At 32.8% G+C, this 57,671-nt stretch carries 49 protein-coding genes and 1 pseudogene (1 of these 50 only partly in view); 16 read left to right on the top strand and 34 right to left on the bottom strand.

Features of this window, described 5'->3' with window-relative positions:
- Positions 1 to 968, bottom strand: the 5' portion of a protein-coding gene (locus tag ACFVR2_RS09650; RefSeq protein ID WP_387361155.1) for an amidohydrolase. 169 nt of this gene lie to the left of the window's left edge; only the first 968 of its 1,137 coding nucleotides appear in the window; its start codon is at positions 966 to 968; its stop codon lies off the left edge, out of view.
- Positions 969 to 992: 24 nt separating this feature from the next.
- Positions 993 to 1,847 (bottom strand): MurR/RpiR family transcriptional regulator, encoded by an 855-nt coding sequence (locus tag ACFVR2_RS09645; protein ID WP_387361153.1) that lies wholly within the window; start codon positions 1,845 to 1,847, stop codon positions 993 to 995.
- 362 nt (positions 1,848 to 2,209) lie between these two features.
- Between ACFVR2_RS09645 and ACFVR2_RS09640 the strand changes: the two genes are divergently transcribed.
- Positions 2,210 to 3,319: a glycosyltransferase family 4 protein gene (locus ACFVR2_RS09640; protein ID WP_387361151.1), complete on the top strand. Its 1,110-nt coding sequence runs from the start codon at positions 2,210 to 2,212 to the stop codon at positions 3,317 to 3,319.
- Positions 3,312 to 4,094 carry a HipA family kinase gene (locus ACFVR2_RS09635; protein WP_387361149.1) on the top strand — a complete coding sequence of 261 codons (783 nt, stop codon included), beginning with the start codon at positions 3,312 to 3,314 and terminating at the stop codon, positions 4,092 to 4,094. Before ACFVR2_RS09640 ends, ACFVR2_RS09635 begins: the two co-directional genes overlap by 8 nt.
- A 55-nt stretch (positions 4,095 to 4,149) precedes the next feature.
- Here ACFVR2_RS09635 and ACFVR2_RS09630 read toward each other — a convergent pair whose 3' ends face one another.
- From ACFVR2_RS09630 to ACFVR2_RS09615, 4 genes are all read right to left on the bottom strand, one after another.
- Entirely contained in the window at positions 4,150 to 5,460 is a 1,311-nt protein-coding gene (locus tag ACFVR2_RS09630) for a UDP-glucose dehydrogenase family protein (RefSeq protein ID WP_387361147.1), read from the bottom strand.
- Between the two features lies 1 nt (position 5,461).
- On the bottom strand, positions 5,462 to 6,373 hold the full coding sequence (gene galU / locus ACFVR2_RS09625) for a UTP--glucose-1-phosphate uridylyltransferase GalU (protein ID WP_387361145.1): 912 nt from the start codon (positions 6,371 to 6,373) through the stop codon (positions 5,462 to 5,464).
- A 288-nt stretch (positions 6,374 to 6,661) separates the two neighbouring features.
- Positions 6,662 to 8,311 carry a glycosyltransferase family 4 protein gene (locus ACFVR2_RS09620; protein ID WP_387361143.1) on the bottom strand — a complete coding sequence of 550 codons (1,650 nt, stop codon included), beginning with the start codon at positions 8,309 to 8,311 and terminating at the stop codon, positions 6,662 to 6,664.
- The gene (locus ACFVR2_RS09615) at positions 8,308 to 9,405 is read right to left on the bottom strand and encodes a CotS family spore coat protein (RefSeq protein ID WP_387361141.1); all 1,098 of its coding nucleotides are present in this window, start codon (positions 9,403 to 9,405) and stop codon (positions 8,308 to 8,310) included. The genes ACFVR2_RS09620 and ACFVR2_RS09615 overlap by 4 nt, the downstream gene beginning before the upstream one ends.
- A gap of 294 nt (positions 9,406 to 9,699) precedes the next feature.
- Here ACFVR2_RS09615 and ACFVR2_RS09610 point away from each other — a divergent pair, with 294 nt between their 5' ends.
- Entirely contained in the window at positions 9,700 to 10,668 is a 969-nt protein-coding gene (locus ACFVR2_RS09610) for an NAD-dependent epimerase (protein ID WP_387361139.1), read from the top strand.
- Between the two features lie 172 nt (positions 10,669 to 10,840).
- Here ACFVR2_RS09610 and ACFVR2_RS09605 read toward each other — a convergent pair whose 3' ends face one another.
- Positions 10,841 to 14,995, bottom strand: a complete 4,155-nt coding sequence (locus ACFVR2_RS09605; protein ID WP_387361137.1) for a S8 family serine peptidase — start codon at positions 14,993 to 14,995, stop codon at positions 10,841 to 10,843.
- Positions 14,996 to 15,131: 136 nt separating this feature from the next.
- Positions 15,132 to 16,412 carry a helix-turn-helix domain-containing protein gene (locus ACFVR2_RS09600; protein WP_387361135.1) on the bottom strand — a complete coding sequence of 427 codons (1,281 nt, stop codon included), beginning with the start codon at positions 16,410 to 16,412 and terminating at the stop codon, positions 15,132 to 15,134.
- 314 nt (positions 16,413 to 16,726) lie between these two features.
- Between ACFVR2_RS09600 and ACFVR2_RS09595 the strand changes: the two genes are divergently transcribed.
- The 4 genes from ACFVR2_RS09595 to ACFVR2_RS09580 are packed head-to-tail and all read left to right on the top strand — an operon-like array spanning position 16,727 to position 20,699.
- Positions 16,727 to 16,852 carry a hypothetical protein gene (locus ACFVR2_RS09595; RefSeq protein WP_286131742.1) on the top strand — a complete coding sequence of 42 codons (126 nt, stop codon included), beginning with the start codon at positions 16,727 to 16,729 and terminating at the stop codon, positions 16,850 to 16,852.
- A gap of 5 nt (positions 16,853 to 16,857) precedes the next feature.
- On the top strand, positions 16,858 to 18,420 hold the full coding sequence (locus tag ACFVR2_RS09590) for a spore germination protein (protein ID WP_387361133.1): 1,563 nt from the start codon (positions 16,858 to 16,860) through the stop codon (positions 18,418 to 18,420).
- Between the two features lie 25 nt (positions 18,421 to 18,445).
- Positions 18,446 to 19,549, top strand: coding sequence for a GerAB/ArcD/ProY family transporter (locus tag ACFVR2_RS09585; RefSeq protein WP_387361131.1), 1,104 nt, complete (start codon positions 18,446 to 18,448; stop codon positions 19,547 to 19,549).
- Complete coding sequence (locus tag ACFVR2_RS09580; protein ID WP_387361129.1) at positions 19,536 to 20,699, top strand: Ger(x)C family spore germination protein; 1,164 nt, start codon at positions 19,536 to 19,538, stop codon at positions 20,697 to 20,699. The genes ACFVR2_RS09585 and ACFVR2_RS09580 overlap by 14 nt, the downstream gene beginning before the upstream one ends.
- 183 nt (positions 20,700 to 20,882) lie before the next feature.
- On the opposite strand, the gene ACFVR2_RS09575 is transcribed toward ACFVR2_RS09580, so the two are convergent.
- Entirely contained in the window at positions 20,883 to 21,917 is a 1,035-nt protein-coding gene (locus ACFVR2_RS09575) for a CotS family spore coat protein (protein ID WP_387361127.1), read from the bottom strand.
- An 821-nt stretch (positions 21,918 to 22,738) separates the two neighbouring features.
- On the opposite strand from ACFVR2_RS09575, the gene ACFVR2_RS09570 reads away from it, so the two are divergent.
- A complete protein-coding gene (locus ACFVR2_RS09570) occupies positions 22,739 to 22,948 on the top strand; it encodes a hypothetical protein (RefSeq protein ID WP_387361125.1) in 210 nt (69 codons plus the stop codon).
- Here ACFVR2_RS09570 and ACFVR2_RS09565 read toward each other — a convergent pair.
- From ACFVR2_RS09565 to kynU, 10 genes are all read right to left on the bottom strand, one after another.
- The gene (locus ACFVR2_RS09565) at positions 22,934 to 24,031 is read right to left on the bottom strand and encodes a GerAB/ArcD/ProY family transporter (protein ID WP_387361123.1); all 1,098 of its coding nucleotides are present in this window, start codon (positions 24,029 to 24,031) and stop codon (positions 22,934 to 22,936) included. The two genes, ACFVR2_RS09570 and ACFVR2_RS09565, sit on opposite strands and share 15 nt — an antisense overlap.
- A 9-nt stretch (positions 24,032 to 24,040) precedes the next feature.
- A complete protein-coding gene (locus ACFVR2_RS09560; protein WP_387361121.1) occupies positions 24,041 to 25,234 on the bottom strand; it encodes a Ger(x)C family spore germination protein in 1,194 nt (397 codons plus the stop codon).
- Positions 25,218 to 26,789 carry a spore germination protein gene (locus tag ACFVR2_RS09555; RefSeq protein ID WP_387361119.1) on the bottom strand — a complete coding sequence of 524 codons (1,572 nt, stop codon included), beginning with the start codon at positions 26,787 to 26,789 and terminating at the stop codon, positions 25,218 to 25,220. Before ACFVR2_RS09555 ends, ACFVR2_RS09560 begins: the two co-directional genes overlap by 17 nt.
- Before the next feature lie 675 nt (positions 26,790 to 27,464).
- Positions 27,465 to 28,946 (bottom strand): sodium:solute symporter family protein, encoded by a 1,482-nt coding sequence (locus ACFVR2_RS09550; RefSeq protein WP_387361117.1) that lies wholly within the window; start codon positions 28,944 to 28,946, stop codon positions 27,465 to 27,467.
- The gene (locus ACFVR2_RS09545) at positions 28,946 to 29,143 is read right to left on the bottom strand and encodes a DUF3311 domain-containing protein (protein WP_387361115.1); all 198 of its coding nucleotides are present in this window, start codon (positions 29,141 to 29,143) and stop codon (positions 28,946 to 28,948) included. The genes ACFVR2_RS09550 and ACFVR2_RS09545 overlap by 1 nt, the downstream gene beginning before the upstream one ends.
- Before the next feature lie 19 nt (positions 29,144 to 29,162).
- Positions 29,163 to 30,353 (bottom strand): M20 family metallopeptidase, encoded by a 1,191-nt coding sequence (locus tag ACFVR2_RS09540; protein ID WP_387361742.1) that lies wholly within the window; start codon positions 30,351 to 30,353, stop codon positions 29,163 to 29,165.
- Between the two features lie 177 nt (positions 30,354 to 30,530).
- Positions 30,531 to 31,832, bottom strand: a complete 1,302-nt coding sequence (locus ACFVR2_RS09535) for a hypothetical protein (protein WP_387361113.1) — start codon at positions 31,830 to 31,832, stop codon at positions 30,531 to 30,533.
- A gap of 226 nt (positions 31,833 to 32,058) precedes the next feature.
- Complete coding sequence (locus ACFVR2_RS09530; protein ID WP_387361111.1) at positions 32,059 to 32,853, bottom strand: alpha/beta fold hydrolase; 795 nt, start codon at positions 32,851 to 32,853, stop codon at positions 32,059 to 32,061.
- A 202-nt stretch (positions 32,854 to 33,055) separates the two neighbouring features.
- Positions 33,056 to 34,486, bottom strand: coding sequence for an amino acid permease (locus ACFVR2_RS09525; RefSeq protein ID WP_387361109.1), 1,431 nt, complete (start codon positions 34,484 to 34,486; stop codon positions 33,056 to 33,058).
- Between the two features lie 38 nt (positions 34,487 to 34,524).
- Complete coding sequence (gene kynU / locus ACFVR2_RS09520; protein ID WP_387361107.1) at positions 34,525 to 35,811, bottom strand: kynureninase; 1,287 nt, start codon at positions 35,809 to 35,811, stop codon at positions 34,525 to 34,527.
- Positions 35,812 to 36,035: 224 nt separating this feature from the next.
- Here kynU and ACFVR2_RS09515 point away from each other — a divergent pair, with 224 nt between their 5' ends.
- The gene (locus tag ACFVR2_RS09515; RefSeq protein WP_387361105.1) at positions 36,036 to 36,647 is read left to right on the top strand and encodes a TetR/AcrR family transcriptional regulator; all 612 of its coding nucleotides are present in this window, start codon (positions 36,036 to 36,038) and stop codon (positions 36,645 to 36,647) included.
- Positions 36,648 to 36,703: 56 nt separating this feature from the next.
- Here the strand turns inward: ACFVR2_RS09515 and ACFVR2_RS09510 are convergent, their stop codons facing one another.
- The 6 genes from ACFVR2_RS09510 to ACFVR2_RS09485 form a co-directional block, all read right to left on the bottom strand.
- Positions 36,704 to 38,236, bottom strand: coding sequence for a long-chain-fatty-acid--CoA ligase (locus ACFVR2_RS09510; protein WP_387361103.1), 1,533 nt, complete (start codon positions 38,234 to 38,236; stop codon positions 36,704 to 36,706).
- 30 nt (positions 38,237 to 38,266) lie between these two features.
- The gene (locus ACFVR2_RS09505) at positions 38,267 to 39,448 is read right to left on the bottom strand and encodes a CaiB/BaiF CoA transferase family protein (RefSeq protein ID WP_387361101.1); all 1,182 of its coding nucleotides are present in this window, start codon (positions 39,446 to 39,448) and stop codon (positions 38,267 to 38,269) included.
- Between the two features lie 198 nt (positions 39,449 to 39,646).
- The gene (locus ACFVR2_RS09500; RefSeq protein WP_387361740.1) at positions 39,647 to 40,129 is read right to left on the bottom strand and encodes a Ger(x)C family spore germination C-terminal domain-containing protein; all 483 of its coding nucleotides are present in this window, start codon (positions 40,127 to 40,129) and stop codon (positions 39,647 to 39,649) included.
- 132 nt (positions 40,130 to 40,261) lie between these two features.
- Positions 40,262 to 40,450 carry a Ger(x)C family spore germination protein gene (locus ACFVR2_RS09495; protein WP_387361099.1) on the bottom strand — a complete coding sequence of 63 codons (189 nt, stop codon included), beginning with the start codon at positions 40,448 to 40,450 and terminating at the stop codon, positions 40,262 to 40,264.
- Positions 40,438 to 41,094, bottom strand: a complete 657-nt coding sequence (locus ACFVR2_RS09490; protein ID WP_387361097.1) for a spore germination protein — start codon at positions 41,092 to 41,094, stop codon at positions 40,438 to 40,440. The genes ACFVR2_RS09495 and ACFVR2_RS09490 overlap by 13 nt, the downstream gene beginning before the upstream one ends.
- 633 nt (positions 41,095 to 41,727) lie before the next feature.
- Positions 41,728 to 41,877, bottom strand: coding sequence for a hypothetical protein (locus tag ACFVR2_RS09485; protein ID WP_335414239.1), 150 nt, complete (start codon positions 41,875 to 41,877; stop codon positions 41,728 to 41,730).
- Positions 41,878 to 42,091: 214 nt separating this feature from the next.
- Here ACFVR2_RS09485 and speB point away from each other — a divergent pair, with 214 nt between their 5' ends.
- Both speB and ACFVR2_RS09475 read left to right on the top strand, forming a co-directional pair.
- On the top strand, positions 42,092 to 43,036 hold the full coding sequence (gene speB / locus ACFVR2_RS09480; RefSeq protein WP_387361095.1) for an agmatinase: 945 nt from the start codon (positions 42,092 to 42,094) through the stop codon (positions 43,034 to 43,036).
- 254 nt (positions 43,037 to 43,290) lie between these two features.
- Complete coding sequence (locus ACFVR2_RS09475; protein ID WP_387361093.1) at positions 43,291 to 43,872, top strand: TetR/AcrR family transcriptional regulator; 582 nt, start codon at positions 43,291 to 43,293, stop codon at positions 43,870 to 43,872.
- Between the two features lie 41 nt (positions 43,873 to 43,913).
- Here the strand turns inward: ACFVR2_RS09475 and ACFVR2_RS09470 are convergent, their stop codons facing one another.
- From ACFVR2_RS09470 to ACFVR2_RS09450, 5 genes are all read right to left on the bottom strand, one after another.
- Positions 43,914 to 44,168 carry a spore coat protein gene (locus tag ACFVR2_RS09470; protein ID WP_387361091.1) on the bottom strand — a complete coding sequence of 85 codons (255 nt, stop codon included), beginning with the start codon at positions 44,166 to 44,168 and terminating at the stop codon, positions 43,914 to 43,916.
- Positions 44,169 to 44,180: 12 nt separating this feature from the next.
- Complete coding sequence (locus ACFVR2_RS09465; RefSeq protein WP_387361089.1) at positions 44,181 to 44,369, bottom strand: hypothetical protein; 189 nt, start codon at positions 44,367 to 44,369, stop codon at positions 44,181 to 44,183.
- Positions 44,370 to 44,494: 125 nt separating this feature from the next.
- Positions 44,495 to 45,982, bottom strand: a complete 1,488-nt coding sequence (locus ACFVR2_RS09460) for an amino acid permease (RefSeq protein ID WP_387361087.1) — start codon at positions 45,980 to 45,982, stop codon at positions 44,495 to 44,497.
- Positions 45,983 to 46,713: 731 nt separating this feature from the next.
- On the bottom strand, positions 46,714 to 48,696 hold the full coding sequence (locus tag ACFVR2_RS09455; RefSeq protein ID WP_387361085.1) for an alkyl/aryl-sulfatase: 1,983 nt from the start codon (positions 48,694 to 48,696) through the stop codon (positions 46,714 to 46,716).
- A gap of 84 nt (positions 48,697 to 48,780) precedes the next feature.
- On the bottom strand, positions 48,781 to 50,223 hold the full coding sequence (locus ACFVR2_RS09450; RefSeq protein ID WP_387361083.1) for a spore germination protein: 1,443 nt from the start codon (positions 50,221 to 50,223) through the stop codon (positions 48,781 to 48,783).
- A 460-nt stretch (positions 50,224 to 50,683) separates the two neighbouring features.
- On the opposite strand from ACFVR2_RS09450, the gene ACFVR2_RS09445 reads away from it, so the two are divergent.
- From ACFVR2_RS09445 to ACFVR2_RS09435, 3 genes and pseudogenes are all read left to right on the top strand, one after another.
- Positions 50,684 to 50,842 (top strand): LysR family transcriptional regulator, encoded by a 159-nt coding sequence (locus ACFVR2_RS09445; protein ID WP_387361081.1) that lies wholly within the window; start codon positions 50,684 to 50,686, stop codon positions 50,840 to 50,842.
- A gap of 167 nt (positions 50,843 to 51,009) precedes the next feature.
- A complete protein-coding gene (locus tag ACFVR2_RS09440; RefSeq protein ID WP_387361079.1) occupies positions 51,010 to 51,204 on the top strand; it encodes a hypothetical protein in 195 nt (64 codons plus the stop codon).
- Between the two features lie 10 nt (positions 51,205 to 51,214).
- A pseudogene (locus ACFVR2_RS09435) lies at positions 51,215 to 51,589 on the top strand (LysR substrate-binding domain-containing protein); the annotation flags it as partial.
- Positions 51,590 to 51,805: 216 nt separating this feature from the next.
- Here the strand turns inward: ACFVR2_RS09435 and ACFVR2_RS09430 are convergent.
- On the bottom strand, positions 51,806 to 52,840 hold the full coding sequence (locus tag ACFVR2_RS09430) for an AI-2E family transporter (RefSeq protein ID WP_387361077.1): 1,035 nt from the start codon (positions 52,838 to 52,840) through the stop codon (positions 51,806 to 51,808).
- A gap of 349 nt (positions 52,841 to 53,189) precedes the next feature.
- On the opposite strand from ACFVR2_RS09430, the gene ACFVR2_RS09425 reads away from it, so the two are divergent.
- Together ACFVR2_RS09425 and ACFVR2_RS09420 are read left to right on the top strand one after the other, a co-directional pair.
- Positions 53,190 to 53,627: a hypothetical protein gene (locus tag ACFVR2_RS09425; protein ID WP_387361075.1), complete on the top strand. Its 438-nt coding sequence runs from the start codon at positions 53,190 to 53,192 to the stop codon at positions 53,625 to 53,627.
- Between the two features lie 13 nt (positions 53,628 to 53,640).
- Positions 53,641 to 53,781: a hypothetical protein gene (locus ACFVR2_RS09420; protein WP_387361073.1), complete on the top strand. Its 141-nt coding sequence runs from the start codon at positions 53,641 to 53,643 to the stop codon at positions 53,779 to 53,781.
- Between the two features lie 4 nt (positions 53,782 to 53,785).
- Here ACFVR2_RS09420 and ACFVR2_RS09415 read toward each other — a convergent pair whose 3' ends face one another.
- Genes ACFVR2_RS09415 through ACFVR2_RS09405 form a run of 3 tightly spaced genes read right to left on the bottom strand, consistent with a single transcriptional unit; the run spans position 53,786 to position 57,448 of the window.
- Entirely contained in the window at positions 53,786 to 54,295 is a 510-nt protein-coding gene (locus ACFVR2_RS09415) for a (2Fe-2S)-binding protein (RefSeq protein ID WP_387361071.1), read from the bottom strand.
- Positions 54,295 to 55,128, bottom strand: a complete 834-nt coding sequence (locus ACFVR2_RS09410) for an FAD binding domain-containing protein (protein ID WP_387361069.1) — start codon at positions 55,126 to 55,128, stop codon at positions 54,295 to 54,297. Before ACFVR2_RS09410 ends, ACFVR2_RS09415 begins: the two co-directional genes overlap by 1 nt.
- Position 55,129: 1 nt before the next feature.
- Positions 55,130 to 57,448, bottom strand: coding sequence for a xanthine dehydrogenase family protein molybdopterin-binding subunit (locus ACFVR2_RS09405; RefSeq protein WP_387361067.1), 2,319 nt, complete (start codon positions 57,446 to 57,448; stop codon positions 55,130 to 55,132).
- Positions 57,449 to 57,671: the final 223 nt, after the last annotated feature.

Below are 57,671 nucleotides of genomic sequence, written 5' to 3'. Positions count from 1 at the left end.
TGGAAATCCTCACCACCGTTTGAAATGCATTCAGGCACTACGTTTTCATGTCCGATTATTTCAGCAATGGCTATTTCGGTAATTTTTATTGCCTGCTCGTTTTGTACGGCCGCTGGAACAAATTCTTCCATAGACCACGAAATCTTAGCTTTTGATTCATTCATCGTTTCCTCAAAAACCTCAACTGTACTCGCGTTTAATTGATTCATAATTTCATTTGTTTGCGCTCTAACATCAAGTGAAAACTTCACCGTTTCTGGTATCGTATTTGATGCTTCATTTTCAGTTTGAATTTGGGTCATTTTAATTGAATGAGGGATATCCGTATTTAAATTTATTTGCTTTAATTTATTTACTATTTCAGCAGCTACTTCAATCGCATTAATACCATCTTGTGGCCTAGATGCATGAGCCTGAACTCCTCGAATTGTACCTTTAATCGTTTCAGCAGAACCATGTATGATCACAGGAGATGCCTTTTGAAAAGGTACTTCTCTTTCTGGTCTTAAGTGGACGCCAAACAATGAAATGACATTGTCTAATGCACCATCTTCCATCATTTGAAGGGCTCCTTCACCCTTTTCTTCAGCTGGCTGGAAGATAAATCGAATCGTATGTTTTGGCTTTATACCACTTGCAGAAATGGCCAACGCTGCATATAAAACCATGGTACTATGAGCATCATGACCACATGAGTGATTTGCCATTACAACACCATCAACTTCTTGAACTAGTGCATCCATATCAGCTCTTAGCGCTACAACTGTATCATTTTGTCCCTTAATTTCAGCAATAAATCCAAAATGATTTTTAAACGATTTAATTTCAACTTCTGCACCATTCAGTCGTTCTCTTAAATACTTTGCTGTTTTTTCTTCATGCCAACTAGGCTCAGCAAGCTTATGTAAATCCCTGTAAGTTTTTAAAATAGTTTCTTGATTATGATCTAGATAAGATTGTGGATTCATAAGATAAGCTCCTAACTGTTTTTTCTATTCAATAAATACTTCATAGGTAGAATAAATTTTTTCCAATTTTTGTTGATACAGTTGAATTCTTTTTTTGTCTTTTTCATATAATCCGGCAATTACTAAATTTAATAGACTAATAACTGATGCGATTGAGTTAGAACCACTTTCCACATTTTCTTCTGTTGTTAGAACAATATCTGCAATTCGACCAATCGGTGATAATAATCGATCAGTAACTGAAATTAAACATACTCCATTTTCTTTCGTACATTCTGCAATTGTTAGTGTTTCCTTTGCATACCTTGGAAAAGAAAATGCAACAACAACTGATTTTTCTGTTAAATTACAAAACTTTTCATAAAAGTCACCTGCTGGAGAACAATACATTACATTACCTCTAATTGAGCTCAACGTATTTGAAAACCAATACGCAGCTATATGAGATACACGATGACCAACTATTAACACTTGATCCGCACAGGTAATTGCTTCAACAGCTTTTGAAATTTCATTAATATTCGAAGGTTGTAATAAGTTTCTTAAAATATTTATTTCATTTTCGATAATTTTTGTAAAAGTATTTTGACCTTCTACATTTTTTATCTCTTCTTTTTCTTTTAGATAATCGGCTTTACTTAAATGAATAAACTCATTTTGAACACATAACTGCAGATCACTGAAGCCTTCAAATTCGAGTGCATATGAAAGACGTATGACCGTTGTTTCACTTACATCAGCTTTTTTTCCAATTTGATAAGCAGTTTTAAAGGCACACTCCTCAAGATTTTCAATCATATAAGTCGCTACTTTTTTTTGACCTGGTGATAATTGTGAAAATTTTTCCTTAACTAACAATTTAAAATTAGGTCGCTCCATTATTTTTAATCCTTCCAATGATGAAGTTTATCCTTCACTTATTTTAAAAGTTGCAGTTAATACTTCTTTTCCTTATACATTATCATATCCCTAAATCAGGAGCAAGGAAAAATAGAAGTAAAGAAACACGAAAAGACCATAAAAAAAATAATGTAATTTCCTAATTGTTTTTCTGCTTTTAACCTAATAAATATTTGTAGTTTGTAGTTAATTGCCCTTACAATTTACCTCAATTTGAATTAACTAAAATAGGACTACTATTCAAAATTTGAATCCGGTCAAAAGCCGTAATCGTGTATACAAATAGTTTTCAAATAAGTTAAAAAGTTATTTGTATACCCTAAAACTAAGGAGGGGAAAATTTGAAAGTCTTAATCATCTGGCGTCTCTTAACAGTTGGTGGAGTAAATGCTGGCTGGAGGAATCGTTCAATTTATTTTAAAAAGTTTGGAATTGATACTGAGTTTCTATACACAACCGATCATGGTGGATTACACATAATGGAAGATATTGCACCTGTCTATTTAACGAAGGACGAAAACGAAATTATTGATATCATTAAAAACAATGCATATGACGCAATCATTGTAGTAGATACGGGATCAGCGTATAAGTGGTTACAAAAAGCTAAATATAAAGGTCCAGTTATTGTAGAAGCACGTACGCCCGAGCTTATTAAACTACAACCTCATTTAAAGAAATTTAGATCCATTGAACCTGTTTCTATTATTGTTCCATCAAATTATCAAAAAAGATTAGTTTCCATCTTAACAGATAATATCCCCATTAAAGTAATCTACAATGGTGTTGACACATCATTTTTCCATCCATTAGCTCAAGATGAAATCGCATGCGAAAATAATCCAATCCTTCCAAACAATAAAAAAATTGTGTGCTGTATCGGTAGAGTGGATAAACGAAAAAACTGGCCAATGTTAATCGAAGTTGCAAAATTGATCAAAAGTGAACGGTCGGATATTGAAATTTGGTTAATTGGAGGAGCTCAAAGCGTTCAGCGAGAGGATTTTGCATTAACTTGGAAAGAAGAAGGTCTAACCGATATGATTAAATGGTTTCCGGTTATTCCTTATCAACAAATGCCGCATGTATATGCAAAAGTACTTCAATCTGGTGGTTGTACGATTGCAACTACAAAAGTAGAATCATTTGGGAATACCTTTATTGAGTCTATGGCATGTGGTGTTCCAGTTGTTGCTTCTAATATAATGCCTATTTCAGAAATCGTTCTTCAAGGTGAAACAGGTATGCTTTTTAGAGGTCATGATGTTCAAGATGCTGTTAAAAAAATATATTCAATCGTTGATAATAAGAAGTTTCATGAAAAGCTATCACAAAATGCAATCAAACATGTTGAAGAAAATTTTGCTATTCATAAAGTGGCAGATATTTATCGCGAATATCTTCTTAAATTTGGTCAAGGCAAAAATAGTGATGTGATTCAAAATGATTGAACCAGTTTCCTATATTAAAAAACTAGAAGGAAAATCAAATGCTCATTTAATGACATTTAGTGATGGTAGAGATTATGTTGTGAAATATTTTAGATCCGGTTTTGAGAAAACATTACCAAACGAATGGATTGCCTATTGCATTGCTAGATTTTTAGATTTACCGGTTCCTTTTGCTCAAATCGTTTCTATTCCTGAAGAATTTACAAAAACAATACCGGATATAGAACCAGAAGATGTTCAGAATTCAAAGTTTCAGTTTGTTTCTTTATATGTACCTGAAACGTTAAATGGTCATCAAGTCGGCTCGGTTCCTAATATTTTAAATAACAATCAGCTTGCAGGCATCATTTTATTCGATTATTGGCTGTGTAATGGAGATCGTACTCGAAAAAACATTTTACTTCGCGAAGAAAGTTTAGATCAATTTAAACTTTGGATCATTGATCATGCTGAAGCATTTGGCTCTTACAGCTGGTTAGTTTCAGAGTTAGAAACTTTGCCTCAAAATATTATGAAAAGCTCAACTCATCAATTCATGTCCCAATATATATATAGTGAAGAAGAATTTAATGAACAACTGCAGATCATCCAAAGATTCCCGGTACTGCTTTTAGAAGAAATTGTAGAAGTAATACCTGATGATTGGTTAATATCAAAGGAAGACAAAAAGGCAATTGTCGGCAGATTAGTAAATCGTAGAAAAAAAATTCTCCCTTATCTTAAACATAAATTCGTCAAAACGATCTACCGTCCATTACATGAACAAAATGAATAAAATTATAAAAACGACTTCAAAGTAGTTTGGAAGTCGTTTTTTTATTTGTATTATGCTATCGAATTATGGACGGTTTACCAACTGAGTAATATTCTATTTTCTCACAATCTCTTACTCTGTCTTCCATTAGACAGTTTCTCCCGTCAAAAATGATTGGATTCTTCATTTTATTTAGTATGCTAGGTAAGTCAAGTTCTCTAAATTCTCTCCACTCAGTAACAATAAAAATTGCATCTGTATTAGTTACACATTCATTTATTGAACTAGCGAACGTTATATTGCTACCTAGTATTTTTTTTGCGTTTTCAATTGCAACAGGGTCATATGCAATGACTTCTGCTCCTAATTCTGTTAAAGAATTTATGATATTAATAGAAGGTGCTTCTCTCATATCGTCTGTATCTGGTTTAAAAGATAATCCTAGACATGCAATCTTTTTCCCTTTTAATATACCAAATCGTTCAATAGCTTTCTTTACGAGCAATTCACGTTGAAAATTATTAATCGAAATAGTTTCCTTTAAAAAACCAAATTCAATCCCATTTAACTCGGCTGTATGCAATAATGCTTTAACATCCTTTGGGAAACAAGAGCCGCCATAACCTATTCCAGCATATAAAAATGCTTCACCGATTCGTTTATCTTTCCCCATTCCTTTTGCCACATCTTCTACATTTGCACCGAGTGCTTCGCAAAGATTTGCAATTTCATTTATATAACTTATTTTGCTAGCTAAAAATGCATTGGATGCGTATTTAATCATTTCTGCACTTCGAATACTAGTAATTAAGATTGGTACATTTAATGGTTTATACAGTTCTTCAACAATTCTAGCAGACTCTTGATGATTGCTACCGATAATTATTCGATCTGCTTCCATCGTATCTTTAATTGCGGAGCCTTGTCTTAGGAACTCTGGATTAGAAACAACATCAACTACAATATCTTTACTACAATTTTGTTGAATAATTTCCTTTACTACTTCATTCGTTCCAACTGGAACCGTACTTTTTATAGCAATAATTACATCTTGTTTGATATTATTTGCGATATCAATCGCTGCACCCTCAAGATAGGATAAATTTGCCGCCCCATCTTCTCTTTGAGGGGTACCTACTGCAATGATAATAACCTTAGCATCTTCTAACCCCTTATCATATGAGGTTGTGAAAGATAATTTTCCTAACTTTATATTATTAGTTATTAACTCTTCTATTCCTGGTTCATATATTGGGGAAATACCTGCACACAAATTTTTTATTTTAAGTTCATTTATATCAATACAAGTTACTGAGTGACCAATCTCTGCTAAACAGACTCCTGTTGTTAAACCTACATAGCCCGTGCCTAATATCGAAACTTTCAAGTCAATCCACTTCCTGATTCTTCATATTTAGAGCATGATCAGATATGACCTCATTTAAAAAAGCAATTACCTCATCTTTTATATCTTCTCTATTAATCGCAAAATCAATTGTAGCCATTATAAATCCGATTTTATTTCCGATATCATATCGTTTACCTTCGAAATTATATGCTAAGACAAATTGATTTTTATTTAATTCATTAATCGCATCTGTTAATTGTAATTCACAGCCTTGTCCCACAGAAATTGTTGCTAAAACATCAAAAATCTCTGGAGTAAGAATGTATCTTCCCATAATTGCATAATTTGATGGGGCATCTTTCAATTTTGGTTTTTCAACTAGACACTCAACTTGAAATAGATTTGTATTTGTATCGTAAGTACTATCTTTTTGTTTAATAACGCCATATTTACTTACTTCTTCATCAGGAACATTCTGAACAGCAATAACTGGGGCATTATATTTCTCGTAAACATTAATAATTTGCTGTAAGCAAGGTGTTGTAGACATTACTATGTCATCCCCTAACAAAACAGCAAATGGTTCATCTCCTATAAAACTCTTAGCACATAATATTGCATCTCCTAAGCCTTTCGGTTCCTTCTGACGCACATAGAAGATTTTCACCATATTGGATATTTTCTGCATTTCTTCCAAAACAGTTATTTTATTTTTTCGAGATAATGATTCTTCTAATTCATATGATTTATCAAAATGATCCTCGATTGCTCGTTTGCCTCTACCACTAATAATAATGATTTCTTCAATTCCAGAAGCTACAGCTTCTTCAACGATATATTGAATAGTTGGTTTATCAACTATAGGTAACATTTCTTTTGGCAACGCTTTTGTTGCCGGCAAAAACCGAGTCCCGAGACCAGCAGCGGGAATAATAGCCTTGCGGATTTTCATTTAACTTGCCTCCAAACATTTGTTCATTATACTTTATATGTAAATTAAGGAGGACTTGTCACCATATATACCTATTACGAAGACTTAAAAACTAGCCTTTTTTGACCTACCAATTTACACCGCTCTCAATTAAATGCATGTATCAATATTTGCGTCTAAATAAATAAAATTGAAGTTTTTTTGTTGTTATTTGAACTAGTTTTGTGTCTACAACTAAAAAAAGGCTACCTCAAAAGTATTTAAACTCATGAGACAGCCCCTTTCTAATTAGACATTCCCCTCAAAATATCAGCGATTTCTGTTTCTATATGCTTCAGTGACACTAGTAATTCTCTTTAATCTAACAGGTTCGAAAGTAACTTTATTAGTTAGATTGTTCGATCTATTTTCTACTCTACTTACTGCATTTACACTTGCACTTGGTACGACTTTATCAGTTACTCTTCTAATTCGTCTTAATACTTTTGGATTCGTATTAGCTGTATATTCCTCAACTTTTACGACTACTTTATCTCTTGGAACCGATTTTGATTTCGCGACTAGTACTTCTTCCATTGGTTTTGTTTCAGTCTGAGTTAGATGCTCTGATTCTTCTACTTTTGGTTCAACAGTTGGTTCGATTATCTCTATATTTTCTGTCGTTGGTTCGATTTCTTCTATGATTTCTGAAGTCGGTTCTACTTTTGCTTCAGTTACATTATTATTAGCCCCAATCAACTGTGTATTTTGTACAGCAGTTTTAAATAGAGTTTGAGGCTCATATTGTTCTAATAGTTCTGGTGAAATAGATGAAGCATATTCAGTTTGGCTCCATGTAGATAGAATTTCATTTGCTACACGACTCCATAAATACTTCGTAACTGCAAGTTCTCTACCTTTTATTCCCATATTCTTCATTAGAGTTTTGTTTGATAAGATTTCTGTGATTTTCGTAGCGAATTCATCCGGAGCAACTGGATTTTCTACGATTAATCCATTCTCACCTGGAATAATGACTTCAGGATTCCCTCCTCGAGCGGTTGTTACAATTGGAAGCCCAGCTGCCATCGCTTCATAGTGAACCCTTGCAAGAGGCTCTTGCCATAATGAAGTACATACAAATAAATCTGCTACTGCAAACCAGTTGTGTATTTCAAAAGGTGATACAAACCCTGTTGTAATAATCGGTACATCTTGCTTTTTGGCAATCGCACGAATATAAGCAACATAGTCTGTAACATTATTTTGACTAAACCAATTGCTTCCTACGATGACTAAAGCTAAATCTTTGAAGGTTTTTGAAAGGGTTGGTAATGCTCTTATTAGACGGTCTACGCCTTTGTTTTCTGATAGTCTTCCTGCAAATAAAATAACCGTTTTATTTTCTAAACCAAACTCTTTTCTAAGTGTGTTTCTCGTACTAATCATTGCAGGATCATTACCAGGTAAGAAACGGTCAGAATCAACACCTGAGTAGATTGTTCTGATTTTATTTGCACTTTGAGGATAAAGTTCACGAATTACATTTCCTACATAATCACTTACTGTAACGATACTTGAAACTTCTTCTAATACTAAATTTGCTTCATCAACTGCGATTTTCCCTATATTAAACATGTCATTATGCATGCTTAAAGTGATTTTTGAATTTGGTGCTACTTTTCTAATCGGGAGGACAAGTCGTGGTCTGTTAAAAATGTGGATTAAATCAAATTGATTTCCTTTAATGTATTGAACTACGCCTTCTCGATATAGTTCTAATACTTTACCTGGCACACGTACATAATGTACACCGTCAATTGTTTCTTCATCTGGTAATGATGGATCATTAACACCTAGTACTGTTATATCGTGTACTTTACTTAAATAAGGTAAACTTCCTGCAATATAAGTCTGAATCGCACCGCCTAAAACTGGAGGTACTGGTAGGTTTTCTGTACATACCATTAATATTTTCATTCTTTTCCACTCCAGTCGTTGCGAACTTCATTCAATGTTGCCCACTTTGACTGCTCTAAGTCAACGATTGATTGAATTAATTGTTTAGTCGTTTCACCTAAAAATAACTCTGGTTCATAAAGTACTTCTTTAATGTTTTTATAAAATTCATTTGGCATTGAAAAATCAATCATTAATACTTCATATAATTCTTTAGAAATTGGATTTGCTTCGTGATATGCGTTAATCATTTCCCTTACCCATGTAGCATCCCAAGCGAATAAATCAGACATTGTACCAGATATCAGTTTTCTAAGATCACGAATTGGCAAATCATATGCAACTCCATCTAAATCAATAACCCACATTCCACTTGGTCCCATTTGACCATTTGACCAGCCGTAATCTTGGTGAACTAGGCCCCAGCTTGCGTTTCCTTCATTTACCATATTAAAGTAACCCGAATTGTTTAGGTCTTCCATACTCTTTCTTGCTTGTTCTTGAAATAGATCTATTACATTTAATAAATCCTGACTAGCAGGCATTTCATCATAAGCCAAGGCAATTGTTCTGAACCAATTCATTTTGTTAAATATTTTTTCATAACTTTTTGGCCACTTGTGCAATCTTGATGCAATTTCTGCTTGAATCGGTGGTACATAGCCTTTACTTAAACGATGAAACTCACCAAGTGCATTACATAACTGCTTAGCACCTTCTAAATCTTTAGAAACCGGTGCCAACTCTTCAATCCATTCTGCAACGAACCATAGTTTTCCACCAGCTTCTACATATTCCTCGCCATCTCTAGTTCGTACAATGCTTGGAACTCTAGCCTGTTGAACCTCAACTAAATACTTCTGAGCTCCTAAACTAAACATACTTCTAGTTGGTCTTCTGTGTAAAAGCTTAAAACTTTTTGGACCATCGTTTGTTTCAATTTTCCAAATCGCTCCGCCTTTGTCAGCTTTCGTCGTAATTACTTGCATGCTATTTACTTGAAGGTCATAAAACTTAAGTACTTCAAGCCCAATTTTTTCAATATATTCAGGCACATAGAATTCATCATGAATAAGCTCATCGACAATCCATGGCTCAATTATTATATTATTCAATTTCTCCCTCCTACTTTTTAGAGCTCATAAAAAAATTCACATTTCTTTTTAATGAAATGTAATAAATCGTTACTTATTTACTCTTATTGCTCTAAGTGTATTAAGACCTAATGTAATAATATGATTTTGTCCAAGTATTGTGAGGGTATATGTGTATTCTATTAAAAAAGTATTTTCCTTAAACTAGTTATATACATATTTATATTTGTATTCGAACTTTGTCGTTTTCTCCATCATATGATATTCCAAATCTTGTTAGATAAGGAGGTTTTTAACATTAAAAAAGCTAATACTATGCGCATCTTTATTACCGGATGTGCCGGATTTATTGGATTTCATCTAAGCAGGCGCCTATTAGAACAAGGTTTTCAGATCATTGGAATTGATAATCTAAATGATTACTATGACAGACGTCTAAAATTTGATAGATTGGAACTTTTAAAGAAATACGAGCATTTTAGTTTCATAAATGGCTCAATTCATGAAATGGAGCTACTAGAAGAGCTCTTTGCAAAATATAATTTCGATCTAGTCATTAATCTAGCAGCACAAGCTGGGGTGAGATATAGCTTAGAAAATCCAGGGTCATATATCCAATCAAACCTTGTAGGTTTTGCCAATATTTTAGAGTGTTGTAAAAATCATCAAATTAAACACCTCATATACGCCTCTTCTAGTTCTGTTTATGGTAATAATAAAAAAACTCCCTCTTCAATTAATGATCGAGTTGACGAACCAATTAGTTTGTATGCAGCCACAAAAAAATCAAATGAATTAATGGCATATTCATATAGTCATACGTTTAATCTACCTACTACTGGATTACGTTTTTTTACGGTCTATGGACCATGGGGTAGACCAGATATGGCATTATATAAATTTGCTAATTCAATTACTAACGGACAACCAATAGATGTTTATAATTATGGGAATATGAAACGGGATTTTACTTATATTGATGATGTAGTTGAATCAATTGTAAGAATCATTATAAATGGGCCACCAAATGAATCTTCCTCGTTTTATAAACTTTATAATATTGGTAACAATAGTCCAGTGAAATTAAACTATTTTATTGAAGTTTTAGAAAAGCAACTTGGTATAAAAGCAAATATCCGATTATTGCCGATGGTTACAGGAGAAGTACTTGAAACATATGCCGATATTGATCAACTCGTAAATGACATTCAGTATAGTCCAACTACTTCGATCGAGGACGGTATTGCTAAATTTGTTAAATGGTTTAAGGAGTATAAAAGATAGACTAATAATTTATGTAAACAAGGTTACAAATGAAAATAGCCACAAGGATTTTAATTTTCCTTGTGGTTTATTTGTCTAATCTAGAAATAATTTCAACACAATAGCATTTACATTCAAGACAATCAAAAAAAATCTCAAAAGTACTAGTACTTTTGAGATTTCAAATAGATCATTATTGAATGCCTAATGCACTCTTAACTGTTTCTAAAGTTTGAGATTTGTATTTCTTCTTAGGCGTTGGTGCAAATTTAATTGTTGGATTTTGCATTAAATAATTCTTTTCTACATAAGCCATATCTTTTGCATCAACAACACCATCAAAATTAATATCCGCTGCACGTTTATTTGTTCCCCAATAAGTTTGTAGGTAAAGTGCATCCATTACATCAATTACATCGTCTTTATTTACATCCCCTGCGATGGCAGCTTCTAACTTGTAGTATAGATTTTGATTTACAACTTTCCCATCTTCATGGAAACCAATTGTAAAATCTTTGTGCACAGTAAAGTGTCCAGGGAAATCTAATTCCAATTCATATTGGTCATCAGTCAATGGTAGATTTTGAATCTGGAAAACTGATGGAGAATCGTCTTTCCCATTGTACACAGTTCCATTTGAACTTGTTGCTTTTACTTTAACACCTAATTTTGAATAATTAATTGCTTGAGTTGCTTCTCCATTTGGATTTAGGAAAGCTTCAGCTCTTTTACTACCTCGGAACATAGAAAAAGTTGGTTCTGTAAAGAAGATTGATGGATTACCACTTGAAACTGCTTTTGTTGTATTACTCGTATCTGTGACAGTAACACTTGTCATATATGCTGACCATATATCGGGTTGCGGAGTATATTCAGTACCCATTTTAAAAGCGATATCCGCTAGCTTTAAGTCACCATTTAAAGGAGCAACACCATCTTTTGATGTAATAGTTACGGTCGCTTCATTAGTATTTCCACTCCATACTTTATCTTCTACTTTAATATTTACTTTATCTGTAAAATTTGGAGTTGGAGTAATATTCATTGTTGCAACATCTGAGTAATGATAGAACTTATAAACAGCTTGTTTTACATCATTTGCTTTATTTAAATTCAACGTCGCATGAACGGTTTCACCCGTTTTCGCAATACGTTTTTCAGGCTGCATATATCCGTATGTTAGATCATCACGTACGACGAATATCTCTCTTCCTTCATTAAAAGTTTTATTTGATGCTGCGTCTATCGCGTAGAATGATAGTAACATAGCTCTTGTGGCATTTGTTGGTATTGTTGCAGAGAACGTACCATCTGGATTTACAGGTACTGCAATTGCTCTTCCACCTAATTGATCTTGGTAATATAATTTTGTACTTCCTTGATTAAAGTTCATGCCAAGCTTTTGCATATCTTCTGTTTCTTTATCATAAACAGAACCAGTAATTGTTACGCTCGATTGTCCATTTTTATATTCAAGTACATCAGGAGCACTCACTGTCATCTTAGGAGCCGTGTTATCAAAATAGAAATCGCCTTCTGATGTGAATTGTTTTCCAGCATCATTTGTACCAATAATTTTCAGCTTATAAAAACCTGGTTTTGCTAAGTCTGTATCGTAAGCGATTGGCTGATCTTCATCTCCAGTGAATTTGTAGTAATATCCATTAAATATTTTTGAAACACCGTAAGTAATATTTTCGGCCATTCCTAAACCGTCCATGGTACCTATGAATCCAATATCTTTACCTGTTTTTCCATCTTCTAATACAACATCTAATGTGCGCATATGAGATTTAATGCTCATATATGCATTCGTGTTAATTAATTGACCTGCATATGCTGAGTCAAACACTTGCGTGAAAGCTTGAGGACTCATTGATACTGGGCCCATTCCTTCTTCCACTGTTTTAATACCAAATGGTACTTGGAATGTTTCTTCAGGATTATCATGATTTGTATATGTTACAAAACCTTCGTAAATTCCTAATTTTGCTGATTTCGGAACTGAGATTGCTACAGTTGATTTCTTTTTCGAATTAGCGCCTACTTTAATTGACTTATCTGTAACAATCATTACGCCATTATCGTCATCGTCTAATGAGCCTCGACGATCTTTTTGGAAAGTAACTTTTACGTCGTATGTTTTTGCTTGATTACTATTGTTATAGATGTTAAGTGTGCGTTGATCTCCAATGTTTTGACCAGCTGGAGCGAATACGCCAAATGCAATTGCACCTGTTAGATCTTTAACTGTTTTTAAATTACCTTTTTTATCTGAGATACCCTTTGTTTCATCTAAAACTTCAATTCTAGTTTTTGAATGAATTGCTTCATATGGATCAACTTGTCCAGCACCAGTTTCAAACACGCTATAATCTCCGTTTAAAGGGTCTGCTGTGTTCATTAAAGTTTCTTTAATTTCAGCTGGTGATAAATTTGGATTTGCTTGTAGCATTAATGCAGCAACCCCAGCTACATTAGGTGTTGCCATCGACGTACCCGATAAATTGTCATATGCATATTGATATTTTCCAATTTGATCTGCTCCGTGTATATATGCTGGTACAGTTGAGAATACAGAAACACCAGGAGCCGTTACTTCAGGCTTAATATCATAAGTAATGCGAGCTGGTCCACGAGAACTGAATGAAGCTAATTTACTTCCTTCATCTGTTACTTTTCCCATTTCGTCAAAAGAGAACCTTGGAGTAGTACCAAGTTTTGAAGTCATAGCAGTTGCTTGTTCGTATGACATTGTAAATGTCGGAACTAATCCATAGCTTGCACCTAAGTAAGTTTGAATAAATCCTTCATTTGCAACAGTATTCGTAATGATGACTGCAACTGCACCATGATTTTTAGCAAACTTGATTTTATCGACTAGTGCAACTGTTCCTCTATTCACTAATGCAATCTTTCCATTTACATCAATTGATTTATAATCAGCATCTGAACCAGTGTTTGGCACTTTGACAATCTGCAGATTTTTTCCTTTTAAACTGTCAACATTGTCATCGAAGCCTTTTCCTAGCAATTTTAAATCTACAGATACATCTGATGCTCCGTGTAAAGTACCTTTTGATGTTGCAATCTCTGTCTTTGTATCGTTAGCACCAACTGTAATTGCTAACGCAGATGCTCCTGGTGCACCTAAAGTGTACATGCCATCTCCAGCATTACCAGCTGCTACAACTGCAGTAACACCAGAAAGTACGGCATTATTTAATGCAAGACTTTCGATATTCAATGGATCATTGGAGTTACTTCCTAATGATAAGTTGATGACATCCATTCCGTCTGCTATAGACTTATCAATACCTCCCAAAACATTTGCAGTAGTACCGGAGCCATATTGTCCTAGTACACGATAAACATATAAATCTGCATCTGGAGCAACACCAGTTACCGCGTAATCCGTCTTATTTTTGCCACGTCCAGCGATAATTCCAGATACATGTGTTCCATGCTCTGTATAAAAAGTTGATCCACTAGTGTTCGTTTCTGCAAGACCAGATTTTTTCCAGTCATCGTAAGTTGTTTCCATTGGATCAGCGTCATTATCGACAAAGTCCCAGCCTTTTACTGAGTTCGGATTGATTGATTTTGGATCTACTCCAGATTGTGCGCGATAGCCTTTATAAGCATCCGTTAAATCTGGATGATTATAGTCGAGTCCAGTATCGATTACTCCTACTTTGATTCCTTTTCCAGTTATTCCTTCATCATGAAGTTTATTAATACCAGGGAATACTTCAGTTGCTACCTTGTTTGTATCTTGTGTACCTTCTGCAGCTTTAGGCGGTTCAACTTGAATAACATTATTTGGCCATACAGCTTTAACAGCTTTCGATTTTAATAATGACTTTACTTTATTTGCAGGAAGTTCCATTGAAAACCCATTTAAAGAGCTTATATATGTACGATTAATTTTATAAACATTTTTATTCTCTTTTAAGTCCTCTTTATAGATTGTTTGTAAATCATTTTTAAATGTTTCTTGAGCCGCTACTGCTTTTTGCTCCGCATCTGAAAGTGATAAACTATTTCCGTTTACTGCTTCTTCAATTACGGCAACTTTTGCAGGCTTGTCTTTCAATTCAACGATTACTGATAGGTTTCTAGAACTCTCTAAATCTGCCGAAGAAGGTAACTGTAATCCTTCCTGACTAGTAGCATCCAATTTGTTTAAAGCTTGGCGTTGCTCTGGTGTAAGCTTAGACAGTACTTCTTCAATAGAAGTTTGTGCTGCGGCCTTTACCAAAGGTGTATGATGTTTAACTGGAAATGAGCTGAAAATAACACCAGTACTTAAAGTTAAAATTGCTGTACCCTTAACCAAACGATTCATCTTGCTTTTCTCTCCCCCAACTTAAATATTGATCTCTTTCTAATTGATTATAAGTCGAGTTTATGGAATTTTCTTTTTTAAAAATTCTGTCAAATTAAAATATATTCTTGCAAATTTCGAAAAAAAAAAGCCCAAATTATGGGCTCATGGCATAGGTCTTACTTACCTGACTTTTATCGTCACTTAACATTTGAATATAATCCTCATTTAATTGATCTGTTAAATGATCTCGATAGTGCCAAATTGATAATAAGCAAATTTTAAATTTTTCTATTATTCCTGCATTCTTTACTTTTCTAGCTACTTTTATTAATTCATTTAACCCTTCAATATATTGCTCATTTTCACATTTTAAAAGAGATTGTGCATAGCAGAAATCCAAATACAATTGCTGTTTATACAAATTTGAGCTATCTGCCATTTCATTAATTTCTTTTTCATGTTGATTGATTAATTCGGAAGCATCTTCTAATCTACCTAATTTTACAAAGGATTCTATAATTCGCGGAATACCTACATATAGATCGTCTCGACTTTTTATCCAATTGTAGTATTCATCAACATAATGTAGCTCGCCAAAATCTAATAATGTAACAAAACGATTACCTATTGCAGCTTCTGCAAAAAAATCATTTATCTGACTATATTTATTTATGATTTCAAGAACTTCATCTAAAGAATTACTTAATCTATTTAAAGCGAAGCCTTGGTATACTAACGCATAACCAAAATGTCTTTCATTCTTTGCCATTTTTTCTAATCGCTTAGCATAATGAAGGACTTTATCCCATTGTTTTAACATATAGTATGTAGCTGTAATCCACAAAATTGTTAATTCCTGAAAATCATCTGGCATATAGCTCACATACTCTAGTACATGGACAAGAGTAGCTGGTCCTTCCTCTGTTAATCTATTTAAATAGTACTTTCTAAAGTAACTAATAGCGACTTCCTCTGCTGTTTGATCTGGCATGTGATGAATAATAATTTCATATAAAGGCAAAGCCTCTTTCTCTTTCCCTTCAGCAAATAACTTTTCAGCAATTTCAAATAAATTTTGCAGATTCTTAGTACGAATTGTCTTAGATTTTTCTTCTAACATTTCTGAAATGATAAACCTTAATTCTTTTTTAAATCCATTTATTGCACATTTATAAATGAACGCTACACTTCTTCGTTTATCTAAATATCGATTCTGATTAAAGCATAATTGTGTATAGCTCGAGTAAAAATGTCCTTCTGCCAAACCGAACGCTTCTGTAATTGCATCTAAATAATGCAAAGATAATGGCTTTTTATTATTAAATACTCTACTAATATCACTAATATGGATTCCAGAATATTTAGCCAAATCAGCTTTGTTCCAATTTTTGTCATTCATTAATGTAAGAAAATCATATAGAAGTATCTGATTCATAAGCTTTCCTCTCCATACCTGGAAATAATTTATTTAAATCCATCGTTTCCAACCTTTTGTCTAGATAAAAAATAGACAACTAGGTATTATCACACATATCCTATTAGGTTTATTATACTATTTTGCCGTTTTTTTAAAATAGTAAATATTCAATTATTTTATTAAAAATTAATTAATTATTTAAATACTGTTTCTTTTTTCAATTGTTTTTATTTCAATATGCATTATTACTTTTCCTACGATTCTGCATTGTTTTCCTACAATGGGAAATAATACCTTTATCATTTATTAAAATTTTACCTGAGGATGATTAAATGTTGAAAAAGATTATTTCATTAATACCTGAATATCCCATTTTTATTCAAGCTTTTGTTACCTTTATCGTTCCTGTAGGTTTATCAAAATTTTTCAAATGGGTTCATTATATGGAGAAAGAGTGATTTAAATGAAACGGTGGAGATCCAAAATTAATCAAGAAAATGTGGCATCTCTAAATAATGAATCACAAAATAATGATGAGAATTTGTCCGGTGAACTCCAAGTAAACCTGTCTCGGATTTTTAATGAAATTGGACAAAATGCTGATGTTAAATTTAGAGAATTTCTATTAGGTGAAACAGATACTCAGCTAGCAATCATTTTTATTGATGGCTTATCTAATGCAGACTTAATTCAAGTGCATATTCTGGGCAAATTAATGACGGGACTCACTGACATCGCCATCAATCTAAGAAATAATGGACAATCTCTAAATCTAAAAGACATGAAAAGATTTATTAAAGAGCAATCACTCACTGTTTGTACAATTGAAGAAGTCAGTACTTATAAAAAATTAAAATCAGGAGTTCTATTTGGTTCAATTGCTTTGTTAATTGATGGTATTTCTGAATGTTTTTTGATTGGAGAAGCATTAACGAAAACTAGAGAAGTAAAAGAACCTGATTCTGAGGCACTTGTTCGTGGTCCAAGACTTGGCTTTGTTGAAAATTTAGCTGATAATACAGCCATGTTAAGACGCTCCGGAAAAAATCCAGATTTAACAATGTTAGGCTATGAAGTCGGAGAAGTTTCAAAGAAACAATTAGTGATAGCATACATTTCAACTATTGCGGATTCTAAAATAATTGAAGAGGTAAAAAAAAGAATAAAAAGAATTGAAATTGATAGCGTTCCCGATTCTGGTTATATTGAACAATTAATAGAAGATGATTATTTAAGCCCTTTTCCTCAGATTCAAAGTACTGAACGTCCTGATCGAGTTATGAGTGCTTTAATGGAAGGTCGGGTTGCGATTATATTAGATGGTTCACCATTTGTGCTAATTGCTCCTGTAACTTTTCAGATGTTAATACAATCTCCTGAGGATTATTATGAAAGATGGTTTGCAGCAACTTTAGTTCGATTATTACGATATTTAGCTTGTTTTATTGCATTGTTTGCTCCATCTTTATACATTGCATTTATTTCGTTTCATCAAGGCTTAATTCCGACAAAATTAGTATTTCATATAGCAGCCACTAGAGGTGGAGTGCCATTTCCTCCGTTAATTGAAGCACTAATAATGGAAATCTCGATCGAAGTATTAAGGGAAGCCGGACTTCGTTTACCAAAACCGATTGGGCAATCTTTAGGAATTGTTGGAGGATTAATTATTGGTCAAGCCGCAGTTGAAGCAGGTATTGTCAGTACAATTATGGTTATTGTCGTTGCAGTAACGGCAATCTCCTCATTTACGTTACCACAATATAATGTCGGAATTGCCCTTCGTTTGCTTCGTTTTTTATCCATGCTTTTTGCGAGTGTTTTTGGTTTATATGGAGTCATTTTATTTTTTCTATTAATATGTAGTCATTTAGTTCAACTCAAAAGCTTTGGTGTTCCTTACCTAAGTCCTGCAGCTCCATTTCGATTGAGTGATTGGAAAGATTTCGTCGTAAGGGCTCCACTATTTATGATGAAAAATCGTCCGAAAAGTATTCAAGCTAAACGAACTAGAAGGATGAAATAGCATAAGAAAGGAGGAGTACTAGTTTATGGTTTCAAAGCCTATTGATCAAATATCGACAAATCAAACTGTGATGCTTATCGTAAATTTTATTTTTGGTGCAGGTATTTTAATATTACCAAGAACGATTACTGACAAAGTAAGAACGCCAGATGGTTGGATTTCCGTTATCATATCCGGCTTGCTTATTACCCTTTTAGTCTATTTATTAGTTATGCTGTGTAAACAATATCCAAACGAAACATATTTTCAATTCTCTCAAAAGATAATTGGTAAATGGCTAGGAATTTCATTAAGTATTATTATCATTATGTATTATATTTTCCTTTCAGCTTTAGAGGTTCGGGTAATGGCAGAAACGACTAGATTGTTTTTACTTCAAGGTACTCCTAATTGGGCTATTCTAATTCCCTTTTTGTGGGTTGGCTTATATCTAGTTCTAGGTGGGATTAACTCAGTCGCCAGAATTTTGGAAATTATTTTTCCTATCACTGTATTTTTCTTTCTATTAGTTATTTTTTTAGGAATAGGAATTATTGAAATTGATAACTTACGTCCTGTATTAGGTAATGGTATTAAGCCTGTCCTTAATGGACTCAAAACAACTTCACTTTCTTTTTCAGGTTTTGAAGTGATTTTATTTATTTTTATGTTTATGAAGGATAAAACGAAAATATCTAAAACAATTATGTTCGGAATAGGTATTCCATTTATTTTTTATACAATTACGGTTGTTGCTGTAGTCGGTGCTTTCTCAGTAGACGGTGTATTATTGCAAACTTGGCCCGTACTTACTTATATTCGCAGTTACGATATACAAGGTCTATTTGTAGAAAGATTTGACTCATTACTTCTAGTTATTTGGATTATGCAAATTTTTGCTACATTTATCATTGCATATTATATTTGTAGCCTGGGAATGGCTCAAATTTTTAATAAAAAAAATATGAAACCGTTTCTCTTTGGGACATTACCATTTATTTACATCATTGCAATGATTCCTAAAGATATAAATCAAACTTTTGTACTAGGTGATACTATCGGAAATACTGCTTTTTATTTATTTGGGATCGTCCCTCTTGTCCTACTCGTAATTTCTTTTGTGAGGAAAAAATTAAATGAGAAAATGTAGGTATAAGAGGATTTTAATAAGTTCAGTTTTTAATATCAGTCTCATCATTTTATTATCGGGATGCTGGAGTAGTAAACCCATCGAGGACTTAAATATTATATTAGGCTCTAGTTTAGATAAGGATGATGACGGAAAAATAAAATCCACACTACAATATGCAGTCCCTGAGGCAATGACTACAAAATCAGGTGGAGTTAATCCAGAAAAACCATATATAAATGTAATTGGAGAAGGCATTTCGTTAGAACCTTCTGGATGGGAAACAACTTTAAGTAGGGAAGGATATATTTTTGGAGCGCATCAAAAATGCGTTGTCATTAGTGAAGAACTTGCTAGAGAAATTAACCTACGTGAGCTTACTGATTTATATTTTCGCGATATTGATATTCGTGGAAGTACGTTAATTTTTATAGCAAAAGGCAAAGCCAACCAAGCGTTAGAAACAAAAGAAAAAAATATCATCCCTTCATTACGAATTGTTGAGATTGCTAATGAAGCATCAACTTCAGAAATTGTCAGTAAAACACCGTTAATTAGAATCGGTGGATTAATGAACTCTGGCTCTAGCTTTCTCCTACAATTATTAGAACCTACTGATCAAGGCGTTAAGTTTTCAGGCGGTGCAATTATTAATGGTAAGAAAAATAAAATGATTGGTACATTAAATACACAAGAAGTAGAAGGGATTAATTGGATCACTGCAGGGGGGAAAGGCGGTGCAGTTAAGGCTTACACAAAAAAATCCGATGGTCCGACTTGGTTTCAAATTGAATCGATGAAAAAAAAGGTTACACCCCATATAAAAGGTGACAAAATCTCTTTTGATGTAAGAATTGAGTCTGAAGGTAGAATTGCAGAATATTGGAATCCTAAATTAAAACCTGTATTTGAAGAGAAAAATGTTAATAGAATCGAAAAAGCAACTGAAGAAGAAGTTACAAAAATAGTAGAAAATGTAACAAATAAACTACAAAATGAATATAAAACAGATGTTGCTGGATTTGGAAACGAAGTAAGAATTCATTATCCAAAAAAGTGGAAAAAAATGAGTAAGAATTGGGATGAATTATTTAGTAAAGCTAAAATAAACTACGATGTTCATATTACGATCCGAGACTATGGAATGATTGGAAAGAAAAAAAGAAAATAAAGAAAACTCGCCGATTGGCGAGCCTTTAGGCGAAGACAGAGGCGTAGTTGCACTTATACTTAGTTCCTAAAATTGGCAACTACGTCGATTTTTCTTCTCCGCTACCAATTTATAATTTCTTAATGTGTAAAAAATAAAGCTCGAATCCATAAATTAAAAGGATTTGAGCTTTATCATTTTAGGTTATCGACCATAAGGTGCTTCATTTGTTTGTATGAAGACGCTAGAAATTACTCTTTCTTTACTTATTTCCAATGTAATTATTTTTTTCATTTTTGAAACTAGACTAGGATCAACACCTATTCTTTCCGTATTTTCGTAATGTGCCGAAAATACGTCATAAAATAAATGGGGAAATAATAAATCAGCTTTTAGAAACTGATACTGCAAACATGCTAACGGATTGTTATCATGATATGCGATGATTATTTTCTTCATTAACTTTGGATTCCAATTTTTTTCTTTTTTCATTACGATATTTAAAAGTCTTCTTATATCATGAATCGGCAATTCGATTTTTAATGAACTCATATTTAAGAAATATAAATTCCCGTCTTCTCCAATTATGAGATTGTTTACATCAAAATTCTGATAACATAATGTTTTCGCTGTCTCTTCTACTACTTCAGCAATATTTTTATCAATGATTGCTAAAGCTTTTTCACATTGCATTAAAACCGTATTTATATTTTTTAAAAACAGCTTATCGATTTCATTTTGATATTTTATTTTAGCTCGTTCTTCTTTCAATTTTGTTAATGTTAAAAATTTAGTTTGTAAATCATTTTTCCAATTTGATTGAATGGATGAAACATGCTCATTTGTTAATTCTATGCCGATTGAAGCTTTATGAAAAGAAGCAATCCCATTCATCAACAGAATAAGATCTTCTTCACTCTCAAAATTTGGTATCCTCCCATTAACAGCTTCAAATAACATAAAATATTCATCTTTTATCTTTACAAAACCATCACCTAATTTGGTTGTTAATACTTCTGGTGTAAATACGCCATTATCTCTTAGGTAGTCAATTGCATAGATCATAAATTCAATATATTTTTCATCAATTAAAACTTTCTTTAATAAAACTTCACCGATATTTGTATCAATGGGCCATTCAGCTTTTTTTTCATCAATGTATTCTAAAGATTTATGTTTTACTTCTAAAGGGTAATTTGCAATTACTTTTTTTACTAAATCACTAAAAAAAGCGTCCAAAAAAGATACCTCCCAAATAATACTTATCCATTGTTAATCTATGAATATGTACATGTTTAGAGACGGCTAATCTACTAAATAAATTAGGAAGTAAATTATTTTCTATTAATAAATTCTTACATTTTTTACTAAATCTTCAGATATTCGAATTAGTTACTTTCTATTACAGTTTACTTTTAAATTCCTAATATAATTCAACAATCTTCCCATTAATTTCTTAAGTGTAAAAGTACTTTTCAAAAAATAATTGATGATTTTTCAAAAAGAATCCTTAAGATTAAAAATTAGGATTATCACGTTGGTGAAAATAAAATCATTTATTTACCAAATTTTCGCAAAGGGAGTTGCGTGAGGTTGATTTCCACTACAGGGTGCTCGCTTTCCATGGGGCGAGATTCTTTAGCCTCCTCGGCGAGCCTGCTAAGGTCTCAGCCTTCCCTCATATCCCATTGGAGTCGAGTCCCCTTCCGTTCCAATCAACTTAATCAATTAAAATAGGTCTAATAAAAATACGTATTTTAATATCCTTTGCTTTGCTTAGAGAAAAATAACAAAATCAGTTTACACGTCTATTTAGATCCAATATTGACTTATAAACTAATAATATTTTTTCTAAAAAGTAGTAATCTCCATTTTTTAAATTCTAATAAAAAAAATAAAAAATGCTGAGTTTGTTGATTTTATAAAATTTACTTTTAGTTATTTAAATACACTGAAAATCCTGAGGATCAAAGCTTTAGGATTTTCATTTTGACTCTTATATTGTTTGATTAAAACAACTGAAACTTCCTAATAATACTCATAAAAAGGAGTGTTATGAATTGAAAGAATTATTGATTTTTGTTTTGTTATCATTTTTTTGTTTCTTATTATTTTACGGGCTTACATTATTACAAGGTTTTGATCTGCATTATTTAGTTTTAGCGATTTCTTATAATAAAGTTGGGTTTATGACGCTTGATAAAATTTTAATTGTTTATTTCATTCTTTATTTTGGTTTAACAATGTTTGTGAATCTAAGAAAGAGATAACTTTTTTTGGACCTTTAAAGTCACAAATAGAATAAATGGCAAAATAATTTGAAACGGGACATGAAGATATTTAGGGACTAAATCAAGTCCTATATGAACATGCTGTGTATACGAGACGGTTGTAAATATACTCAAACAGATAATAATAATTCCAATTAAAAACGTTATTAACCAGCTTTCTTTTAAATGAAAAATTTCCATTGTCCCTACAACTGCCCCAAAAAATAAAATTGATATTTTAATAAACCCCAAAATGACAAATACAATTACCGCTAGTGACTCTAATCTAGTAAAAAAATCTCCAATGTTAATTAATGATACGCTTGAAAGTACTGGATAAGTTGAAGCTTTAAAAATAATTTCACCTAAATTTGCAATATGTATGATTGTCGATATGATTAGAAAGATCCCAGCATAGATCATTGCTAAATAGCTCATTTTGTGTGCATTTTTTGGTTGATCATAATGTTGCAACAATAATAAAAAGACGATTGACTCTCCAAATGGAAAGGTTACAGTTGTTGGAAATACTGATTTTAAAACTGGTTTCCATCCGTATTCAAGGAAAGGTTTTAAATGGGAAAAATTTAAAAATCCAGTTAATAATTGTGAAATAATGAGAATAAAAACGATAATTCCGCTTAATAAAAAACAAATCCAAACTGTCCTAGCAAAGCTTGTGAACCCTTTCATCACTGTGTAAATCAAAAGAAACATCATTAACATCGAAATGGTAAATAAACCTGTATTATCTAATGCAACTGTTAAAATAAGCTCTGCAAAATCTCTCATAACTCTCGAAGCAATATAAATACAATAAACAACATATAATACCCCAATGAAGTTGCCTATATATTTCCCCCACGCTGTCTGTAAGCACTTAATTAGCGAATTTGACGGGTTATTTTTATAGATTCCCAAATATAAGCTTAATAAGATTAATCCACAAAATAGACTGATTAAGATTGCTAACCAGGCATCTCTTCCAGCATCTTTTGCAGGATCGACTGCAACAGCACTTCCTATTAAATAAATTGCTAATAAACTAAATAATTGCTCTGAATTAAATTTCATATTTTGCATTACATCACCTTATTTCTTCTTCATGATAACAGGATCTCCTAATAATCCACTTCGTTTAATAACGACAGTAGTTTTCACATTTACTTTTGCTTTTGCGAAATCTTCTGCCCAATGGCCCTTAAGTTGTTTCCATTTTTCAGGATCATTTGTATGAATCATATCACCGAATCCGAAGACATCACTTTTATAGTTTTGAGCTGATTTAATACTATGCTCAATCTGTTGTTTGACGACCTTAGCGGCTTGTTTTTCAATCTTTATTAAATCTTCAACTTTTTCAATATTTACTGAACAACCCGTTTCATCAAGTAATGTAAGAAGAGTATTATCAATAGATATAATTGGACTATTTCCTTTAACTTTCACATTTGTTTTTATACTTTGAGCATGTAATCGAAGAGAGCTATATTTATTATTCCCACATGGTACTGCAAAATTTGTTTGTTGAATTTTATCCAAAACCATTAAGATGCCTCTTACATCGCGTCCGGAGATCCAACCAGCTAGTTTACTATCTCTAAATAAAGCTAAGTTATCAATTTTTGTTTGGGCTGGTTCCATCGTTTGTAAATTAAATAACGTATTTTTTTCTTTATTCTCGTTAACAATTTCAACTCCACTAATCGCAATCTCTTTCCCTGAATAGTTAAGATCTTCTCCTAATTCAAATACATTAGGATTTACACTTTCTCCTAATGAAAAATTAACATTCTGTAATTTTGAAACCATTTCTGCTGATGAAACTTTATTTATAGGTGTCATTGTATTTAATACCTGTTCAGCAGTTGAGTTTTTAGCTACAAGAACAGACATAAAAGCAGAGACCCTTGGTTCCCGAATGATAGCATCAACTATTTCTTCAATACCATGCTTTGCTGCGTTCTCCCCTATTACCGTTAAACCAACATGTGTAAAATCTTTGTTCTTTGTTATTTTTTTACCTGCTTCTCGAATTGCTTCGGATAGCGTTTTTCCAGTACTTGTATAAAGAATGACTGGTGAAGAATTACCACCACCATTTTGACCGGTAGCTAAATCAGTTGGATTAATGACTTGTAATGTAACCTTAAAATTAGATTTGTCAGTCCAATCGACACCTAATCCTGTAATAAATGAAATTTTATTTAACTCCATATAATTACTACATCCTGTTAATAGCAATACAATTGACATTAATAACCTTATTTTAAGATTTCGATTCATTGTCTTCACCGTTATTCTTTTTTTGTCTCTTTCTAATCCGTGATGATTCAGGAACAGCATCATCCTTTGTTGTCTTTAAATCTTTTCGTTGTAATCGTATTAACATATCTTCATTATCTTTGATCGATAATGGAGAGATTGGCATCATATATGGCACACCAAAAGAATCAATTGTATTTAAGTGGACTAGCCAAAATAAAAACATTAATGCAATACCATATAATCCAGCAACACCAGCACTTAAAATGAATAAATATCTAAGCAATCTTGCTGAAGCAGCAACACTATAATTCGGTATTGTAAAACTAGATATTCCCGTAATTGAAACAAAGATGATCATTGCAGTTGAAATAATTCCTGCTTGTACAACTGCTTGTCCGATGACAAGTGCCCCAACAATCGCGACAGTTGAAGCTAGTACTCTCGGACTTCGAATACTTGCTTCTCTAATAATCTCAAATGCAAATTCCATTAGTAGTAGCTCAACGATTGCTGGAAATGGTACACCTTCTCTTTGCGCTGCAAGACTAACCAATAATGGTGTTGGAATCATCGACCGATGATGAGTAATTAATGCAAGATAAAAAGCAGAAACTAATAAAGAAATTAAAAAGGCTGTAAAACGTAAAAAACGTAGAAATGTTCCCACTATATAACGCTGATTGTAGTCATCTGGTGACTGAAAAAACATCGGTAACGTCGCTGGTAGTACAAGCCCTATTGGACTCCCATCCACAAGAAGTCCAATGCGCCCTTCTAATACATTTGCTGCAATTACATCCGGTCTTTCAGTGTCCAATACAGTTGGAAAGGGACTATATGGTTTTGATTCAATTAAAGACTCAATATAGATAGACTCTAAAACTCCTTTAATCTTAATATGCTCAATTTTGTCTCTTACTGAGTTTAATAACTCTCGATCAACTTTGTCGTCTAGATAGGAAATAACGAGATTTGTATTTGTTACATCCCCTACCTTCAACATTTCCATTTTAAATTGAGTATTTCTAATACGATAACGAAGAAGTGACATATTCGTTGCAATTGATTCAGTAAAACTATCTTTTGGACCACGAATAATCGTTTGCCCAGTCGATTCTGATACTGAGCGGAATTGCCCACTTTTCGTATCAATCAGCAATACTTTTAGCTGATTATCAATAAAAATAGCAGTATCACCATTTAACACTGCCATCATGATGTTATTCCATTCATTTTCAGTTTTTACTTGTGGAACATCAAACGTATTCTCTTTCATTTCATTGAAAAAATTAATATCGCTTAAACGATCTAAATTCGAGTTTTTCCATTTATGAAGAATTGGATCAACGATAAATTGACTGATCGTATCACCATTTGAAATGCCTTGCAAATGTACTAGAGCCATTTTTCTTTTTTTCGTTTCTCCAACCTCAAACTCTCTAACGATTAAATCTGCACAATATTGCAGTTCACTATTTATATTTTGTAAGTTTTTTTGTAATTCGGGTGATAAAACAACTGGAGCTTTAACTTCTTTTGATTGTTTACTTCTCTTTGGATAACCCAATCGCATATCAATCACCTATCAATTTATTTATTACTATTTAAAATTTGTTAAATGTAGAAAAATTATGCTATTTATTACCAATTTTTGAATCAAAATATTATTTCTAGAGAAAAATCACCTGTTTCATAAAGCCGTTCTAAAAGCTAAGAAGAAAATTAAAGGTGAGACTTTAGAGGATATTTTGAAGGATTTAGTCATTCAATAAACAGCTTTTAGAATAATAGAAAACGTCGGATCAATAGAACCGACGTTTTCATGCTGTTGAAAAAAGAATTTGTCAATTAAATTTTTGGATTGATCATTGATAAGTAAGTTGTGTCCTATTGATTTCCACTACAGTGTGCTCGCTTTCCATGGGGCGAGACCTGAGCCTCCTCGCTAATCCCATAGGAGTCGATCACTCTTTCGTTCCAATCATGTTCTTTATAAAAAAGAATAATCTTAAAAACAAAAGAATAATCAATTGAACGAATGAATTACCCTACATTAATCAAATTGTAACTTATGATAACGACTACACATCTTTACAAATATTAATCATCAAAAAAGAAGATATTAAAATTTTTGCAAGTTAGTTAAAACATTTATCTATTAACCAAAATCACTTGTTTCAATAAGATGACTGATAAAACAATAATAAATAGACTTTTTTCATAGAAATTATTTCTTCCTATATAGGTCTTATTGCTCAACTAATTTATCAATTCGCTTATTCGATGACATACTATTTCTTGTAATAAGACTAACAGTAACCATTACTAGCGCATTAATAATTAGTGCAATGATCCCTACATTTAAGTCTTTCACAACTTGTGGAAGGTGTGGAAAAGCTTGAGCAAAAGTCTTTTCACCTAAATCAAAAATTGAAACAATAACCCCACCAAATATAATTCCAGTTATTGCCCCTTGTTTTGTTACGAAGTTCTTTTTCATTAAACTTAAGAAAAATGGTGGAGCAAGCTGCGTTATAAAATTATACGCTACAATTGCAATATTAAATAAAGAGCTACCGCCTTTAAATGTAAAATATAAACCTATTAAAGTAATGAAAGGAACAGTTAATTTTATTAGCTTTGTAATATGTACTTCTGTATTAGAAGGGACTACTACTTGGTATATATTTTTAACAAATAATGTGGAGATTACCATTAGAATCAAGGAAGCAGGTACTAATGCAGCTAATACCCCCGTTCCCCCTATTAAACCTACAAACCATGGATCAAAAGTCTTTTTCGAAAGAAGTAATAATATTTTGTCACTATCACTTCCTTGTAACCCTTTAATTTGTAAGATTGCTGCAAAGCCCACGAAGAAAGCAAATAATAAAATTAACTGATACAATGGCATTATAATTGCGTTTTTTCTTAAAACCTTTGCATTTTTCGCTGCAAAAATAGGCGGAAAAGAGTGAGGCCACATATACATCCCAATTCCACTTAATATAATAGTAGAAATATACCAAGTTAAGTTCATACCATGCTCTGGAAGAATCGTAAAGTTTGGCTTAGCTTGTTCAATCGCTTCATACATTGGCTTAATACCACCATAAAAATGAACTGGAAAATAAATTCCTAAAAATAAAATTATAGCAAGAATTAAGATATCCTTTAATACAGAGGTCCAAGCAGAACCATGAATACCTGATAGAATGACAAATATCGTAACGCCAACTGCACCAAATAAAATTGCCATTTTTGAAGAAATGACGCCATAAGATGTAATCTCAACGATATAACCTAACCCTTTAAACTGTAAAACTAAGTAACAAAATAAAGCGACGATTCCAACTAAAGCAACAAGCACTCCTAGAATTGGACTGTCATATTTCTTTGCCATAAAATCTGACTGAGAAATTAATTTATGTTTTTTGGAGTATTTCCAAATCTCTGGAAAAGCCCAATAAGATATGATTGATGCAATACATCCGTAAGAAACGATACTAAAAATTGAACCCCCTTCACCATATGCTGAGCCACTCGCACCTAAAAAGGTAAAGTTTGTATACATTTCACCAGCTGATAATAAAAAGATGAAAAGCGTTCCCATTCCTCGGCCACCAACAGACCATTGTTCTAAGTTCATTTCTTTCCCTTTTTTTGACCATATACCAATCATGATTGAAACAGCGAAAAATAAGAATATAAATAATGTTCCTGTATTCATTATAATTCCTCCTCTTTATTCGCAGGATCAAAAAGATAGATTAAACCTAAAAATGCAGTAGTAAGAAATGAACATAGTACAATTGAGAAATGGAAAAATGGCATACCAAGTACGTAAGGGGTAACCTTATTCGAAAACATCGCGCCTATTACAAAACCAATAATCGGAATAAAACCAAGTAAATAGATTTTTTTCATACTCTACTCTCCTTAATTTTTAATTATTTAATATGTTAATAGCTCCTTGAACAAATATCTTTATTCCATCTTTTAAAGCCCTCTCATCAATATTAAATTTTGGATGATGATGCGGATACACTATTCCTTCCTCCTCATTTCTTGCACCTACAAAAAAATAAGTCCCAGGAACTTCATTAAGGAATGCTGAAAAATCTTCACTTCCCATTATTGGTTTAATTAATTCACGATTTTCTTCTCCAACTATTTCACAGACAGTTTTATCGATTAAGCTAGTTATTTCATTATCATTTATGACCGGTGAGTAACCGAGATGGTATTCGAACTCGTACTTTGCACCATGAGCATCAGTAATACCTTTTACTATTTGCTCGATTAACATTGGTATCTGATTGCGAACTTCAGGTTTAAAGCTCCGTACTGATCCACCAATTTTAACACTGTTAGGGATAACATTTATTGCTGTCCCGCCATTAAATTGTGTTACTGAGATGACAGCTGTATCGATTGGATCGAGTTTTCTTGACACAATATGCTGTATATTTGTGACAACTTGGGTTCCAATCAGAATTGGATCAATTACTTGATTCGGCTGTGAAGCGTGTCCACCTTCACCGATTATTGTAATTTTAAATTGATCTGCACCTGCCATAATGGGCCCATAATTTAATCCAATTTTTCCAGTTTCCAAATTACTCACTAAATGTGCCCCAATAATCAGATCAACTCCATCAAGTACACCTGCATTTACCATTTCAATTGCACCACCAGGTGGTAATTCTTCAGCATGTTGGAAAATAAAACGGACCTCACCTTTTAATTGATATTTAAAGCTACAAAGTAGTTTCGCAGCTCCTAAAAGCATTGCAGTATGTCCATCATGACCACATGCATGCATTATGCCATCCTTTTTAGAACTAAATTCAATTTTAGTTTCTTCTTGTATTGGGAGTGCATCCATATCTGCTCGAATTGCAAGTACTTTTCCTGGATGAATCCCTATTAATCTAGCAACAACACTAGTCTTTGTTGGTCTAGAGATTTCTAAGACTCCAAATGAGCTTAGTTGATCGTACACAAATTTAGCAGTATTTTCTTCTTGAAATGATAACTCTGGATTTTCATGTAAATATCTTCTCCACCCAATCACTTCATCATTAATCGAACTAACTACATCATCTAATTTTAATTCAGAAAAAACATCATACATCATCACTACACCTCCGAGATTAATTCAAATCTATTTAAGGAATATTTTCGGTCTTTTTCCTTATGTATCAATTTTATTACCTGAAAGCGATTTCTTCAATAACTTTTTGTTAAAAATTCAAAATATTGATAATATTTAATGTTCACAAAAAAAATAAACACTCCAAATTTGGAATGCTTATTTAAAACGATATATTTTACTGGGTCTCCCACGGTAAGATAAAGATTCCTCACCTATACATTCTAATAATTCGACTTCACATAAATCTGCTACAATACGTCTAGCATTCCGTTCTGTCATTTTAAGCTGTTCAGCTAGATTTTTTGTCGTAAAATCCTTCCATGCCATTCTTTTAATTAAGTTCTCGATTTTATGATATGTCTTTACACTAATATTTCCTAATTTAAGCTTTTGCAATAGCTCTTGGTCATTTGTACGGTATGCATATGTCATCTCTTCTTCACGACCAAGTGACTCAATAATTTCGCCATTCTCTTGTACAATTATTATTTTTCGTCCATGCATCTCTTTTGACTGCTGAATTGATTCAATTGCATTTTTCTCTGCAGAATAAACAGTCTCACCAAAACCAATACCTACAGAAATTTTAGAATCAGATTCTAACGATAACTGATCGAGCGTATTTTCTAGCATATGAATCTCTCGTTCAATTGCACCTCTAGAACTATAAATCAAATATTTACCATACCCCTTTTCAATCAGTGAGCCATTTAATTGTTCGCAAAGTGTTAAAAGTACATCTTTAATTCGAAGTTCGATATGCTGTAAATGATAAGGTGATTTTGATTTCTGTATAATGCTCTCAAAATTTTCAATTTCAATCAACACTACTCCAATTTGAGAGTCTTTAAAATAAAGAGCTTTCACTTTCTCTGTTAGGAGCCTTAATGTATGCTTAATATCAACACTACTAGTAGAGATCCATTCGACTGGAATATCGCGCTTTTTTAATTCCTGATAAATGAATGGAAAATTAGTCAATGCACCTTCTGTTTTATTGGAATCCTTTAACTCAATATGAAATTGTAATAATTCCTCTAAATTAATCTGTTCTTCTTCAAACTGTTTGATATAAAACTGATCAAATGACTCATTTAATTGCTCTAAAGCATCTTCTAATAAATTAGAATACGTTGGCATATCGATGCTTAATTGATTAATTAACCCACCAGTACTATACATGATATTTAACAAACTTTTATAAACCGAAGATTCTGTATGAGGAAGATATAATAATTTTTCTTTTGAATGTAGGATTTTTTTTGCAATATTGTATGGCAATTGCCCCGAAAAAAGCCAGACATCTACATCTCGGTCATGTTTTTTTACAATTTCTTTTGTTTCAACAGGTTCATCATATGAAAATGGAAAAAATTCCAATTCATGTTCATATTCTTTAGTAAAACTTAATATTCGCTCCAAAGACCACTTTGGGCCAACAAGACCAATACGATACATTATTACACCTACCAATTACTCTAATTTTATAGGGGATTAAGTTTTTATATAGCTAATTTATATATAGTTAATCTTAACAGTATCTCACTATAAATTACCATGATATTTAGAAATTGATTGGCAAAAAAAAAGATCTTTTGACTAAGATCTTTTTCATTTCCTTTTTAAAAGGTTTCTTTTAGAAGGTCTTTTTAATCATTTTTCTTTTACTTTAATTTTTCCGTACTTAAAACGAACTTAAAAAATCCTTCATTTCATTAATTAATTCTTCAGGTGACTCATACATGCTCATATGTCCGGCACTGTTTAAAGTAGCAGTTTTAATATTTTCTTTTTCGACCGAAAAAGTTTTTTCCGGCGGGATAATCTGATCGTCTTTACCTGCTAATAAAAGTACAGGTAAACTTGTATCGTTAAGTACATGATTTCGGTCGGGTCTATTTTTCATGCTGATTAAGGCATTTACCGTGCCATCGACTGAAGTTTTATAGCCTATTTGCTTTGCTAATTCTATTTCTGCACTATTAGTTTGTATATTTTTTGGAGAGAAAAGTTTAGGAATTAATCCGTCCACTACGTTTTTCACTCCTTCATTTTTCACTTTTTCACTAGTTGCTACTCTACCTTTTTTTGCTTCTTCACTATCCGGAAATGCAGTAGAGTGTATTAATGAAAATCCATTTAAATAGTTAGAATATCTTTCCGCAAACGCAAGTGTAATATAACCTCCTAATGAGTGGCCAAACAACGTTATTTGCATAATGTTTAGTTGATCTAGTAAATCTTTCAGCACATCTGCATAATCTTCAATTGAATGCTCTTCTTTTATAGCTGTAGAGTCTCCATGTCCTGGTAAATCAATTGCGATTACACGATAATCTTCAGATAGCTTCGGAACTACTTTTTCCCAATATTCATGACTTCCCATAAAACCATGAATTAAAACGATTGGCTTCCCTTTACCTTGTTCCTTATAAGAAATTGATAAATTTTCAAGTTCAACTTTACTATTAATGATCATTCAACTCCATTCGAGAATATTAATATCGGACTATTTTCATTTACTAAATAGAAAATACCTTTATTAAAAAAACTAACATAAAAGATTCTTATGAACAAAATTCTGCACTTATTTATTTTCTCCTCTCTTTTCTCTAAATAATCTTTAAATAGAAAAGGAGTGTCTCAAAAAATGAAAGACACCCCAATTTACTAGATGGACATTAAAATTTATCTACTTTTTGATTAATAAGTGAATCGTTACGTTGAATTTTCTGACCTTTATTTTTATTTATAAATAAGTAAGCCACAGATAATACAATTAACCACGGTATTCCGAATTGAAGCATAATTTTAAAGCCAGTAAACCAAGAAGTAATTGTTAGTCCCAACAATAAAATTGCTCCTAATATTGTGAAGTAAGGGAAACCGATCATTTTAACTGGTAATTTTCGCCCGCCTGATTGTTCCCATTTCCTTCTAAAAAATAAATGCGAAATAAAGATTGTCATCCAAGTAAACATCGCACCAAACATTGAGATTCCCATCATAAATGAATAAGAGGAATCTGGTAATATTGCATTTACGATTCCGGCTACTACAATACCAATGGTTGAAACTGCAAGAGCATTTGCCGGAACACCTTTTTTACTTACTTTTCCTAAAATATTTGGCGCATGATTCGTTTTTGAAAGTGAATAAACCATACGAGTTGAAGCATATAATTGGCTATTCATCGCTGACAAAGCTGCTGTTAAAATAATAAAGTTCATAAGTCCTGATGCAAAAGGAATATTTAAGATTTCCATCACCTTTACGAATGGACTTTCATCAACCCCCGCCGATTTCCAAGGAACGATGATCAGCATGATTGCAATCGTTAATACATAAAAAATTGATAAACGAAAAACTGTTGCTTTAAGGGCTTTTGGTACAGCAATATCAGGCTCTTTTGCTTCACCCGCTGTAACCGCTATCATTTCAGTTCCTAAAAAACTAAATAATGAAATAAAGACGGCTACCCACATGCCCCACCAGCCAAATGGCATAAATCCTCCATCATTTGTTAAATTCTCTACACCGATATTTGCATGGTGAGATGAACCAAACAAGACATACGATCCAAGTAGGATAAATCCAACAATTGCACTTACTTTAATCATTGAAAACCAATACTCAAATGTTGCAAATGTATTAACACTAGTAGCATTTATATAGATTAATACTGCTGCAAAAAAAGCGATCCAAACGATTCCTGGTACAGTTGGAAACCAATATTTCATATAGACTGCAATTGCACTTACCTCTACTCCAACAGCAAGAACTTGTGCCACCCAATATGAGTAACGAACGAGATATCCCGCCATAGGATGAATATATTTTTCGGCAATTGTTCCAAACGAACCGCTAGTTGGATGTGCAACGGTCATCTCTGCTAAGCAACCCATGAGCAGTAAAACGATAAATGCACCAACTGCATAACTGAGTAATACGCTTGGACCGGCAGTTTTTATTGCTAGTCCGCTTCCAAGGAATAACCCCGTCCCAATCGCACACCCCATTGCAATCATCGTTAGTTGACTAGTTTTCAACTCTCTTTTTAAGCCTTTTTCTTGCTCGTTTTCAATTTTATAATTAGTGGTGGATTCCTTCATGATCTCATCCCCTTGTCCCCTTAGATAGCCAACTAAACTTATGCCACAACTTCACGTTCGTTTTTAAATTTTTCATATTGCCTTTCAGTCATGATTTTCTTAAGTGTTTGTACAACTTCCCAAACTTCCACATAAGAAGTGTAAAGTGCAACTGGTGCAAGTCGAATAATATTTGGTGCCCTAAAATCAGGAATAATACCATTTTCTTTCAAAGACTTACAAATACGTGCTGCTTCTTCATGTTCTAGACTTACATGTCCTCCTCGTCGTGCATCTTCTCTAGGAGATCCAATGAAAAATCCCATTTCTGCTAATTCTTTTTCAATACAATCCATTAAAAATTGATTTATTCGAAGTGATTTTTCTCGAATCGCATCAATTCCAGCTTCTGTAAAAATCTCTAAAGATCCTATTAATGGTGCACAGCTTAATACATGTGGAGTACCAATTTGATACGCTCCAGCAGTTTCAGCAGGAGTTAGTGTGTGCTCCATATCAAATTGCTTATCTTTTCTTGAACTAAACCAGCCTGCAAGTCCTGGCATTGCGCCAAAATGTTTACGATTAACAAATAAGCCACCTACACCACCTGGTCCACCATTTAAGTGTTTATAATTACACCAATAGGCAAAATCAACATCCCACTCACTAAATGAATGAGGAATTGATCCAACAGAATGACATCCATCAAAACCGATTAAAATTCCGCGTTTATGAGCTTCTTCAGTTAAGCGCTTCATATCTAAAATTTGACCACTACGGTATAAAACTGTCGGTAAAATAATCAAAGCGATTTCTTCCGTCATTGCATTAATAATGTCGTCCTCTCCTAAATAGCGTCCATCTTTACTTTTTACGCAAATCAGGTCTTGATCAGGATCTAATTCATGAATACGAAGTTGACTTTGAAGAGCATAAATATCTGATGGAAATGTAAGCTCATCAGCTAATATCTTTTTTCTACTACCCTTTGGTTGAAAAAAAGTACCAACTAACTGATGCAAATTAACTGTCGTGGAACCGGTTACAATTACTTCCTCAGAAGAAGCACCTACTAATGGAGCTAATTTTTCTCCTAATTTTTCAGCCATAAAAAACCAAGGATGATTTCCATTTGTCCAACCATCTATTCCAAAATTCTTCCAATCATCTAATGATTCTAGTAAAGTACGTTCAGCTCTTTTAGAAAGTAGTCCTAATGAATTACCATCCATATAGATTGATTCAGGGTTTAAGTAAAACTCATCTCTAAACTTTCTAAGTGAATCGAGACTGTCCATTTTTATTGCATATTCTAATGTTGTTTCTGTAACTTTCGTATTCATAATGTTCCTCCTCTATCAATCTACAATTTAAATCTATTTGTGAAAAAATCATATCAAAATAACTGACATCATGTCAATGACATTATGTCATATTTTCTGATAATAACAAAAGTTTAGATATAAGGACCTTATTTTATGATAAACGTACATAGTTTTCTCGGATTTCTTCCATTTTTATGAATTTACCTATATGCTAGAAGTAGCATATGTTGGAGGATCGTAGTATGAGTAATGACAAAGTAGAATCTAAGCGTCAATTACGTTCATTAATGACAAGACAAAAACTACTAGAAGCTGCTAAAGAAGTATTTCTTGAAGAAGGATTTCAAAAAGCAACTATAACACAAATGATAAAAAAAGCTGATATTGGTTATGGAACAGCTTATGTTCACTTTAAAGGTAAAGAAGAGCTTTTGATTGTGTTAATGGAAAATGTAATGGAAAGGTTTTATGAAATTGCCGAAACTCACTTTTTTCCAGAAACGAAAGAAACCGCAGAATCTATAATTTATAAACAGGCTACTTCTTTTCTAAAAATGGCAGAAGATGAACGAAATATGATGCAAATTTTTGAACAAGCTATTGGAGTATCCGAAATCATCTCAGACAAATGGAAATCGATTCGTGAAAAGTTTATCGATCGCATATCGATTGATGTTAAATATGCACAAGAAACAGGGTTAGCTAGAAAAGAGTTAAACCACGAACTAGTCGCGCGAGCTTGGTTTTTTACTAATGAGATGTACTTATGGGAAATCGTTCGAAATGAACAGCATTATACAATTAAAGAAGTTGCAAAAACGATCACATCACTATATACAACTGGTCTTTATTAAGAACCAGAAGAAAGAGCTCATACTTTTACTTCTAAAGTTTGAGCTCTTTCTACTTATTATTTGGATTTAGCGCTACAATACATTTCTCTTAATATAAACTTCTGAACTTTCCCAGATGCATTTCGAGGAAGCTGCTCAATAAATTCCACAACTCTAGGAATCTTATAACCTGCTATTCTTTCTCGGCAAAAAGCTTGTATCTCCTCAATCGATAAATGATGATTTGGTTTTAATACGACAATTGCTGTTACGACCTCTCCCCATTTAGTATCAGGCGTACCAATCACTGCCGCTTCCAAAATAGAATGATGCTCATATAAAACATTTTCAATTTCAACTGAATAAATATTTTCTCCGCCAGAAATTAGCATATCCTTACTACGGTCAACTAACGTGATATACCCCTCCTCATCTACTACAGCTAAATCTCCTGTATATAACCAACCATCTTTTATCGTATTTGCTGTTTCTTTCGGTTTTTTATAATATTCCTTCATGATTGTTTCACCTTTTAAAATTAATTCACCAACTTCACCAGGTAAAACATCTTCATCTTGTTTATTGACTACTTTAATAATTGTATAAAGTAAAGGTGTTTTCCCTGTTTTTCCTAAATGGTGCTCATGATCATCTGGAGAAAGATAAACCCCAGTAGGTCCTCCTTCTGTTAATCCACATAAACTGAAAAATTGATTTGTATTAAATAATTTCATACTTCTCATTAAGATCTCAGGTGGCATAGGAGCTGCACCGTATGCACATCTTTTTATTGAAGAAAGATCATATTGGTCAGCATTTGGAACTTGCTGTAAATAGTTATACATTGTAGGGACACCAAAAAATAAAGTAATTTTATATTTTTCAATATCCTTTAAAACATTTAACGGGTTAAATTCTCGATGAATTATATTTGTCATACCTAAATATAAACCTGGTAATAGAAAGATTACGAGCTGAGCACAATGGAATAGTGGAGCAACATGTAAAAGCCGATCCTGACAGCTTTGCCCCATTACCGCACTCAATCCATTTATGAGCTTTTCAATTCGTTTATAGTCGAAAAGCGCTCCTTTTGGTTGTCCAGTCGTACCTGAAGTATATAGCAAATGAAAATCATCATCTCCGGAAATCTCTACTTTAGGATCTTCGTCAATTGATGTCAACACATCAAAGAAGCTTAAACAATCCGGCGATGAAGTTATAGGAGCAGTAATGATATTTCTTACTTTCGATGAGGTTTTTGAAGCATCTAAAACGACTTTTTCTAGTTCTGAATCACAAACAAAAAAAACACTATCCGACTGTTCCAAAATATATTCAACTTCTCGAGAAACAAGCCGGAAGTTAATTGGAACGACAACAGCTCCTACCTTTACAGCAGCACAATAACTAATCACAAACAAGTCAGAGTTTGCCATCATTAGAGCTAGTTTTTCACCTTTTTTTAAACCTAGTTTCTGTAATCCCCAAGCAAAACGATTAACCATTTTATTGAATTCCATGTATGTGTATGTACGGTCTTGATAGACTAATGCTAATTTATCTGGGTGCCTTTTTGCGTTTAGCGATAATACATTTCCAAAACTCATTTGCTTACCCCCGTATTAAATAATTTAGATTTAATCAGTTGACCTAATAACTCCTTTTTCAATAAATCGATTAATTGTTTGATCATCGTATCCTAAATTTAATAAAACCTCTTTTGTATTCGTCCCAGGTTTTAGTCCAACATGTTGATAAGCTGGTTTAAAAATTGAAGATTTTATAGGTGAACCAACTTGCAATTGTTTTGAACCATCATTTCTTTGAACGTTTACTAATAGCCCCCTTTCTTTTACTTGAGGTTGCTTACATGCTTCTTCGAAAGTTAAAACTGGCTCAACACAAGCATCATATTTACTAAAAATATCTTTCAACTCATTAAAAGTTTTCTTACTAAATGCACGTTTTACTTCGTTTTTAAATAAATTCAACTCCTCTTTAACCTCACTAAAAGAATAAGGAAGAAATTGGATGATTCCTAATGCGTCACATAATTGTTTACGAAATAAAGGCTCGAGACTGCCAACAGAAAAAAATCGTCCATCTGAAGTCTCGTAATAGTCATAAAAAACGCCTCCATTTAAAAGATGTTCCTCTGGCTTTGGATTAATTTTTTGAGTTAACCAACCAGATCCCATTAAGGATTGCAACGCAAAAGTACAATCTGTCATACTTATATCAATCCACTGTCCTTCTCTTGTATACTCACGATGAATGACAGCTGATAATATTCCAATAATTCCGTGTAGCGATCCCCCTACTTGATCTGCTACTTGGATCCCCATCGGAACTGGACGCTCATTTTTTCTTGTTGAATAACTCAACACTCCAGTTAATGATAGATAATTGTTATCATGTCCTGCACGATTTCGATACGGGCCTGTTTGACCATAACCAGTAATTGAACAATAAATTATTTTCGAATTAATTTTCTTTAATTGTTCATATCCTAAGCCCAGCTTTTCCATGACTCCGGGTCGAAATTGTTCAATGACAATATCGTACTTCTTCACTAGCTTATAGATAATTTCAATAGCTTCTTCGCTTTTTAAATCAAGGGTAATAGATTTTTTAGAACGATTAATCGTTTGATGTGCGGCAGATTGATCTCCATCAAATGGAGGTGAAGTTTGTAGTAAGTCGGGATGATATGGAGATTCGATTCGTAATATTTCTGCACCTAAATCCGCTAGTATCATAGTTGCATAGGGACCCGGCAAAAGACGTGTAAAATCCAGAATTTTCAATTTATTCAACATGTACTAAACCTACTATTCAATATAATTTCCTCACTCCATCTCTATAATTTGTCATTGTACATTAATAATTCTAGATTACTTGGTATCTCTCCTTTTTTAGGTTAATTTCTTTTAATAAGTTTTATCCATTTGAACTTTTATTTTACTAAAAAAAGCCATTCTCTAAAGGATGGCTTTAACAGTAAGAAAAATATATACTTATTGCGTTACTAAATTTCCGCCGTTTTGAACAACTACATGAACGTTAAAATCTAACGTTAAATTTGGATAGTATTTCGTACGCAACTCATTTAACTCATTTCTAGAAAGTTTATTTCTAAAAAACTGCCCTACTCCTAAAATATCTGATTCATCTTTCTGTAATTTAGTAAACATTTTATTAAATCGTTTTGTTAAAATTTTCTCCATATCTTTTCTAATTGAATCGGTAGATACATTGTCTTTAATTTCAAGAATACTCACTTTAAGATTAATCTTACTCTTTAAATAAGGTTTATTTTTTTTAAACATACTATCGTGTTTCATTGTATTTGTTAAAATTAGGACACTTCCATCGTCAGTTATTTCGACTTTTCCAGTCGTGCTTTCATCATTGAATGCATTAAATAATAGTGTCTCATCTGGAGAAATCCGATCAATCATCTTTCCATTTTTCATAACTGCTGAACCATTTAGTTCAATTAATGTTGTTTTTCCAACCTTTAAAATAGGAATCGCAACGTCTTGAGTAGTCGTATGGAAACTTCGATATGTCTCCCATACACTAGTTAATGCAATTTGAGGGGTCCATCCAGCAGTCTTTTCGAAATACTCCTAAAGAGCTGTTCCTCCTGGTTCAGATGATTCCTTCATCTTTGAAAAAAATGTATCCATATCATCTTCACATATAGCTACCAAAGTCTTTATAGATACATCTCTTGACCTTACAAAGCCTGAAATAATGTCGTTCACACCATTTTTGGCTAGTACTTCATCAATTACAATGACCTTTAGATGTAACAAAATTTGCTTATGGCCAACCAAGGAGAAAATCCTAGCATTTTTGATAAGTCTTGCATATTGTTGATTTCATCATTAAAGTTCTTCTTAATCTGTTTTTCGATTTTATTAAAAAGTTCCATACTTGAATTATTTTCGAAATATATGACTGACAGATTCCTTTTTCTTTCGCTTCCTAAAGAATAAGATTTAATATGTAATTTTTCTGAATTAACTTGTTTACGTACTAACCCGATATTAGAATTTATATCTTCTGTAAAGGAATTTAATGGCCCTTGAATGACATTTTCATTTGTTGGTTGAGTTATTGCACGATTGAGAGTTTGTGAAACCAATTCTACTATTACATATTTGTTTTTTTCTGAATGTAAAACTATGAGTAATTTCCCATCTACAATTGCTGAAATCGCTTCATTCAAATTATTCTCTTTTACCGACCCAATCCAATGCATTAATTGATCGAAAGTCTTATCAGTTAGGAAAATAGATTCTATTTTATTTTGAATTGTCTTTAATGTTTGAGGTAAATCAACTAGACTCTTAAACCCTAATAAAACAACTGGTGCATTAATAAAATGCTCTTTCATCATAAAAAAATCATCATCATTACTAAAATGGTCTTTAATATCCTGCAATATTGATTCCATACATGAGTTACCTCCTACAAAAGACACATATTTATAAATTTTCCTATTTGATTATTTTTATTCTTTGCAACATTATCTGTAAAGAAACAAGTTTAATTGAAAAATACAAACTGCTTATTAAATAGTATTAGACTAAAATTTGCAACATGTATTGGACAAAATTACACTATTTGAATATTTATAAAAGTTTTATAATAAATATACATGATTAAATATTCTTAAATCTTTATATAATTCGCACTAATAAATTTCGTTCTACTGAAGGAGATACAATATGTACCACGCACAAGAAAGGTTTGACAATCGATTTCACGATATGATCTACACAAACACATATCCGAACGATATTTTGGATATGAAACCTCCAAAAAAACGATGATGAACAAGAATACAGGAATTAGATTAATCATTCGAACAGAATGCGATTACTAATAACTGATTTCATATTGAAGGTAAAAGAATGCACCGACCAGTAAATGGTCGGTGCATTTTTCCATTCGATTGCACAAACATATGACATTTGTACAGTTCAAGTGGAGCCGTTTGTTTTAAAACGCGCTACTAGAATAACTACTGCATTTCATTTGATTAATAGTCACTCACTGCTGAAAAAAACCACTAAAATGTTGTTTTTTAATCACGCATTGCCCCTGCCTCACGTGAAGTCATTGCTCCCTGTCCTTGGCTTACATCACTTTGAATTTGTTGTTTTACTTTTTGTGGATTCGTTCCTGATTTCATATTAGTTCCCATATTACCTTTACCTTGTGTATTCTGTGGCATAAAATCCCTCCTAAGATTATTGCTTAACATTTATATTATTTACAATTAAAATCGTTATATCCTGAGAATCTGTGCTAAACAATCGTTCCTTTATTTAACAGGAATTAACAAATCAAAATAAATAGTTTGACTATTCAGATTTAACAATCTATAATCATATTAAACTAACTACCGGTAGTTAATAACCGGAATGATAAATTAGGAGATGATTTTTGTGAAATATCCACTTTCACCTGATGTAAAACCTGAGTTTTGTACAACTGGAACATTTATGAGACTACCTTCAACAAGAGAAAATGCGAAATTAGCAATCGTTGGCATGCCTTTTGATACTGCAGCCTCATTTCGTGTTGGTGCACGATTTGCTCCTCAAGCAATCCGACAAGCTTCTATGACTTTATTCCCATATCATCCAATTCATAAGGTATATCCATTCGACGACAGCAATGCCATTGATATTGGAGATGTATCAGTTATTCCTCATAATATTCATCGAAGCTATAAACTAATGGAAGACGCAATGTTTGAATTAATGGATCTTAATATTATCCCAATTGGTTTAGGTGGTGACCATTCGATTACTTTAGCAAACCTACGAGCTGCAGCTAAAAAACATGGCCCGGTTGCGATGATTCACTTTGATTCGCATACTGACACTTGGGATACATATTACGATGAAAAATATTGGCATGGTTCACCTTTTATCCGAGCTTACGAAGAAGGTCTACTAATTCCAAACAAAGTTTTCCAATTAGGAATTCGAGGCACATTGAATCATCCAGGAGACATAGATGCTAGCCATGAACTTGGTTACAATGTTGTTACTACACCGGAAATGTATGAACGTGGTTTTGAAGCTATCTTAAAAGAAATGAAAGAAGTTATTGGAGATACACCGTGTTTCTTAACTTTTGATATTGATTTTGTCGATCCATCTTGTGCTCCAGGAACTGGGACACTTGAAGTCGGTGGATTCAATAGTATGGAGACTTTAAAAATGATTCGATCATTAACAGACTTCAATTTTATTGGCTTTGATATCGTTGAAGTACTACCATCTTATGATCCAACTCAAATTACATCACTATTAGCTGCAACACTTGTACATGAATTTGCTAGTTTAGCTACATTACAAATTAATAAAGAAAACTCAAAGTAATTTAGAAAGCTCTGTTTCTTTTAGACAGAGCTTTTTTTCGGAATAATGAAATGAACCCCTTATGAGTAACTACATTTCACTTTTTTGTTTTTTACTTACTCATGAACCCGATTACACCATGTTTTATTCAACATGAACAATGCTCTGTGTCCTTCCAAACAAAGCTTTTTTGCAATAAATGCAAACAAAATTTAGACTTCACAAAGATTCCAGTTTATAATCTAGCTAACAAGAGTTAGTTTCGGAGGATGAAAATGACAAAGGATAAGATTATTGCAGCAGCACTTGCCCTGTTTTCTAAAAATGGCTATGAAGGTACAAGTTTAACTGAAATTGCAAAAGCAGTTGGGATTCAAAAACCATCTATTTATAATCATTTTAAAAGTAAAGAAGAAATCTTTCTTACAATTTATGAAAACATTCTATGGCTTCATGTGAAAAAAGTAGACGAGCTGATGGGAGAAATTCGTGAATTATCAGCAAAGGAACAACTTTACCAAATTCTAAATGTAACATTTGAATATTATATTGAGTTCGAGGAGCAATCTACTTTCTTGAACCGCGCTGTCTTTTTTTCTCCCGAATCATTAAAGGAACAATTGCATACACAGTTCATGGAATCTGAGGAAGCAATGTCGACTATTTTAAGATCAGTAATTGATAAAGGGATTAAAAACGGTGAAATTCGAACAGGTAATGTAGAAGACTTTGTAATGTCTTATTATTGCTTAATTGATGGCATCTTTATTGAACTATCTTATTATGGAGCTAAAAAGATGAAGCCATGGATTTCAAATATTTGGAGGAATTTTTGGTACGGTTTTAAAAATGAATAAAAAAAGGCGTTCGATTACTCGAATGCCTTTTTTCACTTTTTTTACTGATTTGAAGTCAAATCAGATTTGAATTGTTGAACAATCTCTGGTGATGCTGGTGCAGCAGGTTTATAATAACCTTTTTGAAGCGCATAATTGTACAATGTACGTTGACGAGCTTCGTCTTGATTGCGTAATTGAATTAATGTTTGTCTTAAGTCAGAGTTGGCTGACTCATTAATAAAACCTGCATAAGCCGTTAAACTAGCGTTTAGTCCTTCTAAATAATCATTAGCCATATCTTTATCTTGAAACATAATAAAATCTCCTTATCCTAAAAAATTTAAAAGCTTTTGCTTAGATTCTAATGCTGATTGGGCATCTCTTTGTAATAGTGCTTTAAATTCTGGATCAGAACATTGCTGAGCATAAGCCTCTAATTTGTTTGCGATTGTACTATGCCCTCCGATTATATGACGAAGGTTTTCTAATTCAAGTTCTGTTAATGAATTGTTCATATTCATAATCTCCTTTCGAACATAAAATTACATTATTAATTTTCCTAAATACTGAAAAAAAATACGTAAAAAAGCTCAATCTATGCAAATAATAGATTGAGCTTTAAACTGCTTGTCAAATTTAATTATAAATCACTGCTGAAGTCAGCATCTTCTAATTTAACCTTTTTCGTTTTCATCACTACTTTATAGCCAAGGTATCCAAGAATAAATAATGGTAGTCCAATATAAGAAACTGCAATACCATACCAGTCAATTTTTGGTCCGATAAATGCATTATAATTCGTTCCAAGCATTGCAACTAAACATAAAACTGTTGCTAAAATTGGACCTAGTGGGAACCATTTTGCTAAATAAGGTAGATCCTTTAACTTTCTTCCTTGGGCAATATACGCTTTACGGAAGCGGTAATGCGTGATTGAAATACCTAACCAAGAAATATAACCAGCTAAACCAGCTGCATTTAATAACCAAGAGTATACTGTACCATCACCAAATAATGAAGTTAAAAAGCAAAGTGCACCAATTAGAGTCGTCACAATTAATGCACTAACTGGAACTCCACCTTTGTTTACTTTTCTTAAGAACTTTGGTGCTTTTCCTTCTTCAGCTAATACCCATAGTACACGAGAACCAACGTATAAACTTGAATTACCCGCTGATAAAACTGAAGTTAGTATAACTGTATTCATTGCAGCAGCCGCAAAAGCAAGTCCTGCATGTTTAAAAACTAAAGTAAATGGACTGATCGCAATACTATCAACGTCTCCACCTAATAAATTTGGATCTGTATAGCTAATTAAACAGCCGATAACGAAAATCGCTAATACGTAGAATAATAAAATACGCCAAAAGATTTGCTTGATTGCTTTTGGAATATTCTTTTCAGGATTTTCACTTTCCCCTGCAGTTACTCCAACCATTTCAGTTCCTTGGAAAGCAAAACCTACAATCATAAATACACTAAAGATCGATAAGAAACCACCTTTAAATGGTGCTTCTCCTTTTGTGAAATTGTCAAATCCACCAGTGTGACCATTCATAATACCGAAAATCATTAATAATCCAACTACAATGAAAATGATAATTGTAACTACTTTAATAGTTGAAAACCAAAACTCAGATTCTCCATATCCTTTTACAGATAATACATTTAGTCCAAATATTAATACAAGGAATATAACACTCCATACAATCCCCGGAGTATGTGGGAACCAATATTTCATTATTAAAGCGGAAGCAGATAATTCTAACGCAAGGATAATCGCATTGTTATACCAATAATTCCAACCAACAGCGAAACCAAGGGCTGGATCGACAAATCTTGAAGTATATGTGCTAAATGAACCCGAAATCGGAATTAATGTTGCCATTTCTGCTAAGCTAGTCATTAAGAAATAAACCATAATACCAGCAATTAAATATGCAACAAGAGCTCCACCTGGCCCTGCATCATGTATTGTTGCTCCACTCGCTAAAAATAGACCAGTACCAATCGTACCACCCATAGCGATCATTGTTAAATGTCTCGTTTTTAGTTTTCTTTCTAAATGCTCTTTTTTAGGCGCGTTACTTTGAATAGTGAAATCACTTTTACGATTTGTATTTTGCATGAATACACCTCTTTACTTTAAATTGAAATTCCCCTAAATACGAAAAAGGCAGATCAAATCTTTAAATAGCTCACATTCCAATCTATCCATTGGCATTGTCATTTCGGTCAAAATTACAAATCACAGACTAAGTTACCTATTTTAATACTAAGCCTGGAAACTGAGCGATGTAAAGATGAAAATCCTCCCTTCTGAATTTAACAAAGGAACAAATCTTATACCCTCAATGCTGATAGCGTTTTCATTTTTTTTGCTTTCATCATCGAAATGTACTTAATTAAAATTATCATAATATGACGAAAAATAGAAGGAGTTTTTTCATTGTTTAGATAATTTAGAGTTATTTAAGAATAGTTGAATTTTCAAAAATCGTATATTTATTTGAAACAATAAATATATATTAATTCCTAGTTTAACATTCTTCAACTATTAATTTTTAGATTGGAAAATATTATATAATGAAAGCGCTTTGTTATGGTTTAAAATTGTTTTTCTTTATTTATTAAAGCTCTAGACTTGTAAGCAGTCCCAATAAAAGTATCTGTATATAGGAAAATCATCACTCTTTTTTAGGTGAAATGTCCTGTTTTTATATTTTTCATTTCATCGACTCTATACAAAAAAATGAATAAAACCAGTTCAAAAATTTTCTGAATTTTTAGAACGTAAAATTCAAAAAAAACATTCTTCATATCTCCAGAAGAATGTTTTTTTCACCTAATTTTAATTTCTTATGGGGTAACGATATTAACCCACAGATTAAAATGATCAAATAAATTTACCATCTCTTTAAATTTCTCTTTATTCCCAGTAATGCTTAGCTTCCCATTTGCAATTGCCTTATTTACATCGAGTTTCCCGTACATAATTAAATAAAAAGTTACTTTATCTACAAATAATGTTGCATCAGGACTTGGAGCAGTTAAACCATCACTATAATTAAAAACGGCGTCCTTTATTTCAAATGTGTAATTTGTTTTCAGATCAGTAAAATTCACGTTAAATGTAAAACGCTTATTCTCTGCATTTGGACCATTAAGCGTGATCGAAATATAATCAAAAAAATCTTTTACGCTCATGTTTAAGATCGATTGTTGGTCTACAGTACTTAATGATTGTGAATCATCTATCTTCCTAATACCTTTTCTCAATTCCTGTGCACCCGTCAAATAAACATTTCTCCAGGCTGCAGATTCGGCCCTGTAGCCTAATTGCTCGTAAGATTTAGCTAGTAAGTTCTTAGCCTCTTTGTTATTCGGATTTGCCATGACTACGTTTTTCAAAACTTGAGCAACAAAGCGATATTCACCTTTCTCAAAATCTAGTTTTGCGAGCTTCAAAACCTTCTTTTCTCCACCCATGTATTGAACATATTTCTTTCCAGTCTCTACTTGTGGGAGTGGATCTAAATCAGAGGGATTACCATTAAAATATCCTAAATAATAGTTGTAAACTGCTTTAGCATTTTGCTTCAAATCACCATAATATCCTCGATTTGCCCAATATTTATCAAGACTACTAGGTAATTTTATTTGCTCAGCTATTTCATCTGCAGTGTAACCTTGGTTGGCTAAACGAATTGTTTGATCATGAATATACTTATATAAATCTCGTTGCTTTGTAAGATGCTCTATTACACGAACTTTCCCCCATAACGGCCAGCTGTGTGCTGTAATTAATGTGTCGATTTCTTCTTTACCAAATAACTTAATTGTATCATCCAAAGCTTTTACCCATTCAGAAGCATCTCGTGTTTTTGCTCCTCTTAAAGTATAAAAATTATGCATAGTATGACCCGTATTTTCAGCCACTACTAAAGTTTTGTAATCTTTTATGTAATAATGCATTTCTGATGGTGCTTCAGTATTTAAGGTTAATAAAAACTTAAACTTAACTCCATCTATTTCCATCGTTTGTACTTTATCTTTTATTTCAATTGTCGGTGGCAGAAAGCTGATTGTACCTGTACTAATTCTAGGACCAATCCCATTTGTTACATATCCTTTTTTATTTACTGGTAAAAGATACCCGAACATATACCCCGCTCTTCGTGACATGATATTACCTAAAAGGATATTCTCACTTACTACTTCCTTTGAAAAGTTTAATGGAACAATAATTGGTACCTTTTCTGGATTACTAGCATATTGAACAACTCCTTTTACCCCTCCAAAATGATCGGCATGACTATGACTGATCACTACTGCTTTAACTAACTTTTTAGGGCGATTCGTATAATATAATTCCATTGCTGCTTTAGCAGTTTCAATTGTTGATAATGTATCTAATATGATTAAACCCGTTTTACCTTCTACAATTGTCATTACAGATACATCTTGCCCACGAATTTGATATACCCCATCGACTACTTTATAAAGTCCAGGAGTATTTATTAATTGAGCTTGTCTCCATAAAGATGGATTTACTGTTAACGGTGGATTCCCTTCATTAATAATTGAATATTGATTGCGATCCCAAATAACAGCACCTTTTGAATTTTTTAATTGATCTTGCATTAATGGTGCGATGAACCCCTTATGAGCATCATTAAAATCTTGTTTATCATTGAAATTTAATTCACTATAAATTTTTTCATTTGCTTTAATTGTATCTTTAGTAGGAGGCATGGCTTTGGAAAATACTTTTTGAGAAAAGGTGGCACTAAAAAAAATAGTTATTATTAGTAAAAATGATAAACCTTTTTTTTCAAACATGATTCTACTCCTTCTAGTCATCAACATATAGAATTGGAACAAAAAGCAACATAAGTTCTTCAATACGTTACTCTTTGTTCCAATTTATTTTTTATGAGGATATGTATGTTTACTATTAATAATCTTCCTTAAATCTCCTCTAATTAGAGCATCTTTCATTTCTTTTGGGTTAAATGGAATAAACGGTGCTAAATATGGAACCCCCATTGATCTAATTGATGCCATATAAGCGATCAAAATAATTAATCCGATGAAAATCCCTTTTAACCCAAAGAAGAACCCTAAAAATAAAAAAACTAATCTTAACGCCATAACCGATCCATACAGTCCTCCTGCAGCAATCGCAATACTAGAAAGGAAATTAATTCCTACTATTATTAACGTCACCGAATGAATCAGTTTTGCAGTGACTGAAGTTTGTCCAACTACAATAGCCCCTATGAGTGAAACAATAATGACGGTCGATTTAGGAATTCTCAACGATGCTTCAGTAAGTAACTGGAAAATAATCATGACAAATAATATCTCAACGATAATAGGTATCATAGTATCTGACTTTGCGAAAAACACCTTTGCAAATTTATGCGGTACCCAGTCATGATGAAAACGGACCACTGTTTCAAAAAAGCCCAATAAAATAATTGAAAATAACCAGCTAAACAAACGTAAAAACCTGAATCCATATCGACCTGATTTTGTATGATATTCATCGGGTTGATGGAAAAAATGAAGAAAAAGACAAGGAGCGATAAGACTATAAGGAATACCATTTACTAAGATCGCAACACGCCCCTCATATAATGCTGACACAGTGGTGTCTGGACGTTCACACGTAAAAACGGTTGGAAAGAATGTTTTTTTCCCTTCTAAAGCGTCTTCAATTACTCTAGCTTCTAATAAATAGGTCACATCTATATTTTTTATTCTTGACCTTGTTTCATCTAATATGTTTTTGTCAACAAATCCGTCCATATAAATAATCGAAACATCTGTTTTTACTTCGTTGCCTACCTCTAGATTTTCAATACTTAACTTATTTGACGGTATAATATTACGGAGAAGATTGATATTAACTTTTAACTGTTCATTAAATCCTATTAACGAGCCTTTCAATGATCTTTGAGTATCAGGCTCATTGATTGACCGCATTTGCCAATCAGCAGTATCTGCTAAAATTCCTTCTTCATAACCATCAACTAAAATAAGTGTCTTTCCTTTCGATAGTCCTGACAAAATATCTTCATAATTTGTTACCTTCATCACATCAGCAATCGAAAGATGACGGGTGATAAAAGTGTCAATACTGTCGAATTTAATAATTCTTAGCAAAGGCGTAAGAATATTATCTTGAATAGATTGTGTATTCGTTATCCCATCAATATACAAAATTGCAGCATCACGAATGACTTCATCATTTACCGTTAGTAGTCTAACTTTCAAATCAGTACCGTTATTAAACTCTTCTTTTATATAATGAATATTCTTTTCTAAACTTACTACTAAAGTTGACTGTTCCGTGTTATTCACTCAAAATCTCCTTAAGCATATTTTGGTTTAGTTTGTCCTGCATATTCCAATTTATGTTAATTTGGGTGAAGGTTTCAGTTTCGGAAACTAAAAATGCGAACACTTTGTGTACTTTATTCATAAACCTGTGAACTTTGTGCATAATGCAGTGTTTTTGTGCATAATGCAGTGTTTTTGTGCATAATGCAGTGTTTTTGTGTACAATGCAGTAGTTTTAGTTCATAAAACACCTGAAACGTATTTTGGGTGGCTTCTGTACGTTGAAATTGAACCGTGTCGTATTGAAAAACAGTTATTCTAATTTCCAAAATCAGTAAGTAATAGTACTATCATGTTTTTTATAGTCGTATCACGTTTTCTAATAGCAATATCAATAATTCTAATAGAAAAAATTAGAGGATAATTATTAATTTCACATAATTTTATATAGTTGAAAGGTTAAGAATAGGTAATAACAATCATGCATTTACAAAAATTAGAATTTATCGTAGAAGTTGCCAAAACCGGATCCATATCATCGGCTGCGAAAAATCTTCACGTGAGTCAAGCTGGTATTAGTCAAGCGATTGCAAATATCGAGGAAGATCTTGGCTTAAAGATTTCGACCGTTCACGTATAGGTGCCACATTAACAAAAGAAGGTTTAAACATTTTAAAAATATCGAAGGAAATTCTTTTAAAATATGAAGAATTAAGGGAAGAAGCAAGGAAAGGTAAAGTTGACCAAAAATTTGAAATAAGTGTATCAGCAATTCCAGCTTTTAATAATTATTTGGTAACACCTTTTATGGAGTTTAAAAATAAGCATTCAAATATAAATATTGAAATAGTAGAAAATATAACGTTTCGCACGATGGAAAATGTCATACAAAACAAAATTGATCTTGGTATTATTTGTTTGTATGGTGAAATTTTAAAGGAAAAAGATGAATTAATTTGCGATATTATTCAAAAAGGTAAGATGAAGGTATACGTGCAATGACTCACCGTTTGCATTGACCAAGACTATAACGCCTGAAGAGTTACTTCAACAAAAATTTGTTCTCTACAATGGCGATTATATTAAATGGTTTATTAACAACTTTCAACGCAAATACGGAAATATGAATATATTATTTTCTTCCAACCACTGTGTAGAAATTATTCGAACGGTATCTAGTGGAATGGCAATTAGTCTTGCCCCAAATTTTGTATTAAAAAACAATCCAGCCTTATTGGAAGGTAAAGTTGTTGAAGTCGATTTACTAAGTTATGAACCTTTAGTTGTGACACTTGGTCTTTTACGTTTAAAAAAGAAATTATTATCCCCAGTTGAAAAGCAATTCATTAGATTTATTAAATCGGAAATGAATGAATATGTGGGTTAAGTAAAAAAAGATGATATCGTCAGACTGTTGACAAACGCTCGCTTTCTTCGTTGCTTCGCCTGTCTGCGGTGCTCATTACCGTTTAAGGTAACTCCGCTCCTCACCAGGCTTCACGCCTCGAAAGACAAGCGCTTGCAATCAGTCTGATAATCAAGTTTTTAGGGCTTTGTCTACATACTAAAAGATGATACCGTCAACACGATATCATCTTTTGATTTATTCAGTTGATTCTACTTCTTTCTTCTCATGATCTGTTACGCCCAATACATCTAATAAAAAGATGAAAACTGGTATCCCAATAATAAGACCCCATACGCCAAAAAAACGTTCAGAAAACACAAGAATTAGAAATGTATAAAAAACCGGTAAGTTCGTTTTAGCTGATATTAGCTTTGGATTTAAAAAATAAGTTTCAAGTGCATGTAAAACTAAGATCATCAAAATGACATACATAATATGTGTCATTCCACCAATTGTATAAGCTATCGTACAAAGTGGAATTAACGAGATAAACATACCAGCAACCGGGATTAGTCCAAGCAAGAATATCAAGAAGCCTAAACCGATTAGCTGTGGAAATCCCATAAATCTTAATGCGATCACCGATAAAATACAATTCACTAATGCAATTAAAAACTGAGCTTCAATCACTTTTCCAAAAGAACGTGAAAATCTTTCTCCAAAATAAGCCATCTCATAATAAAAAAGTGATATCTTACTATTTTCAAACTTTCTGGTAAATGCAATAATCCTAGGTTTTTCAAGTAGAAAAAAGAAACTCAGAACTAAAGCAATTAATACTTCAATGCCCCATTGGCTAATATTAGAGGCATACTTATATAAAAAATCTAATCCTTGTTCAGTATAACCTGATATTTCAACCTTTTTAATTGCGGTTACAATATAATTGATGATTTTCTCATCTGGTGGATTCATATAAAACGTTTTGATTTGTACTATTAGTTGGACAACTTGAGATGTAATAACAGGTAAATAATTATAGATCCCTACGATTAAAGCTGCCACAATAACTATATACAAAGAATAGACAACTACTAGACGATTAACCGGTAAAATCTTGTTTACTCTATTAATAATAAATTTATGTACTCGATCCATTAAATAAGTAAAAATGAAAATTAGTAAGACTAAATTTATTATTTTGCGAGTTAAGATTAGTACAAGAATGATACAAGCCATCATTGCTAGTCGTCTAAACGTACTACTTTGAAAAAATTTTTTGACCTCCATTCCACAACCCCCTTACTTAGATATTATTGTGCCTGAGTAGTATGGAAATCTTAATTTTTATAATAAAAACATAACCACATCCCAAAGGAAGTGGTTCATAAAATTGCTTCTCTTTTCATTTTTATTTAATAAAATCTTCAATTATGAATTTTCATTTAACAAATTCTTAATGTTGAAAAGAGCCACTTTATATTTTACCAATTCTAATACCAAAAATAAAGATGCAGCTAAACAATTTAAGTCTAGCTGCATCTTTTAATTGAACTTTTTGTGTCAATATTTGTTCGCCTTCCCTTTTCATTCACACTTGGGCACTGAATGAATACTATAGGCATGAGGGTGTGATCCAATGAATGACTATAAGATTAAAGAAGATCTTCGTATTATCGCTACTCTTCAAAGAGATTTAAATGTCGCCGCTGCAGCATTATTATTAACTGGCCAAATTACGATAATAGGCGTATTTGTAACGTCTGGAGAATTTAGTCTTTCTCTAAGTGGACCCTTGTTAGGTAGAGAACGTGTAGAAAGTAAATATGGAGATCAATTTACAAATACTCTCATTGATGTAGTCGATATAATCATTGCTATTTTATTATTAATTGATGAAGTTCGAGTTGTAAGCTCTGTTATAGGACCCGGTAGATTCTCACTCAATGTCAGTGGTCCGATTTTTGGTGCACCAGTTAGCGTACCGACGCTTCCTTTTCTAAAAAAAACCTATTATTTTTGTAAAAAAATTGTTTCGAAACATTTTGATATTGATCCGCGAATCTTTAGTAAATAAAGGAATGGTGATTATGTCTTTAACAGATATCCCTACGGTAAGACCGACTGATACACAAGTTTTTCTTATGGCAATTTCAGTCATTTCGTTTATTTTCTTCTTTACACAACGAAAGTCAAGTGATTCAACGACTTCAACGACACAGGTGAGTTAAGAAATCACTGTTCGTCTTTTTCTAACTCATTATTCATTGGTTTTTCTCTATTCTCGATAACTGATAAAACAGCCTCCTCAATCTCTTCATAGCATGTGCATCTACAAATATTAGAAGATAACCATTCTTTCATCGTTTCATAAGTTGGATGTGGGTGTTTTAATAATAGAGAATGACAATTCATAATAAATCCAGGAGTACAATAACCACATTGAAACGCAAAATTTTCAACAAATGCTTTTTGTATAGGTGAATCTTTTAACCCTTCAATTGTTGTTATTTTTTGTCCAACTGCCTCAATGGCAAGCATTATACATGATTTATAAACAGTATCATTCATAACGACTGAACAGGCTCCGCAATCTCCATTTAAACAGCCTGGCTTTGCTCCAGTTAGACCTAGTTTAGTTCGTAACACATAAAGGAGAGTATCAACTGGACGGATCTCCACTTGTCGAATTTCATCATTAATACTTAAAGAGACACTTAATTTTTTGCTTGGAGACTGGTCCATTACCTTCCCTCCATTTCAATCATTATCTCTTCTATTGTGTTTTTTAGTACAAATAGTCGGTACTCTTTTGAGCCTTCAACATCGTCAAGTACTTCACCTGGAATAAATTGAATTGCTTTTTGTATTCTTTCTTCTACACTCGAGTTCGTATTATTTAGCTCAGCTTCCATTTGCTTTGAGCGAAATGGAAAAGGACATAGCCCACTAAAAGCAAAACGCAATTGATTATCTGATTTAATAGATGCAATCGTCAGTAGTGGATAACCTGTATCCCATTGCTGACGTTTTTTTATGCTCATATATGGTAGATTGATATACTTCTTTTCCGTTAAAAGTTGGATTAGAAGTTGTCCGTCTTGGATTTGTAAGTTTTGATTGAAGATTTGTTCGATTGGAAAAGCCTCTACACCATTGTATCCTGCAACAATCACTTGGCTATCACAAAGTAGAAAAGGTAAAACTGCTTCACGGTAAAAAATTTGACCACATAAGTTTCCACCTAAAGTTATTTTATTCCTGGCAGTCCGGTCTGCAATTTCCATAGATGCTTTAGAAAGTAATGGAAAAAGGTTTTTTTCTTCAATAGCAGTAAGTGAAATGACGGCACCTGAGATTAAAAAGTCCTCATTAAACTCAAATAATTGACACTCTTTTAGATCTTTAATATCAATAAGGGCATCTGTTTCAACCAAATTTAATCGACCAAGAGTTATGATTTCTGTACCACCTGCATAATAGATTGGCCTCTTGTTATTAGCTTTTAAATAATAAAAAGTCTCCAATGCTTCTTTAATCGTCATTGGTTTATAGTATTCTATATTAGAAGATAACAAACTAGTTCCCACCTTCTTTTACTTTCCATAATAGTTCTGGGATAATTGGCAAATTGTAAATTTCAGCCGAAATGGCTGTTGAAAGACTATTTCCAAGTGCAGCTGGCATTCCTAGTAACCCATGTTCGCCTACCCCTCTTGCACCAAATACAGCATCGACTTGTGGTGTTTCAACAAACGCAACTTCATATTTAGGGTTCTCTCCAAATCGAATCGGTCGATAAGTTCGTAATTGCGGATTTAGTACCTTCCCTTGCGCATCGAAATAAAAGGTTTCTCTTGCTGCAAAAGATAAGCCCATACTCATTGCACCTTTAACTTGCCCAGTTGCAGTCTTACTATTTAGTACTTTGCCAATATCAACTGCTGTAACGGCTTTAAGAATCCTATATTCATATGTTTTTAGATTAACTTCTACTTCTACACCATGTGCACAAACTGTCCACTCTGGTCCAGGTTTTCCAGCGCCAGTTTCTCGATTGATTTTTGTTAAACCTGTTAAAATATAATGTCCCCTACCGATTATTTGTCCACCAATCGAATTTCCATTTGGAAATGTGTATCCATAAGCAATCTCTTTAATTGGTATATTTTTTGTAGGCTCACTTCTTATAAATACTTTTCCATAACCTACTTCTAAATCATCAACAGGGGCACGCAATATGAAAGAAGCTAAGTCTTTTAATTGTCTAATTAAATCCTCTGCTGCTGCTAACAATGCTCTTCCGGCCATGAATGTCCCTCTACTTGCAACGGTTTTCCAATGTTCTGGTGTATTGACTGTATTGATATTCATTTGAACATGAATGTCGTCTATGTCCATTTTAAGAATCTCTGCTAACATTTGAGCAAGAATCGTTTTAGTTCCCTGACCGAGTTCTACAACACCAGACATTAAATTAATACTTCCATCTGCATTGTAGATCAATATTACACCTGAGCTTGCATTTGGAGTAATAGTAGATGTTTTCCATGAACAGCTAATTCCTTTTACTCTTACTTTATTATTGCTTAAGTCAATAACTTGGCCTTCCTGCCAATTGATTAATTCTTTCATTTTTTCAATACATTTTAGTAGATTTCCAACTGTACTAGAATTTAATACAACTTGAGTAGGAGTTTGATCGCCTGGTTTAATGGCGTTTCTTTCTCTTAGTTCGATCGGATCCATCTTTAATTTTCTAGCAAGAATATCCATCGCTCGCTCAAATGCAAAATGTACTTCGGAATGACTAAATCCTCTAAAAGGTGCTGGATATGGATGGTTTGTATACATACATAAAGAATCACACCAAATATTTTCGATATTGTACGGTCCAGTACAATCAACCGCACCTGCCCTCGTTAAGTCAATCGATTTATCTGCATATGCCCCTCCATCCCATAAATAGAGAATTTCGGCAACCTTAAGCATTCCATCTTTTGTACATCCTAGCTTAACATTCGCTTCCAAACCGATATGTCCTGGAGATGAAAGCATATCGTTTTCACGAGTGTTATAGATTTTTACTAATCTACCATTTACAGCCCGTGAAGCAATATAGGCTAAAAGCTCTAACTGGATTGCTCCTTTTCCACCATAACCTCCGCCTACAAAAGGTGTATTTACAACAATTTTTCCGGGTTTAATGCCAAAATACACTCCAATTAGATTCTTAACCATAAATGGTGCTTGAGTTGAAGTCGTAATCTCAATTGTGCCATCATGATGAATTTGTGCAAATGAACATCTTGTCTCCATTGCAACATGGTCCGATGATCTGAATGCAAAGTTCTCATCGATCATTACTTCACTTTCTCTCCACCCTTTGTTAAAATCGCCTTTTCTAATTTTAATTCTGGTGGCAATATTTGTACCTGGCTCCGGATATACACCTTCAGTGATTTCATACTCACCTAGTTTAGGATGCACAAGTGGTGCATCTTGTTTAAGTGCTTCTTTTGGAGAATTTACTACAGGGAGTAATTCATATTGTACATTTACTAAATTTGCACCTTGATCCGCTGCATATTGGGTGTCTGCCACTACAATTGCTACTACTTCACCAAAAAATCGAACGCGATCAAATGCAATTGGATAACGATCAAGGATCCCTTCTCCTACTAAGGGTAAATTCTCACCGAATATTATTTTTCTTACACCTTGGATCTTTAGTGCCTCTGTTGAATCTATACTTTTAATCATCGCACTCGCGTATGGGCTTGTTACTAATTGACCATGAAGCATATCATTTGTCTCAAAATCGTTTGTATATTTAGCATGGCCTGTAACTTTTTCGAAGGACTCTTTTCGGGGGATTCCTTTTCCTATTATATGCATGATGTTTTCTCAACCCCTTTCCAAAAAAAAGCATTTCACATTTTAATTAAACCTTTTTTATTCCTACTATTATTTAAAATATAACTGATAACTCATTTATTTATTTCTATAAAACTTATCGTTAGGTTACAGACAATCCAATTTATATTTTTGTGGACTTGTTACCCAAAGTAAAAACCTTGATAAATTTCTTTAATATGAGATTCTTTTAAAAAATTTATGA

The organism is Gottfriedia sp. NPDC057991 (assembly GCF_042886615.1).
Lineage (GTDB): Bacteria > Bacillota > Bacilli > Bacillales > Bacillaceae_G > Gottfriedia.
Note: the sequence above shows the minus strand (reverse complement) of the source record. Positions and strands in the feature narration are given on the sequence as shown.

Excerpts from the sequence above, each read along its gene's own strand:
- ACFVR2_RS09440 (WP_387361079.1), top strand. The coding sequence starts at position 51,010 with ATGGAGTTTAAAAATAAGCATTCAAATATAAATATTGAAATAGTAGAA.
- ACFVR2_RS09515 (WP_387361105.1), top strand. The coding sequence starts at position 36,036 with ATGAGTAATGACAAAGTAGAATCTAAGCGTCAATTACGTTCATTAATG.
- ACFVR2_RS09525 (WP_387361109.1), bottom strand. The coding sequence starts at position 34,486 with ATGAAGGAATCCACCACTAATTATAAAATTGAAAACGAGCAAGAAAAA.
- ACFVR2_RS09420 (WP_387361073.1), top strand. The coding sequence starts at position 53,641 with ATGTCTTTAACAGATATCCCTACGGTAAGACCGACTGATACACAAGTT.
- ACFVR2_RS09595 (WP_286131742.1), top strand. The coding sequence starts at position 16,727 with ATGTTGAAAAAGATTATTTCATTAATACCTGAATATCCCATTTTTATT.
- ACFVR2_RS09585 (WP_387361131.1), top strand. The coding sequence starts at position 18,446 with ATGGTTTCAAAGCCTATTGATCAAATATCGACAAATCAAACTGTGATG.
- ACFVR2_RS09635 (WP_387361149.1), top strand. The coding sequence starts at position 3,312 with ATGATTGAACCAGTTTCCTATATTAAAAAACTAGAAGGAAAATCAAAT.
- ACFVR2_RS09535 (WP_387361113.1), bottom strand. The coding sequence starts at position 31,832 with ATGTATCGTATTGGTCTTGTTGGCCCAAAGTGGTCTTTGGAGCGAATA.
- galU (WP_387361145.1), bottom strand. The coding sequence starts at position 6,373 with ATGAAAATCCGCAAGGCTATTATTCCCGCTGCTGGTCTCGGGACTCGG.
- ACFVR2_RS09560 (WP_387361121.1), bottom strand. The coding sequence starts at position 25,234 with ATGAATCGAAATCTTAAAATAAGGTTATTAATGTCAATTGTATTGCTA.
- ACFVR2_RS09460 (WP_387361087.1), bottom strand. The coding sequence starts at position 45,982 with ATGCAAAATACAAATCGTAAAAGTGATTTCACTATTCAAAGTAACGCG.
- ACFVR2_RS09610 (WP_387361139.1), top strand. The coding sequence starts at position 9,700 with ATGCGCATCTTTATTACCGGATGTGCCGGATTTATTGGATTTCATCTA.
- ACFVR2_RS09590 (WP_387361133.1), top strand. The coding sequence starts at position 16,858 with ATGAAACGGTGGAGATCCAAAATTAATCAAGAAAATGTGGCATCTCTA.
- ACFVR2_RS09430 (WP_387361077.1), bottom strand. The coding sequence starts at position 52,840 with ATGGAGGTCAAAAAATTTTTTCAAAGTAGTACGTTTAGACGACTAGCA.
- ACFVR2_RS09455 (WP_387361085.1), bottom strand. The coding sequence starts at position 48,696 with ATGTTTGAAAAAAAAGGTTTATCATTTTTACTAATAATAACTATTTTT.
- ACFVR2_RS09485 (WP_335414239.1), bottom strand. The coding sequence starts at position 41,877 with ATGCCACAGAATACACAAGGTAAAGGTAATATGGGAACTAATATGAAA.
- ACFVR2_RS09565 (WP_387361123.1), bottom strand. The coding sequence starts at position 24,031 with ATGCAAAATATGAAATTTAATTCAGAGCAATTATTTAGTTTATTAGCA.
- ACFVR2_RS09555 (WP_387361119.1), bottom strand. The coding sequence starts at position 26,789 with ATGCGATTGGGTTATCCAAAGAGAAGTAAACAATCAAAAGAAGTTAAA.
- ACFVR2_RS09505 (WP_387361101.1), bottom strand. The coding sequence starts at position 39,448 with ATGTTGAATAAATTGAAAATTCTGGATTTTACACGTCTTTTGCCGGGT.
- ACFVR2_RS09580 (WP_387361129.1), top strand. The coding sequence starts at position 19,536 with ATGAGAAAATGTAGGTATAAGAGGATTTTAATAAGTTCAGTTTTTAAT.
- ACFVR2_RS09530 (WP_387361111.1), bottom strand. The coding sequence starts at position 32,853 with ATGATCATTAATAGTAAAGTTGAACTTGAAAATTTATCAATTTCTTAT.
- ACFVR2_RS09405 (WP_387361067.1), bottom strand. The coding sequence starts at position 57,448 with ATGCATATAATAGGAAAAGGAATCCCCCGAAAAGAGTCCTTCGAAAAA.
- ACFVR2_RS09550 (WP_387361117.1), bottom strand. The coding sequence starts at position 28,946 with ATGAATACAGGAACATTATTTATATTCTTATTTTTCGCTGTTTCAATC.
- ACFVR2_RS09645 (WP_387361153.1), bottom strand. The coding sequence starts at position 1,847 with ATGGAGCGACCTAATTTTAAATTGTTAGTTAAGGAAAAATTTTCACAA.
- ACFVR2_RS09540 (WP_387361742.1), bottom strand. The coding sequence starts at position 30,353 with ATGTATGATGTTTTTTCTGAATTAAAATTAGATGATGTAGTTAGTTCG.
- ACFVR2_RS09470 (WP_387361091.1), bottom strand. The coding sequence starts at position 44,168 with ATGTTTCAAGATAAAGATATGGCTAATGATTATTTAGAAGGACTAAAC.
- ACFVR2_RS09465 (WP_387361089.1), bottom strand. The coding sequence starts at position 44,369 with ATGAACAATTCATTAACAGAACTTGAATTAGAAAACCTTCGTCATATA.
- ACFVR2_RS09510 (WP_387361103.1), bottom strand. The coding sequence starts at position 38,236 with ATGAGTTTTGGAAATGTATTATCGCTAAACGCAAAAAGGCACCCAGAT.
- ACFVR2_RS09620 (WP_387361143.1), bottom strand. The coding sequence starts at position 8,311 with ATGAAAATATTAATGGTATGTACAGAAAACCTACCAGTACCTCCAGTT.
- ACFVR2_RS09545 (WP_387361115.1), bottom strand. The coding sequence starts at position 29,143 with ATGAAAAAAATCTATTTACTTGGTTTTATTCCGATTATTGGTTTTGTA.
- ACFVR2_RS09605 (WP_387361137.1), bottom strand. The coding sequence starts at position 14,995 with ATGAATCGTTTGGTTAAGGGTACAGCAATTTTAACTTTAAGTACTGGT.
- ACFVR2_RS09445 (WP_387361081.1), top strand. The coding sequence starts at position 50,684 with ATGCATTTACAAAAATTAGAATTTATCGTAGAAGTTGCCAAAACCGGA.
- ACFVR2_RS09425 (WP_387361075.1), top strand. The coding sequence starts at position 53,190 with ATGAATGACTATAAGATTAAAGAAGATCTTCGTATTATCGCTACTCTT.
- ACFVR2_RS09415 (WP_387361071.1), bottom strand. The coding sequence starts at position 54,295 with ATGGACCAGTCTCCAAGCAAAAAATTAAGTGTCTCTTTAAGTATTAAT.
- ACFVR2_RS09600 (WP_387361135.1), bottom strand. The coding sequence starts at position 16,412 with ATGAATCAGATACTTCTATATGATTTTCTTACATTAATGAATGACAAA.
- ACFVR2_RS09475 (WP_387361093.1), top strand. The coding sequence starts at position 43,291 with ATGACAAAGGATAAGATTATTGCAGCAGCACTTGCCCTGTTTTCTAAA.
- kynU (WP_387361107.1), bottom strand. The coding sequence starts at position 35,811 with ATGAATACGAAAGTTACAGAAACAACATTAGAATATGCAATAAAAATG.
- ACFVR2_RS09490 (WP_387361097.1), bottom strand. The coding sequence starts at position 41,094 with ATGGAATCAATATTGCAGGATATTAAAGACCATTTTAGTAATGATGAT.